Raw genomic sequence first — 56,553 nt, forward strand, 5'->3', positions numbered from 1 at the left:
CAGGCTCGCCGCCGACGCATCGGTCATCATGACCGTGTCGTCGCCGAGGCCGGTCACGACATCGCCCGCAATGGCGGTACCGTCAACCGTGAGGTCGTCGGCGCCGTCGCCCGTGTCGACGCTGCCCGCGCTACCGCCGGTGAGCGAGACCATGTCGGCATCGGTGCCGGTGGTGATCGCACCCGCCACGTCCGTGCCGTCCAGCGTGACGCTGTCCATGCCGCCGTCGGCATCGATGCTGCCGGCACTGCCGCCGGTCATCGCAAGGCTGTCGTCGCCCGCACCGGTGGTGATCGCACCCGCAATGTCGGTGGTCGCCAGCGTGATGCTGTCGGCACCCTCGCCGGTCGCCAGGCTCGCCGCCGACGCATCGGTCATCATGACCGTGTCGTCGCCGAGGCCGGTCACGACATCGCCCGCAATGGCGGTACCGTCAACCGTGAGGTCGTCGGCGCCGTCGCCCGTGTCGACGCTGCCCGCGCTACCGCCGGTGAGCGAGACCATGTCGGCATCGGTGCCGGTGGTGATCGCGCCCGTGACATCGGCATCGACCAATGTAACGCTGTCCATGCCGCCGTCGGTGTCGATGCTGCCGGCGCTGCCGCCGGTCATGGCGAGGCTGTCGTCGCCTGCACCCGTGGTGATCGCACCCGCAATGTCGGTGGTCGCCAGCGTGATGCTGTCAGCGCCCTCGCCGGTCGCCAGGCTCGCCGCCGACGCATCGGTCATTGCAACCGTGTCGTCGCCTGTACCGGTGGTGATCGCGCCAATGACTGTAGCGCCATCAAGCGTAACATCGTCATCACCTGCGCCAGCATCGACTGTGCCGATGACACCGCCGCTCATCGCGATGGTGTCGTTCCCGTCGCCACCGTCAAGCCCATCGATCAGGCCACCGGTCACGATCAACGTATCGTCGCCAACATTGCCGTAAACCATGCCGACATCGCCATTGGCGATAGTGATTGTATCATCGCCCAGTTGGCCGTCGACAAGGCCCACCATACCGGTCGTGTCAATGAAGATGTTATCGCCCGTGTCGAGGGCAGCACTGTCGTCTTGGCCGTCTCCGCCACCGTAAATGCCGCCCACCACGTCGGCATCACCGAGTACCGTGATCGTGTCCGATCCACCGGCGCCCTCAATGAAGTTCGCCGACGCATCGCCTTCAATCGTGAAGCTGTCATCGGTCTGACAGCCGAGGGCATCGATGATCACCCCGGTCGAGACCGTCACGTCGCCATCGCAGAAGCCGACATCGCTCGCCCCGGCCACGTTGGCGAGATACCAGTCACCGCCCGCAGTTCCGAAATAGAGGTCGTAGGCGTAGCCGTTGTCGTAAAGGATCGTGGAAAGTTCGAACGCGCCGGCGTCGGACGCTCCTGCATCAAGCACCGAGACGAGAAGAATGCCTTCGCCCTCGTCCCACATGCCATTGTCGTCGAGATCGGTGCCCGCGCCAGAGCCAGGGGCCACGCTCTCGATGTAAATGGTCGTTGCGCCACCCGCACCCACGCTCGTCCCGTCGACCACCAGCGTATCCGTTATGTCGCCAGTGCCGTCGTTGAGCACCGTATCGAGATAGAGCGAGCCGCCGTCCGAGACGAACACACCATCGCCATCGACGCCTGCGGTATCCGACCCGGTGATGACGATCACGTCGCCAGCGACCGCTTCGGTCCCGCCGGTCATCGAATCCTGCATCACGATCGACCCGGAGTTCACGAATGTCTCGAGACTGGTGAGATGCGCCTGCTCGACACCGTCTTCGGTGATCGACTGGTGCACCGTCCCGCCCGTATTTTCAGCCGCCACAACGACATATTCGCCCGTCGTGTCCCAGGTCACCGGGTCCGTGTCGTCCGAGGTCTCGGCGGTGAAGCCGGTCTCGTCGGCCACGGTCACCAGGTTCACCACCCCATCGGGGCCGTTGTTGAAGGTGTCGTCGCCCGCGCCGAAGTCGCTGGTCGCAACACCTTCCTCATCACGGACATCGTCCATGTCGGTGTCGGCAAAGTTGCGAAGGTTGACCGAATTGCCCGACCAATTGTTGAGCGTATCGTCGCCGTCACCAAAGGTGACTTCGCCAAGAATCGTACCGTGATTGTCGACCGTGACGTCGCCTGCGCCACTAAAGGCGAGGGCATTGTCGGCGTCAGACGAAATCGTCGCGCCAGTCGCGATGTCGACGGCGACCGATCCTTCCGACTCGACCACGATACCAGTGCCATCGGCATCGACGTCGCCATTGACATCGAGCGTCACGCTATTGGTGCTGCGCTGGCCGACGAAAATGCCCGAGTCCGCCTCGCCCGAGACCGCCCCGAGGGTCGTGATCTCGATCGTTCCCGCGGTCGCGTCGTTGTTCGCGCGAATACCGGCAGTGGGGCTGATCGAATTGCCATTGGCGACCACATCGCCCGTGGTGATGGCGATATTGCCGCCGTCCTCGGCAGGGAAAGGCTTATAGGTGTTGGGGCTATAGAGCGCGCGCACCTCGATGCCCGTCTGTTCGCCCGTGACCGTCCCGGCGCTGGTGTCGACTTGAATTTCGCCACCAAGCGACCGAACCGCAACACCGGTCAGGCCCGATACATCGGCTGTGTCGACATACGCACCACCGACATTGTTGGTATAGATGCCCGCGCCATTCGCACCCGAGACGGTGCCGTTCGTGGTGTCGACCCTGATAAATCCGTAGTCTGCTGTCGCATAGACGCCGCGCTCGGAACCGCTCACGTCGCCTTCGACCCAGATGTCGACGTCGCTATAATTGGCCACGTCGACATGAATACCGTCACCGCCGGTGGCGTCGATTCCTTCGGTGAGGATGCCGACAAAGCTCGACCCCCCATCGGTCGTCACGGCGATGCCATGACCTCCCGTCGCGGTGACGGTTCCATCCTGATGGTCGACAGTCAAAAAGGTGCGGCTATCGGTGCCGGTAACCGAGATGTCGATCCCACTGGCGCCGGTCACATCTGAGGCACGAACAACGATCAACCCGCGCACGGACGTCGCATCGACGTCGATCCCCACACCCGCGCCGCCATCGACCGATGCATAAAAGGTATCGATCGACACCACGTCCATATCGATCGGACCGTAGATCGGGCCGGTCGGGTAGAGGTCGGTATTGCTGATGTCGGCTGAAATGCCTCCGGCGCCGCCCGTCACGCTGCCGCTCGCAGTAATGTCGATGACACCGCCATCGGAAACGGCGCTGATACCTAGCGCACCGCCATCCACGACCCCGTCAAAGTCGATGGTGATATCGCCGCCCGTGGTAGTAACATCGATCCCGTCACCAGTCGCGCCGGTGACGCTGTCAAGGTCGTAGATGCTGATGTCGCCCGCGATGTTCATGTAGATGCCATCGTCGGCGCCGTAGATGCTGCCCGAGCTGCCACGAACGGTCGCGCTGTGCGAGGCGCCTACCCCGGACACCGTGACACCGTCATCGCCATAGCCCTTCACGTCGGCATAGCTGCCAAGGTGGATATCAACCGAGCGACCGTCGACGACGGCCACATCGACACCGTCGTCCCCCGCCAGCACTTCGCCTTCGAGGGTGATCTCGACCGTATCGCCCGCCGCGTTCACGTCCACGTGGACGCCGTCAGATCCCGCCACGAGATCGCCTACAGTCAGATCAACCCCGCCGCTGCCATTGGCTTGCACGGCGTTGTAACCCGCCGTTACCGTGCCGGCGCTGGTATCGATGATCATCTCACCCGCAGACACGGCAAGGACGCCCCAGTCGACCGTGCCGGTCACATCAGCAGTCGTGATGTTCACCCCGGTAACGCCGAACGCCACAACACCGGACATGGCGCCTGTGACCGTGCCAGTGGACGTATCGACGGTCGCGGTCTGTTGGGTGTTGGCATAAACGCCGCGCCAATCTGCCTCGATTGCCCCTGTCGCGGTGACGTCTACGTCACCCGCTCCGTTGGCCACGGAGACCCCATCTCTGCCAGCGTCGATCCCGGCCGCAGTGACATTCACAGCACCCCTGTCGTTGGTCACGGAAATCCCGTGCTCCCCCGCTGTGATCGTGCCGGACTGTGTATTGACGGTCGCGCCGTCGACGCTGGTGACCTGAATGCCGTTGCCTCCGGCATTAATCGATCCACTATAAACGGTTGCCAGCCCACTGCCGGCCTCGGCCCTGATGCCAGTCGTCCCCGCGGTAACGGTCCCTCCGGTCGAATCGACGGAAACAGAGCGCGAAGATTTGGCGTCGATCCCGTCGAACACCGACCCGGTCACGTCTCCCGTCGTGATGGTCACCCCAGCATCACCTGAGGCTGCGATCCCGTTTTGGCCTCCCGACACGCTGCCGAGAGTCGTATCGATAGTTACAGCGGCACCGGTGTCCGCGAAGATCCCGTTTTCGCCTGCCTCGATGGTTCGCGCGGTGATATCGACATCGCCCGAAGTATTAACGACGTAAATACCGTCGGTGTCGGCATAAATCAGCCCTGAGTTCACACTGACGGTGTCCGCATTGTTCGTGACGGTGATCCCGCGTCCGCCGGCTGTGATCGTTCCAAAATAGGTGGTGATTGTCGCACCGACGACACCGGTCACGTCAATCGCGTCGCCTGTCGCGGTGACGGTGCCCGTTGCTACGGTGGCCAAGCCGCCCTGCGCGTCCACGACGATCCCTCGATCACCGCTCACCGTCCCGGTGGTCGTGTCGATCGTGACATAGCTTCGGGAAACGGCATCGATACCGACAGAGCTACCGCCGGAAACATCGGATGCATCGATTCTGACGCCATTATAACCGAACGCCGCGATACCGCCGAAATCGCCCGACACCGTGCCGCCCAGGGTATCGACGGTGACGGTGCCATTAGCTGCATAGACGAGCAAACCGGTGGCGCCCGCGTCGATGACGCTGTTCCGCGAATTGACAAGAACCGACCCGTCTCTGTTGCGGACATCGATACCGTTGCCGCTGGTCGCCGTAATGTCGCCAGCGTTGATGGAGACGTTGCCATTATTATTATTGCGAGCGTAAACGCCGTCGTCGCCCGCCGAAATTGCTCCGGCAGTGGTATCGATCGTAAGCCCATTCGTGGACGTGGCATCGATCGCGTCGCCACCGACGGTCATTGCGCCGGCCAGAATTTGGGTCGACCCGCCAGTGGTAACGCTGCGAATCCCGTAGCCGTTGGAGCTGATGGTGCCTGCGCGCGTGTCGATGTCGATGTCGCTGCTCGTCTGCGCCGTAACGCCGCCGGTCGACGTGCCGGTGACATCGGCGGTCGTGATCGAGACGTCGCTGGTGGCATATGCGGCGATGGCCAGCCCGTCGGAAATCACATGCGCGCTCGAGGTGTCGATCGTCGTGGAGCCATCATATGTCTGGGCAAAGATCGCCGTTCCCGACCCGCGCACTTCGTCGCCGGACGTGGTGAGTCTGATGGTTCCCAACGAGGTTTCGACTTGGATCGCCGAATTGGTTGTTCCCGTCACATTACCGATATCGGTCAGGATCACATCGCCCAGCTTGTCGACGACAATGCCGTGGTCCGCGCCTGTTACCGTGGCTCCGCCACCGTAGATCAGGGTCGCGCTCTGTGCGGATCCCGTGATGTTGATACCGTCGCCCGAGCGGCCCTCGACACTGGCATAGGCACCCAGGTCGATCGTCGTGTTGCCCGCGCCATTGTTGGTGATCAAGATGCCGGTCGTCCCGCTGACCGCGCCGGTCGCGTTTACCGTGATTTCGAATGCGTAAGGCCCGGCTAAAGCGGCGATCGCTTCGCCCGAGGTGCCCGTTACACTATCAACCGTGATAAGGGTCGTCGCAGCGAGGGGATCACTATAAAGCCCCTGGATCGAAGTCACGACGCCCTTCGTCCCCGAAACCGATCCCATACTGCTGTCGACGACAACGCTGCCCTCGTCCGCCACGGCGTTAATTCCGTAGCTCGACGTGCTGGTCACGTCACCGATTGCGCTGGTGCCGCCGATGTTGACATCGCCAGTCGCGCTGGAGGCGTCGATGCCAGCGCCCGTGCCCGCATTGACCCCTCCGACGAGGCCCACGCCCTGGATCGAGACGTCGCCATAGGCCGTCGCCTCGATCCCGCTGTCCGCGCCCGTAACCGTGTCGACATTGGTAATCGTTACCGAGCCGGCCGTGCTTTCGACATCGATGCCGTCGTCGGTTGTCCCGGTGACGCTGTCGAGGTCGGCGACCGTGATGTCACCAGCCTGGTTGATGTAGATGCCATCAGTCGCACCCGTGACATCGCCCGAGCTACCGCGCACTTCGGTCGCGCCGCCGCCCGAGCCGGTGACGACGATGCCGTAGCCCGCGCCGCCCGTGACCTGTGCGTCGCTGCCGAGGCGGATCCAGGTGTTTCCGCTGCCGTTGTGGACCACCTCGAGGCCGTTGCCGCCCCCGCCAGTGACCGTACCGTTCATGTCGACATAGGTTTCGCCCACGCCATCGCGCGTGACGACGATCGCGCTGTCCCCCGAACTCCTCACATCATTGACATCGACATCGATAAGACCACCGCCCGATTGAGTAATCGACAACCCACCTCCGCTGGCCGCCGACCCGGTCCCGGACGAAATACTGCCAGTAGACGAGAAAAGAAGATCGCCGCCTTGATTGTCTACCGTGACAGCCTGGTAAGAAGTTTCTGTAGATCCAGGATTTGTTGTAATGACCGTGTCGCAATAGAAAGAAGCGCCGGTCAAAGAGCATAAATACCAGTTGTAGTTTGGGTTAGGGACCGTTGTTCCCGCGACATAGTAGTAGCTATCGGTATGAACACTCCCACTGAGGCTGATGTCGACGCCGCCAATCGAGGTTTGCAAAACCTCGAGCGCACCTTTCATCGAACTAACCGAACTCGTTTCACCTTGAGTGATCGTGATGGCTGCGTCGTCACGCACCACCATGCCTTCGGTAGATGAAATAATCTCGAACCCATCCTCGAGCTCAATCGTGGTATCGTGCCCATCGGCCGACGAATCCCAATTGATCGGGCTGCCTGTCGCAGCGCCAGTGTCGGAGCAGACAAGCTTGCCCGTGGAAGTGGAGGAGCAGGTGTCCACCGAAATGGGCACCCTTTGCGCGTAGGCTGCCGTCGCACCAGAGGCGAGGAGCAGGGGCAGCATCCCGACCTTGGCGACAGTGGCAAAAGCACTGGTGATGGCAGCGGCGATGCCGCCGTTCGATTGGACCGACACGCCCTGGTGCGGCGCGTAGCTGGCGTCGCGCCCGGCGATCTTGGTGACGCGCCCGCCGCGCAACATGCCGAAACGCAGCCAGAAGGATTCCTGGTCGTGATCATATTTATTGTTCGTCATACCCACTCCCAGCCGGATGGCTGGCCCCTGTTGAAGCGGGATTGACGCCCCGCGGTTACGCAACATTCAGCGCGCCATGCGCGCCGACACCTATTTCTTCTTGGTCTTCGGCTTTGCAGCCTTCGCCGTCGAATGACTATTTTCATCGAACGTGATCAGCGCCGCCGCGTCGGGCGAATTGGGCGACACGGTCATCGGACAGGCATGCCCCTCGATCACCTCGACGTCGTAAAGCTCGCCGATCGCGCCATCGATCCGGAACCAGTCGACGCATGATCCCTTTTTGAGATCAATCGCCTGGATCCCACACCACGGCTCGCTGTCGGTAGCCTTGAGCCGATCCGCCAGCTCGAGGCCGTCGAACCGCTTGTAGCGCGGCTTGCTGAGGCCGACGAAAGCAACATCGCCGTGGAAGGCGAGCCCGCGCAGGAAGCCGGGACAGAAAGCCTTGGGCACGAACTTGCCCTTCGCGCCCTTCTTCTTGGGTAACTCGACCACGCCCAGCTCACCCGTGCCCGAGTTGAGCACCCACAACTGTCCGTTATGGATTCGCGGGCTGTGCGGCATGGAAAGGTTCTCGCACACCACTTCGCCCGTTTTGACATCGATCACTACGCCACCGTCACCACGGCGGTCGCGCCAGCCATCGATCGTATCGGAGCGCGAGACGGCGGTCACATAGCGCGGTTCGCCGTCTTCCATTGCCATCCCGTTCAGGTGACAGCGATCCTCGTCTACGATCGCGCTGATGAAGTCGGGCTTCCAGACGACTTCGAAACTATGCGTATCGCTCAGCTTGGCGAGGCAATTGTATCGTGTGTTGACGAACACGATCTCGCCATCCTTCGTCACACCCACGTCATGCGCATCGAGGCGCCCGGTGACGTTGATCGTGCGCGGCACGAAGCAGGCATCGAAGGTGTGATTGATTCGCTGGTCGCCCGAGATCACGTTGGCGAAGCGATAGACCTGTGCCATGCCGGTCATCACCAGACCCCCGTCGTCAGTGCGCGCGAGCCCCATCGGCTTTGCCATCTGCGACTGGTGCAGCTGCGCGCCATTCTTGGGATTGCGGCCGAGCATATAAAGCAGGCCCGACTGGTAAGAAGTGAAGGCCAGCGAGATGTTCGCCTTGGCAAGGCGGGCAATCAGTCCGCCCGACAATGAATACTCGACCTGCGGCTTGGCCGCCTGCGCCTCGGTCGCGGCGACAGTCTGTCCCGGCAAACTTGCCGTAATCCCTTGTGTCATAAGATCGTATCTACGCTCACTTCTCATACGCGAACTGCAACGCTCGTTGGCCTACCCAGATTAATCCTAGCTATGCTCGAGAAGCAATTACTTAAAAGTTAAATTTCGTTCCCTTCACTGCGCCAGCCCCAGAGGTGATCCAAATGATTGCCGGATCTGGGGGGTGGTCGTCCAAATGGGCGCCTTTTCACGACGATCTCGCGACGGTGACGCAGGCTTGCTCGATCGATCGGCCGGGCTGGGGAATGGCAGGCGTCGGGCGCGGGCTGACTTCTCCCGACAAGGTCGAGGACTATCGCGAAACACTCGCATTGGCTGGTTTGCAGGGTCCGTTCGTTCTCGTCGGCCACAGCCTAGGCGGAGAGGAAGCGGTATTTTGGGCTGATCGCTATCCCGATGAAGTCGCGGGCCTAGTCTTGGTCGATCCCGGAATGCCCGATTTTGCCATACGTATGTCCACACGTGCTCCGTTGGCGTTTGCGGAAATGCGCGAGGCGCTCATGGGCGCGGCCAACTACTTTCTCGACTGCGCGGACAGGATTGAGGCGATGCAGGCGGGCGGCGAAACAGAAGGCCTCAAACGTTGCAGCCCGCGTGCCGAGAACCCGGAAGTAGCGGAAGTTCTAGCCACCGTTGCGATGGATCCCGAACGGTTTCGCTTCAATGCGAATGAAATCATGTTCATGGTCGATGAATCCGTCAAACCAGAAAGTTATTCGGGAGATTTAGGTGAATTGCCGATGCTCCTCCTGCAGGAAACATTGCGCAAGTCGCCGCCCGGAATGTCGGAGGAAGCGAGGGCGCAAAGTCCGCTCGTTGATGCGCTTTTGGAGGAGCATCACGACAGGCTGATCGGCTATTCAAGTCGCGCTGAGTTGCGCCCCGTCGAAAATGCTAGCCATGACATCCTCGCCGATCGACCCGATGCCATCGTGGGGGCGCTCAGCGAAATAGTTTCGATTGCGCGCGCCGACCCCTCTGAGTGAGGCCGTCTTACTGGCGAGGGGCAGCCAGTCACTTAATAAGATAACTGAATAGGCTGCATACTCGCCATCATTTGAGCGACAATTCGAAATGGGTGCGGAGTTTTGATATTATGCCACTAAATGTCCGCTACCCACCTTCAAAGTGGACGCCAACCGGCTCGAGGCTGGCGCCCAGCTTCGGTCAAATTCCGGTTTTCTCTGCTAAGGTCAGGGCGTCCTCGATATCTACGCCGAGATATCGAACAGTGTTCTCAATCTTGGAATGCCCCAACAGAATTTGGATGGCACGTAGATTGCCGGTCGCCTTGTAGATGATCGAAGCCTTCGTTCGTCGCAGGGAGTGTGTCCCATATTCCTCTCTTCGAAGCCCGATCGCCGTGACCCATTCGTCGAGGAGCCGAGCATATTGCCGAGTGCTCAGATGCTTTGAGTGATCAACCCGGCTCGGGAATACAAAGTCGTCGACCGAGCCGCCTCTGAGCTCGAGCCAGGCAAAGAGGCTGGTTCGCGCGTCAACCGCGATCTCAAATTGAACTGGGCGACCGGTCTTACGCTGAGTGACCGTGGCTCTCCGTCTAATTTCGGTGCCGGACACAAGGTCGCCGATCTTGAGCTCAACGAGATCGCAGCCTCTGAGCTTGCTGTCGATTGCCAGATCGAACAGGGCGCGATCTCGAATACGTTGCTCTCGATCCAAGAAGAAGCGCACGGCCCAGATCTGGTTCTTGTTGAGAGGCCGCTTAGGACCAACTTGCGCTCCAGCGTTCCATGGCACTCGGTTCTGCGTCGCGGGATCAAACTCTGAAAATGTCATCGCTTTTCTCCTTGGCCAGAATGGCCACGGAGAATGTCCGCTAATAGCTTAGCTTGAATCCAATCAGACTTCCGAGATGGGGCGCTTAGCGGACAATCACGAACAAGCCTGAGCCGCGTGAAGCAGGCTTGATCGCGGTCGCGAGGCATGAAAGATTGGTCGCTCTCATGGTTAAGAGTAGCGGCGCAAATGTAGCCAATTGTAGCCACTTACTGTAGCCAATGGAGAAATCGCACGGAGGTCTGCCTAGCGATTTCAGTTACTTAGATGGTTAGCTTGGCTCCGTCGGTTTCCTGCCACCCCAGCCATTTCCTCACATGATCCGCCTCACGGGCCGCCCATGCGCGGCCGGTCAGCGCACGTCGAGTACGCGGCGCAGGAATTCGATCAGGAAGGCGGTGCTCATGCTGAACAGGATGAGGCCGTTGGTGGCGAGGAAACCCGTGAGCAGGCGATGCTCCGCGGGCAGGATGATGTCGCCATAGCCAAGCGTCGTGATCGTCACCGTCGTGAAGTAGAGCGCAGGCTCCCAGCCGGTGAACAGGTCGAGGCGGAGGAACAGCCCCGCCCACAGGGCGACCGTGACGCCGAGCGCGAGCAGCAGCCAGAAGACCACCCCGACGATCGACAGGAACAGCGGGCCCATCGCGCTGCCCGCGAGAAAGCGCGGGGCGTGGCGGTTGAGCCAGCGCGCGGCGATGATGATGAAGGCCGTGACCACCGTGCAGGACAGGCCCGCCATGCCGAAGCCGATCAGGATATTGTCGAGCATCGACCTTCTCCTTCGCCGCGGCCGCGATCATTCGCGAGGTCACGGTCGACGCCATTTCAAGCCAGTGATCACGCGCTGTCAATCGCCGCTCCGGGCGTGGCATCCTTGGGACTGGCGCGGACACCAGCTGCGAACGACCCTCTTCATGCCCATGAACGACGGGGCCTAGTGGCAATTTCCGTCTTGAGGCACAGGCGCGGCGCTGCTCTTATCGAGGCAAGCCATTTCCTCCCCGATCACCGCCCGGTACGCCCCGAGGGCAGGCCGATTTCGCGAGCGAGCCCTTGTCATGACCCAAGCCATCACTACCCTTCCTCCCCAGCAGAAGGACGCCGCAACGCAGACCGCGGCCGCCAATCCGCAGGTGGAATATTCGCTGTCGGGCGGCATGATCGCCCGCCTCGCCAAGGCCAGCATCAGCCTTGCCTTCACTTCCTACCAGTCGGGCCTGCTCTACATGCTCGGCCGCAACCCGAAGAATGGCGCGCAACTGCACCAGTCGCAGATGGCCAAGCCGATGGGCCTCGCGCGCACGCCCGACGGCGGCCTCGTCATGACCGGCATGGCGCAGGTCTATCGCTTCGCCAACGTCATCTCGGGCGACCAGCGCATCAATCATGTGTTCGACGCCTGCTTCGTGCCGCGCACCATCCATGTCACGGGGCGCCTCGATGCGCATGATGTCGGCGTGACGAAGGATGGCGAGATCGTCTTCGTCAACACGCGCTACAACTGCCTCGCCAAGCTGTCGGACACCCACAGCTTCGAGGTGGTCTGGAAGCCCGATTTCATCTCGGCGATCGTCGACGAGGATCGCTGCCACCTCAACGGCATGGCGATGGAGGACGGCGAGCCGCGCTACGTCACCGCCGTGTCGCGTTCGGACACCATCGACGGCTGGCGCGATCGCCGCGGCGATGGCGGGGTCGTCATCGACGTGAAGACGGGCGAGGTGGTCTGCGAGGGCCTGTCCATGCCGCACAGCCCGCGCCTCCATAACGGGCAGCTGTGGGTCTTGAACTCGGGCACCGGCGAGCTCGGCGTCGTCGAGCTGCCCAACAAGAAGGGCGAGATGGGCAAGTTCGTGCCCAAGGCCTTCTGCCCGGGCTTCCTGCGCGGTCTCGCTTTCCATGGCGATGTCGCCTTCGTCGGCCTGTCGAAGCCGCGCTACAAGCGCTTCGACGGGCTCGATCTGGCAGACCGCCTTGAGAAAGCGGACAGCGAGCCGTGGTGCGGCATCCAGGCGATCGACCTCAAGAAGGGGAGTTGTGTCGACTGGTTCCGCATCGATGGCGCGATCGGCGAACTTTATGACGTCGAGGTTATCGAGGGTCATGCCTGCCCGATGACCGTCTCGCCCAATTCGCCCGATGCGGCGGCGCTGATCACGATCGGCGAGGGCGCGCAACCGGCGGACAAGAAGAGCAGCGAGCAGGGGGGGGCGCCAGGTAAGGCGGCTCGTCCGGGTAGATAGTAAAGCGGGGGCAACCCCGCTCCAAAGAGGCCAGCCGTCCGGCTGGGAGTGGGAACCTGAGACAGATGCAAGCAGGGGGGAGGGGCGTTGCTCCGCCCCTTTTTCTTTGGCGCGGCATCGGGCATCAGCCGGGGATGAACCTGCTGCCTTCCCGCGTCGTCATGGTGCGACCGCACCATTTCGCCATCAATCCCGAGACCGCGCCCGACAATGCCTACCAGTCGGCGGGCGGGGCGGCCGATGCTGCCTCGGCGATGGCGGAGGTGGAGGCGCTGGCGGGCGCGCTGCGCTCGCGCGGGGTGGAGGTCATGCTCTTCGAGGACGAGGCAACGGACCGCCCCGACGCGGTCTTTCCCAACAACTGGTTTTCGGCGCATGCCGACGGGACGCTGATCCTGTATCCGATGCGGGCCGAGAACCGGCGGGGCGAGCGGCGCGAGGACATCGTCGAGGCGCTGCGGCAAAAACATGTCGTGTCGCGGGTGGTCGACCTCAGCCATTACGAGGCGGAGGGGCGCTTTTGCGAAGGGACGGGGTCGATCGTCTTCGATCATGCGGCGCGCATCGCCTTTGCCTGCCGCTCACCGCGTACCGATGGGGCGATCGTCGAGGAAGTGGCGGCGTTGCTCGGCTATCGCGCGCATCTGTTCGACGCGGCAGCGGCGGACGGCACGCCTGTCTATCATACCAATGTGATGATGGCGCTGGTACCGGGGTTGGCGCTCGTCGGGGCGGAGCTCGTGCGCGATCCGGACCAGCGCGAGGCGCTGCTGGCGGCGCTGGGAAGCCGGGAAGTCGTGGCGCTCGACGAGGCACAGATTGGCGACTTCTGCGGCAATGCCTTCACGCTGGCGGGCGAGGAGGGGCCGTTTCTTGCGCTATCGGCACGGGCAGCGTCGGCGCTCACCGAGGAGCAGCGTGCGCGGATCCGGCGGCATGTGCCCCTCGTGCCGGTGGCGGTGCCGACGATCGAACAGGCCGGCGGGTCGGTCCGCTGCATGCTCGCGGCGGTCCATCTGCCCCTCGCGCGGGGCGTTTGAAGCAACCGAGGGGGCGGCTCATGCGCTGGTAGGAGGAACCGTAACAGTAGACAGGGGACCAGCAATGACGATCGCCAAGCGCGCCGCCGCCGCCAAGTTCGACCCGCCCGAAGAAGAAAAGCCGACCGCGAAAACGACGGAGAGGGCACCCGCAGCGCAGGTCGTGCGCGAGAAAATGCCGCGGATGACCGACTGATCACGCCCGAAACTTTAAGATCGTGATGCCGGCCCCGAAGGTCTTGCCAAGAGGGAAGCGGTGAGACCGATCGAAACGGAGCCGGCACCGCTTCTTATCTAAACCGCGCCGCGCCAGTCTCCAGATGGACCTTAAGGGGTAGGGGCTAGATGCCCGCTTCGACCGCGATCCGGACCATCTCCGCGCTGGTGCGCAGCCCGAGCTTTTCCATCACGAGGCCACGGTGCATCTTGATGGTTTTTTCCGACAAGCCGAGCTCGTAGGCGATCTGCTTGTTGCGCAGGCCCGAGGCAACGAGTTTCATCACCTCTGCCTGGCGCGGGCTCAGCGTCTTGACCATCTCGACCGCGCGCGCGGCACGGGCGGGGGAGGGGCCGAGTTCTTCTTCGCCAAGCTCGACCTGGCTGCCGAGGAACCACTGCAGTTCGCCATCGTCGCTGAAGATGGGCGCGATGAGCACGGCGTTACGGAACGGCGTGCCGTCCTTCTTGTAGTTGAGGATCTCGACCAGCACGGGCTTGCGGTGATCGATCGCCGAGCGGATCTTGTCGGTCAGGAAGGGCTCGGTCTTGGGGCCGGCGAGGAAACGGCAGTTGCGCCCGAGGATCTCGTCGAGCGCATAGCCCGTCATCCCGAGGAACTTGTCGTTGATCACGACCAGCGGATTGTCCGGCAGGCGGGGATTGGAAATCACCGCGGGGATCGGGCTGTATTCAGCAAGACAGCGGATGTCGTCGGGCACCTCGATACTCTCGAGCGCCACGGACGGCGGCGGCACGTCGGGGACGTGGCCGTTGATTTCACTTCCCTCGTTCACAATCCGTATAATGGGACTTCCGGCGCCAAAATGGAAGTCTTGTTGCGCAGCCGCATCGACCGAGGCTCGACAGGCACGCGCGGCTGGGGCAGGGTCGCTGTGGTCAACGGCCGTCAGGGGGACGTTTATGGGGCCACTCAAGGGGATGCGGATCATCGAGTTGGCGGGTATGGGGCCCGGCCCCTTCGCCGCCATGATGCTCGCCGACCATGGCGCCGAAATCATCCGCATCGAGCGTGACGGGCGCCTCGCACTGCCCAATGATCCGATCGAGCGGGGGCGCACCACGCTCAAGCTCGACCTGCGCGACGAAGCGGAGCGCGAGCTCCTGCTGCGGCTCGTCGAGACGGCAGATGCGCTGGTCGATCCCTACCGCCCGGGGCGCATCGAGGCGCTTGGGCTCGGCCCCGCCGAGTTGCACGCCCGCAATCCAAGGCTCGTGATCGGGCGGATCACCGGCTGGGGGCAGCGCGGACCGCTCAGCCAGCGCGCGGGGCATGACATCGACTATCTCGCCCTGTCGGGCCTCCTGTCGGCGACCGGCAGCGAGGAGCGGCCGATCCCGCCCCTCAACCTCGTCGCCGACTATGGCGGCGGGGCGATGATGCTGGTCTTCGGCATGCTCGCGGCGCTGCTCGAGGTGAAGGGCGGGGCGGAAAAGGGCCGCGTCGTCGATGCGGCGATGAGCGAGGGGGCGGCGCTCCTTGGCACCATCGCCTTCGCCATGCGCAACATCGGCATGTGGACCGGCGGGCGCGAGGGCAACCTCCTCGACGGCGGCATGGCGCTCTACGGCACCTATCGCTGCTCGGACGGGCTGTGGCTGGCGGTCGGCGCGCTCGAGCCGCAGTTCGCGGGACAGTTTCTCAAGGCGCTGGGGCTGGGTGATGATCCGCTGTTCGCCCAGCCGCTCGACCGCGCGCGCTGGGAAGAGCAGCGCGAGACGATCGCCGAGAAGATCGCTGCCGAACCGCGCAGCCACTGGCTCGAGGTGTTCGAGGGCAGGGATGCCTGTGTCGCGCCCGTCCTCAAGCTCAAGGAGGCGCCACGCGATCCGCATCATGTGGCGCGCGGCAGCTTCGTGCGCACGCCCGACGGCGCGGTGCCGGCACCCGCGCCGCGCTATGGCGACGAGGCGCTGCCGCCGGCGCGGACCGAACGCGATGCCGCGCGAAAGCTGCTCGAGGATTTCGGGTGCGACGAAGCGCTGATCGAGAAGGCGACGCGCGCCTAGGGCGCGATGCCGAGGCGCTGCCAGTCGTTCGCCCACCAGTCGATCCACTCGGCCAGTTCGCCGGGCGGCAACGGGCGGGCGATGCGATAGCCCTGGACGATGTCGCAATCCATTGCCGCGAGAAGCTTCAGCTGTGCGTCGGTCTCGACCCCTTCGGCGGTGGTCGACAGGCCGATCTCATGGGCCAGCCCGATGATCGCGCGGACGATGGCCGCGCTGTCGCGATGGTCGGGGCTGTCGGCGACGAAGAAGCGGTCGATCTTCACCTCGGTAAAGGGCAGCTGGCGAAGCTGCATGAGCGCCGAATAGCCGGTCCCGAAGTCGTCGATGGCCAGTCCGATGCCCTTGATGCGGAAGCGGGTCAGCGTGTCCATCAGGTTGGCGAGCGGCTGGGTCGCGCCCTCGGTCAGTTCGAGGACGAGATGGTCGCTCGGCACGCCATGCTCGGCGCATTTGGCGGTGACGAGGTCGGGGAAATCGAGCGCCTCGAGGCTCATCGCCGAGATGTTGAAGGCAAGGCCGGTGTCGATGCCGGCATCGCACCAGCGGCGCCACTGCGCGAAGGCGGTGTCGAGCCCCCAGCGGGTGAGCGGGTCGATGAGGCCGTGGCGCTCGGCAAGCGGCACGAAGCGCGATGGCGGGACGGCGCCGAACTTCTCGTCATGCCAGCGCACCAGTGCTTCGACGCGAACCAGCTTGCCGGTCTTGAGGCTGACCTTGGGCTGGTAGACCAGCTTCAGGCGATTGTTGATGAGCGCGCGCTCGAAGCCGTCGAGCAGCCCCAGTTCGAGGACGTCGGTCACGCGACGAGGCGTTGGCGCACTTCGCCGAACAGGCTCTCGAGCGTGTCGAGGCGGGCAGGTTTGCCGATCGGACCGACCATCGTCAGGCCGAGCTCGCGGCCGAGGCGGAAGGCGGTCTCGATGACGCGCTCCTCGAAGCCCGAGACGATCAGCACCGGCTGGTTGGCGTCATGGTCGGCGAGGAAGCGCAGCAGTTCGATCCCGTCCATGCCGGGCATGCCGAGGTCCACGGCGATCATGTCGGGCGCATCGTTGAGGAAGATCTCGCGGAAGTCGTGGTGGTCGGTCGCCACTACCGGATCGAACGCACTCAACCGCGCCGCTTCCGCAAGGAAAGCCGCGAGTTTCGGTTCGTCATCGATCAACAGCAGCCGTGGTCGGCGCGCCATAAGGTCTCCGTCTCGGCGGACAAGGTGAATTTGGGTGAATCCGCCAGTAACCAAACTGTAGCCCAAGGCGACGGCACAGGAAACGTCTTTTTAACCCAATCACCCGTAAAACCATCGGGTTAGGACTTCAGCCCCAAGGGAGACGTTTATGTTGGGCTCGTTCATCCGTCGGCGCCAGAACCGGCCGTTCGGCCAGGATCACCTGGCGTTTGAATCGACGATTTTCTCGCTTTCCACCGAGGTTCCGCGCCCGGTCGAGCGCCGCGTCGACGAGCGGGTGATGCCGATGTTGCGTGTCGCCAAGCTGATCGACGATAGCGGCAAGGAACAGCTCATCCGCGTCCGCAACCTGTCGGCGGGCGGGCTCATGGCCGAGACCACGCACAATCACGAGATCAACGATGTCGTGATGCTCGAGCTCAATTCGCAGCAGATCCCCGCCAAGGTGGTGTGGATCCGCGAAGGGACGGCGGGCTTCAAGTTCGAGGCCAATATCGACCTTGGCGAGATGCTTGCCGGCCGCAAGCCGCGCCACGGTTTCCGCCCGCGTCCCCCGCGTCTCCAGGTGAACTGCAAGGCCAATGTCCGCGTCGGCAAGCTCTATTACACCGTCGACGTCCACGACATCTCGCTCGGGGGCATGAAGGTCGAGCCGATCGAGGAATATTGCCTCGGCCAGAAAGTGGTCGTCGTGGTCGAGAGCCTGCGTCCCATCAAGGGCGAGATCCGCTGGTATTCGGATCGCCGCGCGGGGATCGTCTTCGACCGCCCGCTCGAGTTCGAGGAATTGGCCGAATGGATGGCCAAGCGGCTCGAACTGGCCAGCCTCAAGGCGAGCTTCGACAAATAAGGGCTTAAGGCCCCCTTTTCGAACTGCGCGCACTTCCTATCTCGCTCCCTGAGACAGGAATGACGAGGCTTTATGGCTGAACAACAGGCAATCTTCGCAGGTGGCTGCTTCTGGTGCACCGAGGCGGTCTATCTCGACGTCATCGGCGTGAGCGCGGTGGAAAGCGGCTATATCGGCGGCGAGGTGGTGGGCCCGACCTACAAGGAGGTGTGCGGCGGCAACACCGGCCATGCCGAAGCGGTGCGCCTGACCTTCGATCCGGGGGTCATCAGCTATGACGACCTTCTCGACATCTTTTTTGCCACCCATGATCCGACCCAGCTCAACCGGCAGGGCAACGATATCGGCACGCAATATCGCAGCGCGATCTTCCCCCTGGACGACGCGCAATCCGAGGCCGCCAAGGCCGCGATCGCACGCGCCAACGAGAAAGAGGGCGGCAAGGTCGTCACCACCATCGAGGGGCCCGCGACCTGGTATCCGGCCGAGGACTATCACCAGGACTATTTTGCGCGGGAGGGTGGCTCCAACCCCTATTGCATGGCGGTGATCGACCCCAAGCTGCGCAAGTTCCGCAAGAGCTTCCAGGACAAGTTGAAAGACGGCGTCGAGGCCTAGCGCGGCGCGGCGGCCCGCTTGAGGCGATCACGAATCGCGGCGGGAAGGCCCTCGCCCGGGATGGGCGCGACGGCGATTCCTGCCGCTTCGGATGCATCGGCCTCGTGCAGGAGCGAGAAGAGGCGCGCGGCGGCGGTGACGGGATCATCGCCGAGATGGAGGTCGCCTTCGATCTCGCCATAGCCGATGAGCAATTCGTTTTTGCCGGCCTCGGTCGCGTCGAGGCGGAGCCGTTTTTGCGGGGCGTAGTGGCTGAGAAGCTGGCCCGGCGCTTCGATCTTGTCTCCCTTGGCCTCGGCGGCTTCGGGGACGTGGATCGGACCGCGGCGCAGGAGTCGCAGGCCGTCGCCGGTGGCGGCGATGATGGTGCTCTCGATGCCCTGTTCGCACGGACCGCCGTCAAGGATCAGGCGGATGCGGCCGGCAAGGCTGGCAGCGACATGCGCGGCCTGCGTCGGGCTGATGCGCCCCGAGGCGTTGGCGCTGGGGGCGGCGAGCGGCTTGCCATAGCGGTGGAGAAGCGCGCGCATCACCGGATGGGCGGGGACGCGAATGGCGATCGTGGGCAGGCCCGCGGTCACGACATCGGCAATGCCCGCCTCCTCGCGGCGTGGCAGGACGAGGGTGAGGGGGCCCGGCCAGTACATTTCCGCCAGCTCACGCGCCTCGTCGTTGAAGACAGCGAGCTTCTCTGCGGCCTCGAGGTCGAAGACGTGGGTGATGAGCGGGTTGAAGTCGGGGCGGCCCTTGGCCTTGTAGATGCGCGCGACGGCGAGCGCGTCGGTCGCATCGGCGGCAAGGCCATAGACGGTCTCCGTCGGCACGGCGACAGGCGCGCCCTGCGCCAGGATGGTGCAGGCACGGTCGATCCCCGCGGCATTGGCGGGAATGATTTCTGTCGGTAGTGACGGCGCAACCATTGCCGCGCTATGCAGCGCCAGAGTTTCAGTGACAAGGAATAGAAATGCCCTTTTCGATCCCCGTTTCGGACCAGGCGCGCGTGCTGCGCGACGTCGTCGACCTCCCCGGCCTCGCCAAGCACGAGCGGTTCGAGGCGGCGGACAGCGAGCTGGTCGAGGCGGTGCTCGAGGGCGCGGCGCAGTTCGCCATGGGCGAGTTCCTGCCGCTGCACCGGACCGGTGACGAGGAAGGCGCGAAGCTCGTCGATGGCAAGGTCGTCCTGCCCGATGGCTTCAAGCCCGCCTATGACGCGTTCGTCGAAGGCGGCTGGATGACGCTGTCGGCGCCCGAGGATTGGGGCGGGCAGGCGCTGCCGCTGTCGCTCTCGGCCGCGCTGATGGAGAATTTGAACGCCACCAATATCGCCTTCGCGCTGTGCCCGATGCTGTCGATGGGCGCGATCGAAGCGCTCGAGGCCTATGGCTCGGACGAATTGAAGGAGCGCTATCTCGAGAAGATCGTGTCGGGGGAATGGTCGGCGACCATGAACCTCACCGAGCCGCAGGCGGGCTCCGACGTCGGCGCGCTGACGTCCAAGGCAGTCCCGGTGGGCGATGGCAGCTACAAGATTTCGGGCCAGAAGATCTACATCACCTATGGCGATCACGAGCTGGCCGACAATATCATCCACCTCGTGCTGGCGCGCACCCCCGATGCGCCCGCCGGCACGCGCGGCATCTCGCTCTTCCTCGTGCCCAAGTTCCTGCCCGACGGCAGCATGAACGACGTCAAATGCACCAAGCTCGAGGAAAAGCTCGGCATCCACGCCTCGCCCACCTGCGTCATGCAATATGGCGATGAAGGCGGCGCGACGGGCTGGCTGATCGGCGAGGAGTTCGGCGGCATGCGCGCCATGTTCGTCATGATGAACAATGCGCGCATCAACGTCGGCCTGCAGGGCGTCGGCATCGCCGAGGCGGCCACGCAGAAAGCGGTCGACTATGCGATGGAGCGCAAGCAGGGCGCGCGCGCCGGTGCCAACAGCCCGATCGCCGAGCATCCCGACGTGCGCCGCATGCTGATGCGGATGCGCTCGCTGACCATGGCGAGCCGCGCGCTCACTTATTATGCCTTCGGCTGCCTCGACTGGGGCGCGGCGGGCGAGGAAGCGATGAAGCTTCGCGGCGACGTGCTCACCCCGATGGCCAAGGCATGGGCGACCGATGTCGGCTGCGAAGTGGCGAGCCTCGGCGTGCAGGTCCATGGCGGCATGGGTTATGTCGAGGAAACGGGCGCGGCCCAGTATCTGCGCGATGCGCGGATCGCGCCGATCTACGAGGGCACCAATGGCATCCAGGCCGCCGATCTCGTCGGGCGTAAGCTGGGGCTCGACGGCGGGCTCGCCTTCGACGGGCTGATTGCCGACATCCGCGCCGAGGCGATGGACGAGCGGCTACAGGCGCTGGCCGATGCGGTCGATCAGGCGGCGGTGATGCTGCGCTCGGCACAGGCCGACAACAAGATGGCGGGCAGCTACCCCTTCCTCACCATGTGCTCGGTGCTGGTCGGCGGCTGGCTCCTCGAGAAGATGGCGCAGCAGGTCGACAGCGACGCGCGCACCAAGGCGGCGAGCGCCTTCTTCAACGCGACCATCGTGCCCGAGGCCTTCGGGCTCGGTGCATCGGCGGGTGTGGGGGCGGAGCTGCTTTACGCCGTCGACGCCGAAGCGCTCGGCTAGGCCCTAGGCGTCAGGCCTTGGCGAGGAGGTCGTCCGCGTCGAGGCCGAGGCGCTCGATGCGGGCGGCAATCTCGGGCCATTCGTCCTTGAGGAAGCGCGCACGCTCGTTCGCCATGAGCTTGTCGCGCGCGCCCTTGGCGACGAACATGCCGACACCGCGCTTCACCGTGACGAGACCATCGTCCTGGAAGCCCTGATAGGCCTTGGCGACGGTCAGCGGGTTGGCCCCCATCTCGGCGGCGAGTGCGCGCACCGAGGGAAGCGCGTCGCCGTCGCGATATCGGCCCGCGAGGATGGCATTGCCGATCTCTTCGCGGATGCGGACGTAAACGGGCTTTGCGGGGGTCTTGGCTAGCGTCATGCTGGTTTAATACAGCGCAGCGCAGAAAGTTGCAACCGCCCTCGCCGTGGCGGGGCGTCAGAACTGGGTGACGATCTCGCCGAGGTCGGGCCGATCGCGCTCCTCCAGCGGCTGGGCAGGGGTGCCGATATAGAAGAAGCCCGCGATGTCCTCGCTCGGCCCGCACAGCGCGGAGACGACCTCGGGCATGCTTGCCTGCGCGCCGGTGATCCAGCCGCCGACAAAGCCGTGGGCATGGGCGGCGTGGAGAAGGTTCATGCCGACCGCGCCGACGGTGAGCCGCTGTTCCCATTCGGGGATCTTGTGCGGGCGCACGGGGCTGGCGATCAGCGCCACGAGCGTCGGTGCCCAATAGGCCTTGTCGCGGAACTTGGCGATCTTGGCGGCATGGCAGTCCACATCGGCGCGGCAGCCCGCCTCCATGAGGTCGGCGAAGCGGGCGCGGTCCTCGATCAGGACGAAGCGCCACGGGACGAGCTTGGCATGGTCGGGCGTGCGGCTCGCCCAGGTCAGGATGCGTGCCAGTTGCGCGCTGTCGGGGCCAGGGGTGACAAGATCGCGGGGGCGGGCCGAGCGGCGGCTCTTGAGATAGGCCGGAAGGCTCGATCGATCATTCAGTTCCATGCCATCCGTGTCCTTTGCGCCACAGCTTTCGTCAACCGCCCTCTTCACAGGCGACAATTCTCAGTTAGTGTGCGCCCTCTTTACAGTTTTGCGGCGCCCGGGGGAGGGCGTCCGTCCTCCATCAGGGAGAAACATTCGTGGAAATGCTTGGATTGGCGTTCGACAGCGCCTTCGAGATGTGGGCCTTCTGGGCCGCCGTACTCGCCTTGGGGGCCTTCCTCCTCGGCGGTCTCTTCATCGTCACCCGTCCGCAGCCGGAAGTCATCGGGCACCCCAAGGGGCTGTTCCTGCTCTTCCTCGCGGAAATGTGGGAACGCTTCTCCTATTACGGGATGCGCGCCCTCCTGATCTTCTATCTGGTGCAGCACTGGCTGTTCACCGATAGCGAAGCTTCGGTCATCTACGGCGCCTATACCGCGCTCGTTTATATCGCGCCGGTCGTCGGCGGCTATCTGGCCGACCGTTACCTCGGCCAGCGCAAGGCGGTGCTGTTCGGTGCCATCCTCCTGACCTTCGGCCACTTCTTCATGGCCTTCGAAGGCACGGGCGGACAGGACGATCCGACCATCAACATTTTCTGGCTCGCTCTTGCGCTTATCATCGTCGGCTCGGGCTTCCTCAAGGCGAACATCTCGGTGCTCGTCGGCCAGCTCTATCCGCGCACGGACGAACGTCGCGACGGTGCCTACACGATCTTCTACATGGGGATTAACGTGGGTGCGGCGACGGCGTCGATCATCTGCGGCTTCCTCGGCCAGACCTATGGTTGGGAATATGGCTTCGGTCTTGCCGGTATCGGCATGCTCGTCGGCACGATCTTCTTCGTCCTCGGCAAGCCGCTGCTGCTCGGCCAGGGCGAACCGAAGAATCCCGAAGCGCTCAAGGGCGGCAAGGAACTGGGTATCTACGGCGCCGGTCTCGCGATGGTCGCACTGTGCTGGCTCGCGATCCAGTACCAGGATCTCGTCGGCTGGGTGCTCGCCATCTTCGGCCTCGGCCTCGTCAGCTACGTGCTCTACATCGCGGTGGCGCGCCTCGAGCGTGACGAGCGTGACCGCATCTTCGCGGCGATGTTCCTCATCTTCGTGTCGATCGTCTTCTGGGCGCTGTTCGAACAGGCGGGCAGCTCGCTCAACCTGTTCACCGACCGTCATGTCGATACGCAGGGCGTGAACGCCTCGATGTTCCAGTCGATCAACGCGATCTACATCGTGATGCTCGCCCCGATCTTCGCCATGATCTGGCAGGGTCTGGCGCGTCGCGGCAAGGAACCCTCGACCCCGCTGAAGTTCGGCATGGCCGTCGTCCAGGTCGGTCTCGGCTTCCTCGTCCTCGTCTGGGGCGCGAGCTCGGTCGGGATCGATGTGCCGACGCCGGTCATCTTCATCTTCCTCATCTACCTCCTGCACACCACCGGTGAGCTCTGCCTGTCGCCTGTCGGCCTGTCGGCGATGAACCGCCTGAGCCCTGCGCACATGGCGAGCCTCGTCATGGGCACCTGGTTCTTCGCTTCGGCGACCGGCAACTTCGCTGCCGGCCTCATCGCCGCGGCGACCGGTGCCGAAGGCCTCGACGAGGCTGCGGGCAAGCAGAACGTGCTCGACGTCTACCAGACGGTCGGCCTCTATGCGGTCGGCATCGGTGTGGTGGTCATGGTCATCAGCCCCTTCGTGAAGAAGCTGATGCACCTCGACACGCTCAAGGATGACGATGCCGCGCTCGAGGGCGAGGCAGCGGCCGGTGTCGAACCGCAGGAAGCGGGGACGCACCCGACGACCAAGCCGCAGCACGGCTGATCGTCGATCATCTTCGATGACAGGGAAGGGCGGGCCTTAGGTCCGCCCTTTCTTTTTCATGACGCGTCCGTATCAAGGAGGGGAAGCCACTTAAGGGGACCCCTTCCATGCGATCCATCTTCCTGTGCGGGACCATGTTGGCGCTGGGCGCCTGCGCGACCGCGGGCGCCAGCGATACGGCTGAAGCGCCGACCCTGTTCGACAAGAACCCCTATGCCTCGACCTACGAGGCCTATCCGGGCGCGCCCACCATCATCACCAACGTGACCGTGCTCGACGGGGTCGGCGGGCGCATCGACAATGGCGCGGTCTGGTTCGCCGACGGCATCATCCGCGGCGTCGGCACCGAGGCCGAGATGCGCGCCGCGAGCGGTGACGCGCTGGTCGTCGACGGCACCGGCATGACCGTGACCCCCGGCATCATCGACGTGCACAGCCACCTCGGCAATTATCCCAGCCCCGGCGTGTCGAGCCATTCGGACGGCAACGAGGCGGTCTCGCCCAACACCGCCTATGTCTGGACCGAGCATAGCGTCTGGCCGCAGGACCCGGGCTTCAGCCGCGCGCTCGCCAATGGCGGCGTCACCAGCTTGCAGGTGTTGCCGGGCAGCGCCAATTTGTTCGGCGGGCGTTCGGTCACCCTCAAGAATGTGCCGGGTCGCAACGTCATGGAAATGAAGTTCCCGGGCGCGCCCTACGGCCTCAAGATGGCCTGCGGCGAGAACCCCAAGCGCGTCTATGGCGACAAGGGCGGGCCGGGCACGCGCATGGGCAATATCGCCAACACGCGCGCGGGCTGGATCGAGGCGCAGGCCTATGACAAGGCGTGGGACGACTATGAGGCGGGCGAGGGCGACCGGCCCGACCGCGACCTCGCGCTCGACACGCTGCGCGGCGTATTGGACGGCGACATCCGCATCCACAACCACTGCTACCGCGCCGACGAGATGTCGATCATGCTGACCATGGCCGAGGAGTTCGGCTACGAGGTCGCCAGTTTCCAGCATGCGGTCGAGAGCTACAAGATCGCCGACCTGCTGCGCCGCTCGGGCACCTGCTCGGCGATGTGGGCGGACTGGTACGGCTTCAAGATGGAAGCCTATGACGCGATCCCGCAGAATGTCGCCTATGTCCACAATGCGGGCGCCTGTGCGATCGTCCATTCGGACGATGCCGACGGCATCCAGCGCCTGAACCAGGAAGCCGCCAAGGCGTTGGCCGCGGGCAAGCGCATGGGGATCGAGATTTCGGAGGCCGAGGCGTGGCAGTGGCTCAGCGCCAATCCGGCCAAGAGCCTCGGCATCTTCGAGCAGACCGGCAGCCTCGAGCCCGGCAAGATGGCCGATGTCGTGCTGTGGAACGGCAATCCCTTCAGCGTCTACACCCGCCCCGCCAAGGTGTGGGTCGACGGTGCATTGCTCTACGACGCCAACGACCCGTCGCGCCGTCCGGTGAGCGATTTCGAACTGGGCCAGCCCGGCATGGGAGATGTGAAATGAACCGCCGCCTCCTGACCGCGCTCGCCGCCAGCCTTCTCGCCTCGACCGCCGCCAATGCGCAGCCCGTCGCCATCACCGGCGGCACGGTCGCGCTGGGTGACGGCTCGGCGCCGATCGAGAATGGCGTCGTCATCGTCGACAATGGCCGCATCATTGCCGCCGGGTCTGCCGGCAGCGTCGGCGTGCCTGCCGGTGCGACCATGCTCGATGCCTCGGGTAAGTGGGTGTCGCCGGGCCTTGTCGCCCCGTTCAGCCGCATCGGGCTGGCCGAAGTCGACCTGTCGGCGGACGGTTCGGACGACAGCGGGATCGGCGACAGCGTGCACTCGGCCGCGATCGACGTGACGTGGAGCGTCAATCCCGCCGCCAGCCCGATCGCGGTGGCGCGCGCCGACGGGGTGACGCGGGCCGTCGTCGCGCCGAGCCCGGGCAGCCACATCTTCTCGGGGCAGGGTGCGGTCATCGACACCGCCACCGACTATGATCCGGTCACCAAGGCGCGCGCCTTCCAGCTCGTCTATCTCGGCGAGAGCGGCGCCTATCTGGCGGGCGGCTCGCGCTCGGGCAGCGTGGTCGAGCTTCGCGACGGGCTGCGCCGCGCGATGGGCGAGGGCGCCTATCGCGACCTGCCCGACGACAGCCTGCTGACGGGAGCCGACATCGAGGCGCTCAAACCCGTGGTCGAGGGGCGCATGCCGATGATGGTGGTCGCCAACCGCGCCGTCGACATCGTCAACCTCCTCCGCCTCAAGTCCGAGTTCCGCAATCTCGACCTCATCCTGCTCGGTGCCGCCGAGGGGCATCTCGTCGCCGACCGCATCGCGGCGGCCGGCGTGCCGGTGATCGTCGAGCCGACGCAGAACCGTCCCGGCAGCTTCGAGAGCCTTGCCTCGACGCAGAGCAATGCGGGGCGGATGGTCGCGGCAGGTGTCGATGTCTCGGCCGCGCAGATCAACGACTTCGTCAATCGCGCCGCGCAGAACGGTCGCCAGATGGCGGGCAATCTCGTCGCGCTCACGAAGCTGCCCGGCCACCAGGGCGTGAGCTGGGGGCAGGCCTTCGCGATGGTCACCTCCAAGCCCGCCGCGATGATCGGCATGGACGGCGAGATCGGCGTGCTCGCCCCGGGCGCGCGCGCCGATGTCGTGCTCTGGTCGGGCGACCCGCTCGAGCTGACCAGCCATGCCGAACGCGTGTGGATCGACGGGGTCGAGCAGAGCCTCGAGAACCGCCAGACCGCGCTGGCGCGGCGTTATCGCAGCCTCCAGCGTGAGAGCCTGCCCAAGGCCTATCGCCGGTGACCGGAGAGGTGGCGCTCGCGCTATGGGCGGCGGCCTTTCCCGCCACGCATTTGCTCCTGAGCCACCCCTTTCGCGCGCCGCTGGTGCGGCGGCTCGGGCGCGGCGGCTTCATGGCGCTCTATTCGGCCATCGCGCTGCTTTGCCTGTGGGGCATGAGCGAGGCGTACAAGTCCTTGTCAGGGGCGCCGCACCTGTTCGACCCCTTGCCCTTCTGGTGGCCGGTGTCGCTGGTGACCTGGTTCGCGATGGTGCTGTTCGCCGGCTCGCTGCGCGGCAATCCGGCGTTGCCCCAGCCCGGCGCCGAGAAACTTGCCGCGCGGCCGGTCAGCGGCGTCTATGCGATCACGCGCCATCCGATGATGTGGGGGTTCGCGCTGTGGGGCGTCAGCCACATGCTGATCAATCCGACGCTGCCGAGCTGGATGGTGTCGACCTCGATCATCTTCACCGCGCTTCTCGGCGCGGCGGGGCAGGATGTGAAGAAGCGCAAGCTCATGGGCGAGGCTTGGGCGGACTGGCAGGCGCGGACGAGTTACCTGCCGTTCGGCAAGGGCTTTGCGTTACCGGACGCTTTCGCGCTCATTGGCGGGTCGATCATCTTCCTGCTCGTCACCTGGGCTCATGGTTGGCTGGGTGCCTATCCGACGGGGCTGTGGCGCCTCCTTTGACGACGCGCGCCCAGTAGTCGTCGACCATCGCCTTCAGCTCGGGCCAGAACCAGTAGAGCGCGATGATATTGGGCACTGCCATCAGGAAGAAGGCGCTGTCGACGAAATCGATCACCGCATCGACCGACAGGATCGCCGCCACCGGCATCGAGCCGAGGTAGAAGAGACGGAAGATCCAAACCTTGTGCGGCCCCTCGCCGAACAGGAAGCCCCATGCCTGGAGGCCGTAGAAGCCCCAGGCGCAGAGCGTGGAATAGGCAAAGAGGAAGACCGCGAGGGTGAGCAGCCACGGCATCGCCGGCCCGATCTGGGCGAAGGCGGCGGCGGTGATGGCGATGCCCTCGGCGCCGGGGTCGTTCCACGTGCCGGCGACCACCAGCGCGAGCGCGCCGAGCGAACAGATGACGACCGTGTCGATGAAGGGTTCGAGCAGCGCGACCATGCCCTCGGCGACGGGCTCGTCGGTACGGCTCTGGCTGTGCGCGATGACCGCCGAGCCGATGCCCGCCTCGGTCGAGAAGACCGCGCGGCGCATGCCGATGATGAAGGCGCCAAGCGCGCCGCCCGCCGCCGCCTCGCCGGTGAAGGCGTCGGAGACGATGAGGCCGAGTGCGCCCGGGATCTCGCGCCAGCCGACGATCAGGATCGCCAGCACGCCGCACAAATAGACCACCCCCATGGCGGGGACGATGGCGGCGGTGACGCGCCCGAGCCGGCGCGCGCCGCCGAAGATCACCACGCCGACCAGAACCGCCATGCCGAGCCCGTAGAGGGTGGCATTGGTCTGCGTGTCGGCCACGCCGAACGCCTCGGCGGTGAGCTGGTAGCTCTGGTTGATCTGCAGCATCGGCAGCCCGCCGAAGATGGCGAAGAAGGCCCAGAGGCCGCCTAGCGCAAGCCCGAGCTTGGGCAGGCCGCGCGCGGCGAGCCCGTTCTTGAGCGTGTACATCGGCCCGCCATTGACCTCGCCGTCGCGGCCGATCTCGCGATATCGGAGGCCCAGCGTGACTTCGGCGAACTTGAGGCTCATCGCGAACCAGCCGATGACGAACATCCAGAAGGCCGCGCCGGGGCCGCCGGTGGCGATGGCGATGGCGACGCCCGCGATATTGCCGAGCCCGACCGTGCCCGACAGCGCGGTGGCGAGCGCCTGGAAGGGGGTGAGCGCGCCGTCATGCTTTTCGTCGGTGAACCTGCCGCGCAGGACCGAGATGGCGTGTCCGAAGCCGCGGATGTTGATGAAACCGAACAGGACGGTCGTCAGCACCATCGGGATGGCGAGCCACATGACGATGATGCCGACCGGCTGGCCGAGGATGGTGACCTCGTAGAAGACGAGGCTCGAGATCGCGTCGATGGCGCGGGCGAGGGCTTCCATGGACGCTCCTTTTCGCAGTGCTCGGGCCCGAGCCTAGGGGACGGGCATCAAAAGGCAATCACCTCTCGCAACTTGGAGGCCGAGTGGCTATGGCGCTCGCCCATGAACAGACAGTATTTCGGCACCGACGGGATTCGCGGGCGTACCAACGCGGAACCCATGACGGCTCGCATGGCGCTCAAGGTTGGGCAGGCCGCGGGCGCCCACTTCCAGCGCGGCGACCACCGCCACCGCGTCGTGATCGGCAAGGACACTCGCCTGTCGGGCTATATGGTGGAAAGCGCGCTCGTCGCGGGCTTCACCTCGGTCGGCATGGACGTCGTCCTGCTCGGCCCGCTGCCGACGCCGGCGGTCGCCATGCTGACCCATTCGATGCGCGCCGACATGGGCGTCATGATCTCGGCCAGCCACAATCCCTTCGAGGACAATGGCATCAAGCTGTTCGGCCCCGACGGCTACAAGCTGTCGGACGAGGACGAGCTGGCGATTGAGGCGCTGATCACCGACGAACCCGGGCTGGTCGATGCCGGCCATATCGGCCGCGCCAAGCGGATCGACGATGCGCTCGGCCGCTATGTCCATTTCGCCAAGTCGACTTTCCCCAAGCGCCGCAGCCTCGACGGGCTCAAGGTCGTGCTCGATTGCGCCAACGGGGCCGCCTACAAGGCCGCGCCGCTGGCGCTGTGGGAGCTCGGCGCCGAGATCGTGCCGTTGGGCGTCAAGCCCGACGGCACCAACATCAACAAGGATTGCGGCTCGACCGCGCCCTCGCTGATGCAGGAAACCGTGGTCGCATCGGGCGCCGATATCGGGCTCGCGCTCGACGGCGATGCCGACCGACTGATCGTCTGTGACGAGAAGGGCAAGATCATCGACGGCGACCAGCTGATGGCCTGCATCGCGCTGCACAAGAAGGAGCGCGGCGAACTGAAGGGCAATGCGCTGGTCGCGACCGTCATGTCCAACCTCGGGCTCGAGCGGCACATGAGCGCCAACGGACTCGAACTGCTGCGCACCAAGGTCGGCGACCGCTATGTCCTCGAGACGATGCGGGAGCGCGGCTGCAATGTCGGCGGCGAGCAGTCGGGGCATATCATCCTGACCGATCACGCCACCACCGGCGACGGCCTCGTCGCGGGGCTGCAGGTGCTCGCCGCGATGGTCGCGGCCGACAAGCCTGCCTCCGAGATGCTTAACCAGTTCGACACCATTCCGCAGTACCTGAAAAATGTGCGCTACGCGGGCGGCAACCCGCTCGCCGATGCGCGCGTGAAGCAGGCGATCGAAGAGGCCGAGGCCGCGCTTGCCTCGGACGGCCGGATGGTGATCCGCAAGTCGGGCACCGAACCGCTCGTCCGGGTCATGGCCGAGGGGGAAGATGCCGCGAAGGTCGAACAGTGGGTCGACCATGTTTGCGCGGCGGTGAAAGAGGTTACATGAACCAGAGGGCGACACCGGTTATCCTGACGATTGCGGGATCGGATAGCGGCGGCGGGGCAGGGATCCAGGCCGACGTGCGCACCATCACGATGCTCGGCGCGCATCCGGCGACCGCGATCACCGCGATCACCGCGCAGAACACGATGGGCGTCCACGCCATCCACCCGGTGCCCGCCGAAACCGTGCTCGACCAGATCGACGCGGTGCTCGCCGATTTCCCCGTCAGCGCGATCAAGGTCGGCATGACCGGCAGCGCCTTCACCACCCGCGCCATCGCCCAGCGGCTGCGCGAGCTCGACGGCAAGATCCCGATCATCGTCGATCCGGTGATCGTCGCCACCGCAGGCGACCGCCTCGCCGATGAGGCGACGGTCGAGGCATTGGGCGAACTGTTCGAGATCGCCACCCTGTCGACGCCGAACATGCCCGAAGTGGTGACGCTGACGGGCGAGGAAGACCCCATCGCCGGTGCGCTCCAGCTGGTCGGCAGGCACGGCTCGCCCGTGCTGCTGACGGGCGGGCACGAAGAGGGCGAGGCGCTCGCCGACGCGCTCATCGAGGATGACAATATCACCAGCTGGCAGGGCACGCGCATCGAGACCCGCCACGACCATGGCACCGGCTGCACGCTGTCGGCCGCCATCGCCGCCTTTGTCGGCGGGGGTGTCGGCCTCAACGAGGCGATCGACCGCGCGCGCATGTTCGTGCGCATGGGCCTGCACGAGGCGCCGGGCCTCGGCGAGGGGCATGGCCCGCTCGGCATTTCGCGCATTCGCATGGATGTGGGCGCCACCGGCCGCGACGTCGCGCCGCGCCTCAACCAGCTCACCGTCACCGGCACCGACTATGACAAGATGGTCGACTTCTACCGGCGCATCGGCCTTCGCCAGATCGTCGACAGCCCCGACAACCAGTACGCCCGCTTCGAAACGGGCGGGGGCGCGACCTTCTCGGTGCAGTGCGATCCCGACGCGCCGGTCGCGGAGAATTTCGCGGTCTATTTCGAATGCGACGACCTCGACACCCGTGTCGAGCGGCTCGCGCGCGAAGGGCTGCCCTTCGAGCATGGCCCGCGCGCCCAGCCTTGGATGTGGCGCGAGGCGCGGCTGCGCGATCCCGCCGGCAACACGGTGTTCCTCTACAAGGCGGGCGAGAACCGCCGCTATCCGCCGTGGCGGATGGGCGAGGACCAGGAGGAAATGCCCTCGTGATCGCCACCTTTTTCGAGTGGAAGATCAAGGCAGGGATGGAAGAGCAGTTTCGCGATGGCTGGGCGGCGATCACGAAGATGCTGCATCCTGCCGGTAGTTACGGCTCGTCGCTCTTCACCAACGACAAGGGGCACTATTGCGCCTTTGCGTTGTGGCCGGACCGCGAGACCCGCGACAAGGCCTTCGCGCCCTATCTCGAAGCGCCGACCGAGCATCATGCGAAGATGCGCGCTGCGGTCGAGGACACCTTTCATCGCATGGACCTTGATTGCGTCGAGGAAATGTGGCGCCTTCCGGAGCATGTGGCGCGGGGCTGATCAGTGATTGTCGGGGTGGATGAAGCCGGTCGGGGGCCGCTTGCGGGACCCGTGGTGGCGGCTGCCGTGCACCTGTGCGGCACGCCTATTCGCGGTCTTGATGACAGCAAGAAGCTCAAGGCCGAAAAGCGCGCCGTGTTGGCCGAGCGCATCCGTACCCGCTGCAAGGTGGGTGTCGGCATCGCCTCGGTCGAGGAAATCGACGAATATAATATCCTCAACGCCACCATGCTGGCGATGGCCCGCGCGGTGGAGGAGTGTTGCGCCGCACTCGGCTGCGATCCGGCCGAGATCCTCATCGACGGCAATCTCACCCCCGAAGGGCGGCGTGCCGAGTGGCGCTGGGCCGGCGCGCGCGCGATCATCGGCGGCGATGCCCGCGAGAAATGCATCGCCGCGGCCTCGATCATCGCCAAGGAAACGCGCGATGCGATGATGGCCGATTACGAGATCGTGCATCCAGGCTACGGCTTCGGCCGGCACAAGGGATATGGCACCGCGGCGCATCTGGCGGCGCTCCGGAAAAAGGGCCCGAGCCCGCTGCATCGCCGCAGTTTCGCGCCGGTCGCACAGCTCTGCCTCATTTAATCGGCGGTTGAGTCTTTAGAGTCACACCACAAGGGGTTGAGTCCCCGCGATTCCGCCGGACTCAATATCTTGTGGTTAAGGCGCTCATGAGTCCGTTTGACCGCCCCATGCGTTAAAAGCCTGATTCTCCGCCGAATCTTGACCGCGAATCATGGTTGATTCAGGGGTCGAGGTCCGTTGTGAAAAGGACCGGGCATGAACGAACTGACCCCCATCGAGGCCTTCTGCGATCCCGAACTGGCGCAGGTGAAGCGCAAGCGGGCGCCGAAGAAGGTGCTGCCGCTCGACCAGATCGTCGAGGGCGACTGCATCGCCGCGATGGCGCGCATGCCCGACAAGTCGGTCGACCTCATCTTCGCCGACCCGCCCTATAACCTGCAGCTTGGCGGCAACCTCATCCGTCCCGAAGGCGGCAAGGTCGATGCCTGCGATGATGAATGGGACCGGTTCGAAAGTTTCCAGGCCTATGACGATTTCACCCGCGACTGGCTCGCGGAGGCGCGCCGCATCCTCAAGGACGACGGCTCGATCTGGGTGATCGGCAGCTATCACAACATCTTCCGCTGCGGCGCGATCCTGCAGGACATGGGCTACTGGATCCTCAACGACATCATCTGGCGCAAGACCAACCCCATGCCCAATTTCCGCGGCACGCGCTTCACCAATGCCCATGAAACGCTGTTGTGGTGCGCCAAGTCCGAAAAGTCGAAATACAAGTTCAACTATCGCGCGATGAAGGCCCTCAACGAGGACCTGCAGATGCGCTCCGACTGGTCGATCCCGATCTGCTCGGGGGGCGAGCGGCTAAAGGACGATGCGGGCGACAAGGTCCATCCGACGCAGAAACCCGAGGCGCTGCTCTATCGCGTGCTCCTCGCCTGCACCAAGCCGGGCGATGTCGTGCTCGATCCCTTCTTCGGCACCGGCACGACCGGCGCGGTGGCCAAACGCCTCAACCGCCGCTGGATCGGGCTCGAGCGCGAGCGCGACTATATCGAGGCCGCGACGAAGCGGATCGAGGGCGAAATGCCCTTGGATGAGAGCCAGATGACGATGATCGCCGAGAAGCGCTCGGCCCCGCGCGTAGCCTTCGGCCAGCTGGTCGAAAATGGCATGATCGAGCCGGGCACCATCCTGCAGGACGCCAAGGGGCGCTGGCAGGCCAAGGTCGGCCTCGACGGCAGCCTGACCTGCGGCGAGATCTCCGGCTCCATCCACCAGGTCGGCAAGACGGTGCAGGGCGCGCCCTCGTGCAACGGCTGGACCTTCTGGAAGATCGAGGTGGACGGCGAATGGCGGGACATCGATCTCTTGCGCCAGCGCCATATCGCCACCCTCGGCTAGGCCATGACGCGCACCATCCTCCGTCCCACCGGTTTCGTCGATGCGCCCTTCGGCCATGACGGCAAGGTCGCGCGGCTCGCGGGCGGCATGCTGTGGTTCGCCAGCGTCGAACTGCTGGAGCTCGACGATGCCAATCGCCTGACGGGTAGTGAACTGGTGCCGGTCGAGGGGGTGGAAGATCGTTTCGACGAGGACATGGCGGCGCAATGGGCGGCGATCACGCGGCCCCGTGCGGCGCTGCAGCTCGGGCAGCGGACGATCCCGCTCGACCAGCCGCGCGTGATGGGCATCCTCAACGTCACGCCCGACAGTTTTTCGGACGGCGGCGAGCATGACACGGTCGATGCCGCCTGCTTTGCCGGTGCCGACATGGCGACCGCGGGGGCGGCGATCCTCGACGTGGGCGGCGAGAGCACGCGTCCGGGCGCGCGTACCGTTTGGGAAGGCGATGAGGTCGAACGCGTCGCGCCCGTCATCGAGCGGCTCGTGAAGGGCGGCAATGCGGTGTCGGTCGACACGCGCAAGGCGGGGGTGATGGAACGCGCGCTCCAGCTCGGCGCGCATATGATCAACGATGTCTCGGCGCTGGGCTGGGACGAGCGTTCGGCCGAAGTGGCGGCGGCGTCGGATGTGCCCGTCGTGCTGATGCACGCGCAGGGCGACCCGCAGGTGATGCAGGACAATCCGTCCTACGACGATCCGCTGGTCGACATCTGGCTCTGGCTTGAGGATCGCATCCAATGGGCGGAGCAGCGCGGGATCGAACGCTCGCGCATCATCCTCGATCCGGGCATCGGCTTTGGCAAGACGGTGCAGCACAATCTTGCGCTGATGAATGGCCTCGCGGCTTTCCACGGCCTCGGTTGCCCGCTGCTGCTGGGCGCGAGCCGCAAGCGCATGATCGGTGCATTGTCGGGCGAGGCACCGGCGGACCAGCGGCTTGGGGGGAGCCTCACGCTCGCGCTCAAGGCCGCCGATCAAGGTGCGCAGATCATCCGCGTCCATGACGTACCCGAGACGGTGCAGGCGCTGAAGGTCTGGCGCGGCCTCAAGGACGAGGCGCTGACCCCGAAGCTGCCGCTCTAGAGGACCGCGCCGCCGTCGCTGGTGAGCACGCTGCCGGTGATGGTGGCGGCATCGTCCGACAGGAGGAAGGCGACCTGCTTTGCGATCTCCTCGGGGCGGGCATAACGGCCGAGCGGGACCATCGCGCCCATGGCGGCGATCTGTTCGTCGCGGTCCTTTTCCCGATCGAGCATCGGGTTCCAGATCGGTGTATCGACCCCGCCCGGCGCGATGGCGTTGACGCGAATGCGGCGCTTTGCCGCCTCGACCGCGGCGATCTTCGTGAGATGGACGAGCGCGGCCTTCGAGGTGCCATAGGCGGCGGTGTGGGCATAGGCCTTGAGCGCGCTGGCCGAGCTCATGGTGACGATGCTGCCGCCCTCGTTCATCGCCGCCAGCGCGGCCTTCAGCGTCAGGAAGGCGCCATCGAGATTGACCGCCATCGTGCGGCGCCATTCCTCGAAGGAGAGATGGGCGATGGGAGCGGCGGTGCCGACACCGGCGTTCACGATCGCGCCATCGAGCGCGCCGAGGTCGGCGGCCTCCCAGAAGGCGGGATCGGCGACATCGCCCTGCAGTATGACGTGATCGCCCAAGGGCGGCACGATCGGCTCGAGGTCGGTGAGGACAAGCCGCGCGCCCTTGGCGGCAAGATGCGCGGCGCAGGCCTTGCCGATCCCGGAGGCGGCGCCGGTGATGAGGATGCGGGTCATGGCCTCAAGGGCTAGGGCGCTCAGGCGGCGGTGTCGATCCCGAGGTCGCCAAGTTTTCGATAGAGCGTCGAGCGACCGATGCCGAGACGGCGCGCCACCTCGGTCATGCGCCCGCGATAATGGCCGATGGCGAGGCGGATGAGATCGGCCTCGATGTCGGACAAGGTGCGAATATGGCCGTCGTCATCGAAGATGGTGACGGGACCGGCGCCCGCGAGTGCCTGGTCGCTGCTCGCCTTCGACAACTCGGTGCGCGCGTCCGACTTGCGACCGGTGAAGCGCGACTGGATGGCGATATGCGGGAAATCGTCGGCGGTCAGGCTGTTGCCCTCGCAGGCGACCGCGGCGCGGAACAGGACGCTGCCGAGCTGGCGCAAATTGCCGGGCCAGCCGTAGCGCATCAGCACCGCGAGCGCGTCATTGCCGATCGACAACGGGCGCATGCCCGGCTGCTCGGCGATGCGGGCGAGGAAATGACGGGCGAGGGCGGGGATGTCGCTCGACCGTTCGCGCAGCGGCGGCAGGATGACGACCGTATTTTCCACGCGGTCCTTGAGGCGCGTGTCGAAGTCGGCGGGCAGAGGACGGTTCGAGGTGGCGATCAGGCGCACGTCGACGCTGGACGAGCCGTTGCAGCCGACGGGGCGCACCTCGCCGGTGGCCAGCGTGCGGTCGAGCGCATTCTGCGTCTCGGCGGGCAGGCGGGCGATATTCTTGACGAGGAGCGTGCCTTCATTGGCCTCGCACAGGCGCCCGGTCTTTTCGGAAAAGGCACCGGGGAAGGCTCCCGCGACATGGCCGAACAACTCGCTGTCGATCGACTTTTCGCTGACCAGCTTGGCGTCGAGCGGGACGAGCGGGCCGCGGGCGCGCAGGCTCGCCTGGTGGATGGCGCGGGCAAAGCTCTCCTTGCCGGTGCCGGGTTCGCCGACGATGAGGACGGGGAGGCGGTTGCGCGCGGCCTTGGCGGCAACCGCGAGCGCCGACCGGAACTGCGGCGCGGCGCCGACCAGTTGCTCGAGGCTCAGCTCGACGTCGAGTTTTTCGGACAAAGGCGCGAGTTCGCCGCCGGGGCGCCGGCGGTCGGCATGGGTGTTGAGCGCTTCGAGCAGGCGCTCGGGCGCGACGGGCTTGGACAGATAGTCGGAGGCACCCGCGCGCATGGCGTCGACCGCCAGTTCGACCGAGCCTTCGTCGGCCAGTACGATGACGGGCAGGTCAGGCCGCTCCTCGCGCAGCGCCTCGAGGAGGCGCGGGCCGGTGGCGCTGTCCCAGCTCGACAGGATCGCGGCACGCACCTCGCGGCCGTGCGGGCCCTGCAGGAGCCCAGTCGCGGTCTCGAGGTCGGCGGCACCGACCACCATCCAGTCCGCACGCTGGGCAACCGTCGAGACGAGCCGACGTTCATCGGCATTCGAATCGACCAGAAGCAGCGATCGCACCGTCGGTTCGCGCATGGACATTCCTCCCGTTGGACCCCCAGTCCTAGCGGGAGACGATGAAATAGGGGTTAAGAGCTTGGCAAGGGGCTTGTCGGCGGCCGCGCGGCGCGCTTAGAAGGCGGGGAAGAATTTATTCCGCACCTGTTGCGACAAAGGGACATCATGGCCGACAAGAAATATCCGACCGCGACTGAAATGGACTATCCGGCGCACCGCGCGACCTGGAGCCACTTCCTCAACCTGCTCAAGTGGTCGATCATCCTCGTGGTGCCCATTGTCATCCTCGTGATGATCATCATCGCCAATTGATGAAAATCGCCGTCCTCAAGGAGGGCGCGGACGAGCCCCGCGTCGCCGCCATTCCCGAAACGGTCAAGAAGCTGGCCGCCAAGGGGTATGAGGTGGTGATCGAGCAGGGCGCCGGGCAAAGAGCCGGCGTGTCCGATGCCGCCTATGAGGAGGCAGGCGCGACCATCGTGTCGCGTCCCGACGCCGTGAGCAGCGGCGACATCATCCTGACCGTCATGGGGCCCGACCCCGCCGAGCTGAAAGGTGCCAAGAAGGGTGCCTTCCTGGTCGGCGCGATGGCGCCCGACAGTCGCGGCGCCGAGATCGGCGGCTATGCGGGCCTCGGGCTCGAGGCGCTGGCGATGGAATGGATGCCGCGCATCACGCGCGCGCAGTCGATGGACATCCTGTCCTCGCAGTCGAACCTTGCGGGCTACAAGGCGGTGGTCGACGCCGCCTCGCTCTACGAGCGCGCCTTCCCGATGATGATGACCGCGGCAGGCACGGTGAGCCCCGCGAAGGTCTTCGTCATGGGGGTCGGCGTGGCCGGGCTGCAGGCGATCGCGACCGCCAAGCGCATGGGTGCGCAAGTCAGCGCGACCGACGTGCGTTCGGCGACGAAGGAACAGATCCAGTCACTCGGTGCCAAGCCGATCTTCGTCGAGGATGTCGAGGGGATCGAGGGCGAGGGCGCGGGCGGCTATGCCGGCGAGACCACCGAGGAATATAGACAAGCGCAGGCCGCGTTGGTGTCCGACCATATCGGCAAACAGGACGTGGTCATCACCACCGCGCTCATCCCGGGGCGCCCCGCGCCGCGGCTGATCAGCGATGAACAGCTCGCCGCGATGAAGCCGGGCAGCATCATCGTCGACCTTGCCGCCGAGGCGGGGGGCAATGTGGAGGGCTGCGTCGCGGGCCAGGTCACCGAGCGCCATGGCGTGAAGATCGTCGGCGCGGTGCAGCTTTCACGCAGCCTCGCGGGCGATGCGGCGGCGCTCTTTTCGCGCAACCTTGCCAATTTCATCCTCGCCTTCACGCCCGAGGGCGGCGAGCCGGACGCCGAGTCGGCGGGTGATTCGGGGCACCTCGTGCTGCCCGAGGAAGACGAGATCGTCGCCGGTATCCGGCTGACCCGGGGCGGCGAGATCGTCCACGAGCGCCTGCGCGCCATGGGCTGAGGCGCCCGCGCTGGCGCTGCCGTCATCGCCCTAGGCGAAATCGCTGACGGCGCAGTAACCATCTCATAGACAAAGAAAAACCCGGCCGAAGCCGGGTTAGTCTTTTTAGCGTTTCGGCTGGTTTTAGCCGGCGCCGCCGGTGCCGCCATTGCCGCCACCGATCAGTTCACGCCAGATATCCCAGATGACCCAACGACGGGTCTGAGTGTTGTTCTTGGCCATTCTTCATCCCCTTCGAATTAGGCGCAGGAGCCCGCGCACAGACCTTTCTGTTAACCCTAATGGAAAAGGTTATCAAGGTTTTTACCATATTTTTGGGGGCAATAGGGCGGCGCGCAAAGTAATTCGCGCGGCAGGAGGGTTAATTCCTGCAACGTAATGAGTGGCTTGGGGGTGATGGCCGGCCGATGCCGAACAGCAGAAAAAACCGCGCCGCGAGGCCAGCGCGATCGTCAACCTGTCAGAAAAATGGGCCGAGGACGCTCGTCGTCAGGCGACGCGGCGCTTCTTTTCGCGGTCGAGGCGGCGGCGCATCTCGCCGAGCGTCATCGGCCGGCCGATGGCGAAGCCCTGCGCGAGGTCGCAGTCGAGCATGGCAAGCTGTTCAAGCACCTGCCGGTCCTCGACACCCTCGGCGACCACCTTGCGGTCAAGCGAATGGGCGAGCGCGATGGTCGACTGCACCATGATCAGGTCGGAGCGGTTGTCGCGCATCGAGCGCACGAAGCTCTGGTCGATCTTGATCTCGGCGGCCGGCACCTTCTTGAGATAGTCGAGCGTCGACAGGCCGGTGCCATAGTCGTCGATCGAGATCTTCACACCGATGGCGCGCAGTTGTTCGAGCAGCTCGATATCGGCGCCCGAGCCCGCGAGCGCGGCTGTTTCGGTCAGCTCCAGCGTCAGCGCCTCGGCGGGCAGGTCGTGGCGGTCGAGCATCGACAGCACCGCGCCGACGAGGCGGTGGTTGGTGAGCATGCGCGCCGACAGGTTCACCGCGATCGAGAAGTCGGGGTCGAGCTTGCGCAGCTCGAGCACGGCCTTGCCCGCCTCGTCGAGGACGAAATGGGTGAGCTTGGAGATGCGGTCGTTATTCTCCGCCGCGGCGATGAATTCGACGGGACTGATGGGGCCCTTCTCGGGGTGGGTCCAGCGCGCCAGCGCCTCGGCGCTGACGATCCGCTTGGTCTTGAGGTCCTGTTTGGGCTGGAGCGCGATCCACACCTCGCCCTTGTCGATGGCCTCGTCGAGCTGGCTGAGGAGCGAGAGCTTCCATGGCACATCCTCGAGGCGGGCGGGATCGTGATACTTCCACTTGATCGCCTCGTTCTCGGCCTCGTCGGCGGCGACCAGCGCGCTGCCGAGGCGGCTCGCGGTGGTGCGGCCCGAGCCCATCTCGACGCCGAAGCTGATGGCAATGTCATAGGGCTGGTGGTCGATCCGCACGGGCGTGCGGAAGAGGGCGTGCAAGGCTTCGAGATGATGCGAGATGGCGATGTCGCCATCGACGAACCAGGCAAAGATGCCCTCGTCGCCCTGATACAGCTTGAAGCCGTCCTGCCGGCCGAGCGCGAGACGCGCGACGATCTGTTCGACGAGGCGCTTCTCGCCCTCGGCATTCAGCGTCGAGGCGATCTCGGCATAATTGTGCACCTTGGCGGCGATCAGCGGCTTGGACTTGCCCGCCTTGTCGGCGCGCAGCGCGGCGAGGTTGGGCAGGTCGGTGAGATTGTTCACGAAACCACGGTTCTTATAGAAGCGGTAGAGCAGGATGCTGCCCGCGATTACCAGCATGAGGAGGCCGGGCATGATGTCGAAGAAGACGCGGCGTGTCTCGAGCAGGAAGGCGACGCCGGGCAGGGCGATGACACCGCTGCCAAGAGCGATGAAACGATAGCGCGTGCGCGGGTGGAAGCAGGCGATGCCAAGCAGGATGGCTGCGATCACGAGCCCAGGTAGCCAGCCGAAGTCGCTCGGCACGCCCTTGAGGAGCGTTTCCGCCGCGATGACCTGGACGAAGACACCGCCGCGCCGCCCGACGCCGGGGATAAAGACCTGGTCGCCGAGGTGGAGCGGCGTGATGCCGACGATCAGTTTCTTGCCGCGCACCGCCTCGTCGGCAACGCGGCCCTCGATGAGGTCGATCGCACTGATGACGGGGATGCTCCCGAATTCGACCGAATAGTCGATCGGGAACAGCTTATCGACTGGCCCGTCGACGCCGGCGAGGCTGGCAGCGAAGGTGGGAACCTTGCGACCGTCGATCTCGCTGGCCAGCGCGAGATCCCAGACGGCGGTCTGGAAGTTGAAGCGCGCGTTGATCGAACCGATCCGCGCGGCGCTGCGGAACTGGTCGTGGGGCAGGTGAAGAAGGTCGCGTTCGTCCTGCCGTTTGAAGATGCTGTTGGCCGCGAGGATCACATTGTCCGAGCCCGACAGGGCTTCGCGGAACGCCGCATCCTCTTCGGCGCTCGTGCGGCCCGCGAAGATGATGTCGAAGTAGATTTCCTTGGCACCGAGGGCATTGGCCTCGTTGACAAGACGCCCGTAATTGCCCCGCGGCCACGGCATGGCACCGATTTCCTCGATGCTCTTCCGATCGATGGCGACGACGACGATATCGCCGCTCGCCTCGGTCGGGTGGGCGTGGTTGCGCACCGTCCGCGCGAAATCCTCGAGCGGCTGGCCGAGGCCGATGAGACCGCAGACGAGACCGAAGAACAGGGTCCAGCCGAACAGCTTGGGCGCCTTGCCCCGGCCCTGTCTTGCGCTGTCGATGGCGCGTTTCATCATTCGGCTCCCCTTGAGGTTGCGCCTGTATAACGCGCGAAAGGTTATCAAATCGGAAACCTTGCTCCGGTTAACCATCCGAAGTGGAGTAAACGTCCAGCGCAGGCGGGGATCGGGACGGGGCCATTACGACCCTCGACAGGCGCGCCACGCCTTGCCATGGTCGGGTCACCAATAGGGGGAGGGCCATGGACTTCATTTCCATCCTGTCGATTTTCGTGCTCGCCTGTTTCGTCGGCTATTATGTCGTCTGGTCGGTGACACCGGCCCTCCACACGCCGCTGATGGCGGTGACCAACGCAATTTCATCGGTGATCATCGTCGGCGCGCTCATCGCCGCCGCCGCCGCGGGCAGCCCGCTCGCCAAATGGCTCGGGCTGGCCGCGGTCGTGCTCGCCAGCGTCAACATCTTTGGCGGCTTTGCCGTCACCCAGCGCATGCTGGCGATGTACAAGAAGAAGGATCGCAAGTGATGATCGCGATGCTCCTTGCCGCCGGTGCGGCGGCCGCGCCCGCCTGGGTCATGCTCGCCTATCTGGTCGCTGGCGTCTGCTTCATCCTTGCCCTGCGCGGCCTGTCCTCCCCCGAGAGCAGCCGCCGCGGCAACATGTACGGCATGGCCGGCATGGCCATCGCGATGATCACCACGCTGGTCACCCACGAGATCGCCAGCCTGATCGAAATCCTCATCGCCATCGCCATCGGCGGTGCCATCGGCCTTACCGTCGCGCGGCGCATCGCCATGACCGCGATGCCGCAGCTGGTCGCGGCCTTCCACAGCCTCGTCGGCCTCGCCGCCGTGCTGGTGGCGGCCGCTGCCTTCGTCAACCCGGGCGCCTTCGGCCTGCTCGACGCGGGAGGGCAGATCCTCACCGTCAGCCGCATCGAGATGGCCTTGGGCGCGGCGATCGGCGCGATCACTTTCTCGGGGTCGGTCATCGCCTTTGCCAAATTGAACGGCTCGATGTCCGGCGCGCCCATCCTCCTGCCCGCGCGGCACGTCATCAACCTCGGCACGATCGCCGCGATCATCGTCATGACCGTGCTGTTCGCGTTGTCGGGCGCCGGCGGGGCAGGGGAGAGCCCGCTTTTCTGGATCATCCTCGTCGCCGCCTTCGCGGTCGGCTTCCTCCTGATCATCCCGATCGGCGGCGCGGACATGCCGGTGGTCGTCTCGATGCTCAACAGCTATTCGGGCTGGGCTGCCGCGGCGATGGGCTTCACGCTCGGCAATAGCGCGATGATCATCACCGGCGCGCTCGTCGGCTCCTCGGGCGCGATCCTCAGCTACATCATGTGCAAGGCGATGAACCGCAGCTTCATCAGCGTGATCGCGGGCGGGTTCGGCCAGGACAGCTCGGGCGGCGGCGACAAGGGCCCCGCCATCGACCGTCCCTACAAGTCGGGCAGCGCCGAGGATGCCGCCTTCCTCCTGAGCCAAGCCGACAAGGTCATCATCGTGCCGGGCTATGGCATGGCGGTGGCGCAGGCCCAGCACGTCCTTCGCGAGATGAGCGACATGCTCAAGGAGAAGGGCGTCGAGGTGAAATATGCCATCCACCCCGTCGCCGGCCGCATGCCGGGGCATATGAACGTGCTGCTGGCCGAAGCCAACGTGCCCTATGACGAGGTGTTCGAGCTGGAGGACATCAACTCCGAGTTCGCGCAGGCCGATGTCGCCTTCGTGATCGGCGCGAACGATGTCACCAACCCCGCGGCCAAGACCGACAAGTCCTCGCCGATCTACGGCATGCCCGTGCTTGACGTGGAGAAGGCACGCACCACGCTCTTCATCAAGCGCTCGATGGGCGGGGCGGGCTATGCGGGGGTGGAGAACGAGCTCTTCTTCCGCGACAACACCATGATGCTCCTGTCGGACGCCAAGAAGATGGTCGAGGAAATCGTCAAGAACCTCGACTAGGCCGGCTCGGCTCGTCGCCGTGGAGGCTCGGCCTGTCGACATGGTAAAAAATGTCTTGCCGGAATCGGACGGGGCCGTGAATAAAGGTTGCCTGATCAAACGCTTACTGGGTTAAAGCCCCCAGCCGGTGCCCCGGCTGTCGGGGTCGTGGGAGGGCGCCATCTTGCGCAAGCTGGGCATCATTGGCGGGACGAGCTGGAACTCGACCGCGCTCTATTATCGCTACATCAACGAGGGGGTCGCGCGGGCGCTCGGCGGGCTGCATTCGGCGCCGCTCATGATCGAGAGCATCGACCTTGCCCCCTATGCCGCGCTCCAGCGGGCCGGGCGCACCGACGAGGCCGAGGCGCTGATCGTGGCGGCGGGCGAACGGCTCGCGGCGGGCGGCGCGGAGGCGATCCTCATCGCCTCCAACACCACCAATCGCTATGGCCCCGCGGTGATCGAGGCGACCGGATTGCCGTTGCTCCACATCGCCGACCCCACCATCGCGCGGCTCAAAGCGGATGGCCGCCGCCGCATCGCGCTGTTCGGCACGCGCCACGTGATGACCGAGTCGTTCGCGCGCGAGCGATACGAGGCGGCAGGGCTCGAGGTCATGGCGCTGCGCCCCGACTGGATCGACCAGATCGACCGCATCATCTTCGACGAGCTGGTGCAGGGGCGCGTCTCGCGCAGCAGCCAGCGCGAACTCAAGACCATGATCACCGAGCTCGATAAGCAGCGCGCCGAGGCCATCGTGCTGGGCTGCACGGAACTCTGCCTCGCGGTCGATGCGCGCGCCAATGTCATGCCCGTCTATGACACGACGCAGCTGCACGCACAGGCAGCGGTGCAATGGCTCCTCGAAGGCGTCGAGATGCCCAGCAAGGCGGCCTAGGCAAGCGCGAAAAAATTGGGCATGACGGCTCTTGTGAACGTTCACATGAGTAGGAAGCCCCATGATCCGCGCCAAGACCTGCCTCGCCATCGCCGCCGCCAGCATCGCGCTCGCCGCCTGCGATCCCGCCAACAAAGCGCCTGCCGCGCCGAGCGACGACTATCCCGCGCTCCTGTTCGAGGACGATTTCGACGCGCCCTCGCTCGACCGTACCAAGTGGAATGTCGAGGGGCCCGACTTCTGGGTCAATGACGAGCTCCAGGTCTATGTCGACGAGCCCGGCGTGATCAGCTTCAAGGACGGGGTCGAGGGCGCCGAGGACGGTGTGCTGGTCCTCAAGCCCGAATATCGCGAGGGTGCCGAGAATAGCGAGCGCCGCAAGGCCGACTTCGTCTCGGGCCGCATCAATTCCAAGGGCCATTTCGACTTCGCCTATGGCCGCGCCGAGGCGCGCATCAAGATGACCGACCATGTCGGCGTCTGGCCTGCCTGGTGGCTGCTCGGCAACGGCCAATGGCCCGATACGGGCGAAATCGACATTCTCGAATATGTCGGCGACAAGAGCTGGATCGGCGTGGCGGTCCATGGGCCCGGCTATTCGGGCGAGGATGCGCCGGTGAAGCGCTACTATTTCGAGGATGGCGAGGATGTCACCGACTGGCAGGTCTATGCCGTCGAGTGGGAGCCGACCGAGATCCGCTTCTATGTCGATGACGCGCATTACTGGACCATCACCAAGCCCGAGATCGAGGAAATGGGGCGCTGGTCCTACGACAATCCCAAATATCTCATCCTCAACTTCGCGGTGGGCGGTGTCTATCCGTGGAAGGTCAACGAGATCACCGAACCCTATTACGGCCTGCCGCAGGAAACCGTCGAGGCGATCCAGCGCGGTGAGCCCTACATGTATGTCGACTGGGTCCGCGTCTGGGGCGACGACGGCTAGGCCGGCGATTGGCCAATCCTGCGCCCGGGCGGTAGGATAAGCCTCCCGAACCCGCGCGGAGGCTGCCGATGTTGATGATGCTGCTCGTCGTCCTCGTGGTGTCGGGCGCGCTCATCATCGGCGCCGCCTGGGGCGTCTATGGCAAGCTCGGCACGCGGACCGAGAGCTTCCTTGTCGCGCTGGCGGGCGGGGCGCTGCTCGTCTCGGTCGTCAACGAAATGATCGAGCCGGCGCTCGAAACGCAGACGCCTTGGATCGCCGCGGCCTCCGTGCTGGCGGGCGCCGGGGTGTTCGTGTTTTTCGACGCCCTGCTCGACAAGGACAAGGACAGTGACGACGGGGCAGGGCTGCTCCTGTCGATCACGCTCGACGGCGTGCCGGAAAACCTTGCGCTGGGCGTGGCGATGATCGGTGCGGGTCCCGAGGAAGTCGCCGCGCTGGCCGGTTCGATCCTCCTCTCCAACCTACCCGAGGCCGCGGGCGGTGCGAAGGAGATGGTGGCGGGCGGGCGCAAGCCGCGCAGTGTCTTCCTCTTGTGGAGCGGCACCGCGCTCCTCCTTTTCGTGGCGGCAGCGGCGGGCAACATCCTCCTCGAAGGCGTCGCGCCGGCCTGGCTGACGGCAATCCGCTGCTTTGCCGCCGGCGCAGTAATCGCCAGCCTCGCCATCGAGGTCTTCCCGCGCGCCTATCGCGAGAAATGGCACATGGTCGGCATCGCCGCCGCCCTCGGCGTGATCTTCGCCTTCATGCTCGAGGGGCTGGGCGCCTAGGCCTGCCCGAGGATCTCGCGCAGGACGGCCTTGGCCGCGGCGAGCCGGTCGCTGCCCACGCGCTGCGACGCTTCCTCCTCGAGCCCGCGACTGATGCGCGCCAGTTCGGCCTCGGCGGCGCGGCCCCTGTCGGTGTAGCGGATCAGCCGCGCGCGGGCGTCGGCGGGATCGGCTGTGCTTTCGAGATAGCCCGCCTTCTCGAGGTCGGCGACGAGATAGGCGATACTCTGTTTGGTGAGGCCCGAGCGCGCGGCAAGATCGACCACCCGCGCGCCTTCCTCGCCGAGCAGCCGGAAGATCGGCGAGTGGGCAGGGCGGATGTCGGGGTGACCCGCCTCGGCGATCGCGCGATAGGTCGCGTCCTGCCATTGCTGGTTCAACCGGCTCAGCAGTCGCCCGAGGCGCTCGTCCTGTCCCTGTTTCCCGCTGCTCATCCTGCCCTCTTGCCAAAAGACAGACAGTCTGTCTATATGCCCCTCACACAACAGGGGTCGCTGTCATGGATCATGTTTCGCACAATCTCGACGTGGTCGAGCAGCATATCGCGAACGAGGCGCGTGACCCCGATGCGATCCTCGATCTCTACACCGACGATGTCGAACAGCTCTTTCCCGTGCGGGGGCTGCGCTATGTCGGCAAGCAGCTCATTGCCGACAAATATCGTGCGACCTTCGCCTCGATGGACGAGGTCGAGCTCGAGCCGATCGAGCGGTTCGCCAGCCACAACCGCGTGTTCGACGAGATGATCGTGCGCTTCCGGCTCGTCGGCCATGGCATGGAGAATGTCCCCGCCGAGATCGGCGACCGGGTGAAGCTTCGCCTGCTCCATGTCTTCCACATGCGCGAGGGCAAGATCTCGAAAGAGATCGTCCACGAACATTATCAGGTGATGTCCTAGGGGGGTCGCATCACTATCCGAAAACTCCTATCTCTAGCGCGTGAGCAAGGCCGACCGTCCCGATAGTCCCGACAGCAAGACGCGCTTCGACGAGAAGGCGGCGGTGAAGACCGTCAAGGGCGCGGGCCAGCCCGACATCGAGGCGGGGGTGGCCGCGATCCGCAACGTGGTGAAGACGCTGCCGGTCCGCCCCGGCGTCTATCGCATGCTCGATGCGCGCGGCGACGTGCTCTATGTGGGCAAGGCGCGGGCATTGAAGAACCGCGTTACCAATTACACGCAGGTTGCGCGGCTCACCAAGCGCCTCCAGCGCATGGTGGCGCAGACGCGCTCGATGACCATCGTCACGACGCGGACCGAGGCCGAGGCGCTGCTGCTCGAGGCGCAGCTGATCAAGCGTTTCCGCCCGCCCTACAATGTGCTGCTGCGCGACGACAAAAGCTTCCCCTTCATCCTCTTGCGCGAGGATCACGACTTCCCGCAGGTGCGGCTGCATCGCGGGGCGCGGCGGACCAAGGGGCAATATTACGGGCCCTTCGCCAGCGCCGGCTCGGTGCGCAATACGCTCAATGCCTTGCAGAAGCTGTTCCTCCTGAGGAGCTGTTCGGACGGTTTCATGCGCGGGCGCGACCGGCCCTGCCTCCTCTACCAGATCAAGCGCTGTTCGGCGCCTTGCGTGGGGCGCATCACCGAGGAGGATTATGCCGAGCTGGTCGAGGATGCGAAGCTGTTCCTTGGCGGCAAGTCGACGGGCGTGCAGAAGAAGCTCGGGGCAGCGATGGCCGAAGCGGCCGAGAAACAGGATTATGAACTCGCCGCCATCTATCGCGACCGCCTTCGCGCGCTCACCTATATCCAGGGTTCGCAGACCGTTCATGCCGAGGGACTGGGCGATGCCGACGTGTTCGCGCTGGCGAGCAAGGCGTCGAGCATCTGCGTGCAGGCCTTCTTCATCCGCGGCGGGCAGAATTGGGGGCACCGCAGTTTCTTCCCGACCCATGTCGAGGGCTTGAGCGAGGAAGAGGTGTTGAGCGATTTCCTGATGCAATTCTACGAGGAAGTGCCGCCGCCCAAGACCATCCTGATCGACCGCGATCTCGAGGAGGCCGCGCTGATGAGCGAGGCGCTGGGCGAGCGGGCAGAGCGCAAGGTGACGCTGTCCAAACCGCAGCGGGGGCCGAGGCGCAAGCTGATGGAACAGGCGCAGCGCAATGCCGCCGAGGCGCTCGACCGGCGCATGGCCGAGACGACGACGCAGGCAAAGCTGCTGCGCGAGCTGGCCGAGACCTTCGAGCTGCCCGAGCCGCCCGAGCGCATCGAGGTGTATGACAACAGCCATATCATGGGGACCAATGCGGTCGGCGCGATGATCGTCGCGGGCCCCGAAGGCTTCAGGAAGAACAATTATCGCAAGTTCAACATCAAGTCCGACATCACCCCCGGGGACGATTTCGGCATGATGAAGGAAGTGCTGACCCGCCGCTTCGCCCGCCTGGCGAAGGAAGATCCCGACCGCGAGAAGGGCGACTGGCCAGACCTCCTCCTGATCGACGGCGGCAAGGGGCAATTGTCGGCGGTGATGGAGATCATGGAGGAAGCCGGCGTCGAAGACGTGCCCGTGGTCGGTGTCGCCAAGGGCCCCGACCGTAATGCGGGGCGCGAGGTTTTCCATTTGCCGGGCGGGCGCGAGATCACCTTCGCACCCAACGCGCCCTTGCTCTTCTACCTCCAGCGGCTGCGCGACGAGGCGCACCGTTTCGCCATCGGCTCGCACCGCCAGAAGCGCGCCAAGAGTTTTACCGGCTCGACGCTCGACGAGGTGCCGGGGATCGGCCCGACGCGAAAGCGCCAGCTCCTCATGCATTTCGGCACTGCCAAGGCAGTCAAGTCGGCGGCGCTCGAGGACCTCGAACGCGCGCCCGGTATTTCCTCGGGCATGGCGCGCCAGATCTACGACTATTTCCATCCGCGTGGCTGAGCGGGGCGCATGAGGAAGCGGCTCGACGCCATCCTGCTCTCGGTGCGCAGCCATGGCGAGCGCGGCGCGATCGTGCGAATGCTGTCGGCGGAGGAAGGGCTGCTCGCCGCTTATGTGCGCGGCGCGCATGGCCGGCGCATGGGGCCGCTTCTGCTGGCAGGGAACGAGGTCGCCGCCGAGTTGAGCGCGCGGAGCGAGAGTGAACTGCCGCAGGCCAGCCTCGAACTCACCCGGTCACGCGGCGGGCTGCTCGGCGAGCCGCTGCCCGCCGCCGCCATCGAATGGCTGAGTGCGCTGACCGCCACGGCCTTGCCCGAGCGCCAGCCCTATCCCGCCCTCCATGCGGCACTGGGCGGGGTGCTCGGCGCGATCGAGAGCGCGGGCAGCGCGCGCGACTGGGCGAGCGCGCTGGTGCGCTACGAACTGCTGCTGCTTGCCGAGCTTGGCTACGGGCTCGACCTGTCGGCCTGCGCGGTGACCGGCGAAAACGACCATCTCGTCGCGGTGAGCCCGCGCTCGGGCCGTGCCGTGAGCGCGGCGGCAGCCGAGCCCTATGCGGGCAAGCTGCTGCCGCTCCCCGCCTTCCTCGTCGAGGGCGGGCGCGGGGAGTGGGAGGCGGTATTCGACGGGCTGGCGCTATCTGGCCATTTCCTCGAGCGCGATCTCCTTACGGACCGCGCCTTCGAGGTGCTGGAGGCAAGGGGGCGGCTCGTTTCGCGCTTGCGCCGGGCGGCCGGCCTCGCCTAGCCTCACCCCATGACCGATCTGCCGACCAGCGGGATGCTCGAAGCCCTCTTTCCCTACGCGGCGACGACGGGGGCGATCACCGTGCGCGTGTCGGTCAACTATATGCCCGAACAGTCATCGCCATCGGACAAGCGCTGGTTCTGGGCCTATCATGTCCGGATCGAGAACCATGGCGACAAGCCGGTGCAGCTGATCAGCCGCCACTGGATCATCGAGGATGGCGATCGCATCACCGCCGAGGTGAAGGGCGACGGGGTGGTCGGCGAGATGCCGGTCATCGCGCCGGGCCAAAGCCATGACTATGTCTCGGGCTGCCCGCTCGATACCGCGACCGGCTCGATGCAGGGCAGCTACCAGATGATCGACGCCGACGGGCAGGGCTTCGAGGTGGCGATACCGCTCTTCGAACTCGAAGCCCCGCGCGCCTGACGCGGCTGGCCGCCTAGCGACCGATGGGCGTGTAGGAGAAGCCGGCGCGTTCGGCTTCGGCGCGGCCGTAGATGTTGCGCAGGTCGACGAGCACGTTGCCGTTCATCGCTTCCAGCGCGGCATCGAGGTCGAGCGCTCGGAATTCATCCCACTCGGTGACGATCACGAGCGCGTCGGCACCCTTGATGGCGTCATTTTCATCGGCGGCCCAGTGCAGGCCCTCGGGCATGTGCGGACGCGCCATGTCCATGCCGACCGGATCGAAGACGCGCACGTCGGCGCCCTTTTCCTTGAGCATGTTGACGAGCGGGATCGACGGCGCATCGCGCATGTCGTCGGTGTTGGGCTTGAAGGTGAGGCCGAGGACCGCGACGGTCTTGCCGTCGACCGAGCCACCGAGCGCCTTCTCGACGCGACCGGCCATGCCGTTCTTGCGGTCGTCGTTGACCTTCACGACGGCATTGACGATCTGGTTGTCGACACCCGCATCCTCGGCGATCTTGAGGAGGGCGAGCGTGTCCTTGGGGAAGCAGCTGCCGCCATAGCCGGGGCCGGCGTGAAGGAACTTCGGGCCGATGCGATTGTCGAGGCCGATGCCGCGGGCGACGTCCTGGACGTCGGCGCCGACGGCCTCGCACAGGTCGGCCATCTCGTTGATGAAGCTGATCTTGGTCGCAAGGAAGGCGTTGGCGGCATATTTGGTCAGCTCGGCCGTGCGGCGCGAGGTGAAGAGCATCGGGGCCTTGTTGAGGAACAGCGGGCGGTAGATCTCGCGCAGCACGTCACGGGCGCTGTCGTCATTGGCGCCGATGAGGATGCGGTCGGGATGCTTGAAGTCGGCAATCGCCGCGCCTTCGCGCAGGAATTCGGGGTTGGAGGCCACGGTGCAGCCCTCGGGCGCGCCATTGTCCTTGAGGATCTTCTCGATCTCGTCACCGGTGCCGACGGGCACGGTCGACTTGGTGACCACGACCACCGGATGGTCGAGCGTCTCGGCCAGTTCCTTCACCGCGGCATAGACATAGGTGAGGTCGGCATGGCCATCGCCGCGACGCGAGGGCGTGCCCACCGCGATGAAGACGGCGTCGGCGTCGGGAAGCGCGGGGGCCAGTTCGGTGGTGAAGTGGAGGCGACCCTTCTTCACGTTCGATTCGACGAGGCTGTCGAGACCCGGTTCCCAGATCGGCATCTCGTTGCGCTCGAGCATCTCGATCTTCTTGGGGTCCTTGTCGACACAGGTCACCTGGTGACCGAAATCGGCAAAACATGCTCCCGAGACGAGACCGACATAGCCGGTTCCGATGACGACGATCTTCACAGTGGTACTCCTTGAGGGTGGGGGGGGCTTCAACCCGTCGGCGCCCGCATAGGCGTTGGGCCGCCCGGGGGCAAGACACCCTCAGGGTTTCCATATGGTTAAGCGTTGCGTCGGCGAAAGGGTCGCTCCATGTTCGGCGCATGGCGAAACTGTCCCGTCTGCTGCGTAACGACAAAGTGCGTCCCGCCCCGCTCAAGGAGGGGCGGCGCATCTATGCGATCGGCGATGTGCATGGCTGCGCCAAGCCGCTCGACAAGCTGCTTGGACGGATTGCCGATGACTTGCGCGGCCACAAGGGCAAGTCCACGCTCGTCTTCCTCGGCGACTATATCGACCGCGGTCCCGACAGTGCGGGGGTCATCGAGCGGCTGGTGGGGGGCGATTTGCCCGGCACCAACGCGCATTTCCTCCTCGGCAACCATGAAGCGGCGATGCTCGAGGCTGCGGAAGGCAAGGCACTGGGCTGGCTCGCTTATGGCGGCATCCAGACGATGGAGAGCTACGGGGTCACCAAGCGCGACCTGTTCAACGTGCCCTCTATCAAGAAGCTGATCGCCGAACATGTGCCCGATGCGCATCTCGACTTTTTCCGCTCGCTAAAGACGCACAAGCAGATCGGCGATTATCTGTTCGTCCATGCCGGCATCCGTCCCGGCGTGCCCATCGAGAAGCAGAAGAAGCGCGACCTCGTCTGGATCCGCGAGGAATTCCTGTCATCGAAGGCCGATCATGGCGTGCGCGTCGTCCACGGCCATACGGTCACCGAGAAGCCGCAGAAGAAGAAGAACCGCATCGCCATCGACACGGGCTGCTATGCCAGCGGGCGCCTCACCGCGGTGCGGCTCGAGGGGCATGAGGTGGACTTCCTCTCGACCTAGTCGAACCGGTCCGCCAGCACCGCGAGCCGGTCGCGGTCGGTGAGGTCGAGGTGGAGCGGAGTGACCGCGACATAACCGTCGGCGACGACCTCGAGGTCGGTGCGGTGGCCCGGCGTCTCGATCGTCTCGCCCGTGCCGAACCAATAATAGCGAAAGCCGCGCGGGTCGGTGCGCTCGACGATCTTGAGCCGCGAATAGTCGCGAAAGCCCTGGCTGCAGACCTTGACGCCGCGCACGTCGGCGGCGGGGACCGGCGGGAAATTGACGTTGACGAGGGTGCGCGGCGGGATCGGCGCGCTGGCGAGTTGGCGCAGCACCGCTTCGCCATGCTGTTCGGTCGCTTCCCAGCGCACCCCGTCGCTGGTGCCGGGCGCCATCGAGCACTGGCTGAGCGCGATCGCGGGCACGCCCGCCAGCGCGCCTTCCATCGCCGCCGAGACAGTGCCCGAATAGGTCACGTCCTCCCCGAGATTGGCGCCGCGGTTGACGCCCGACAGGATGAGGTCGGGGCGGCAGTCCTTCATGAGCTGGCCGAGCGCCAGCATGACCGCATCGGTCGGCGTGCCGGTGACCGAATAGCGCTTCTCGCCATGCTTGCGGATCCTGAGCGGCTGGTGGAGCGTCAGGCTGTGCCCGGCACCCGATTGCTCTTCGGCGGGGGCGACGATCCACAGTTCGCTGGCCAGCGGGGCGGCGATTCGTTCGAGGATATCGAGTCCCGGGGCGTGGATACCGTCGTCATTGGTGAGAAGGATGCGCATGCCCCCTTGTCCGGCCTCGCGGTCTGGCTGGCAAGCGGCAAGTCTCGGAATAGTGGCGTCTTTTCGATGTGACCCTCGTGCAACAGGGTGGCAACAAGAGTCGCGTATCGAACTGCCGCGCGATGTCAGCGCTTGTTAATTAAGGCCTGTTTATGTACACGGCCCTCGGGGCTGAGGCATTCCCCCTAACTATTGGGAATGTCGACAGAAATTTGCCCTCGCCGGCCGTGATAGTTGGCCTGTCGCGGCAGCGATGGCTTGTGTGACTATCGGGGAGGGATATTTTGGCTACAGCGCTTCACGACCTTAACGGCGAACCCAAGTTCGACACGATCGTTCTCGAGGAGGACTATCGGCCCAGCAACGACGAAGAGTTCATGTGCGCCAAGCACAAGGCCTACTTCCTCGGCAAGCTGAAGGCCTGGAAGGAATCGATCGTCGAGGAAAGCCGCGCGACCATGGCGCAGCTCCAGATCGACAGCCTGCGCGAACCCGACCTTGCCGACCGCGCCTCGAGCGAAACCGACTGGAGCCTCGAGCTTCGCACGCGCGACCGCCAGCGCAAGCTCATCGCCAAGATCGATGCCGCCATCCGTCGCCTTCATGCTGACGATTATGGCTATTGCGAAGTGACCGGCGAGCCCATCTCGCTGCCGCGCCTCGAAGCCCGTCCGATTGCGACGATGACCTTGGAAGCGCAGGAAAAGCACGAGCGCACCGAGCGCGTGAGCCGCGACGAGCGTACCGACTGACGCTTCATCACCTATGCCAAAGAGAAAGGGCCGAGCTCCCCAGGGAGCGCCGGCCCTTTCTTCGTGGCGAGGGGCCTAGTGGCCCTGGATCTCGTCCTTCAGTCGAAGTTTCTCTCTCTTGAGACGTTGGATAAGGGCCGTGTCGGGCTGCGGTCGATGCTCCTCCGTTTCGATCTGGGCGGCGAGCTTGTGATGTTTGTTGGTGAGCGCCTCGACATGGGCCTGTTCCATCGAACGTCCTTTCCTTGAGTCGTTGAGGAAAGAACATGAAACCATATTGTCGCGGCTTTGTCGCCTCCCTGTCCGATCCGTTCGTCGTCGGGTCCGTAACGGACTGGCGATAATGACGGGCGGGAGGTGACAGCCACCCTGTGGCAGGGTTAGGGTCGCGGGTGATGAACGATGACGATCCCGCCCAATTGCTCGCCGCGCTTCGCCACGAGCATCGACGCCTCGACGAGGAGATCGAACGGCTTGAGTCGGAAGGCGAGGCCGACAGCCTCGAACTGGCGCGGCTCAAGAAATCCAAGCTGCGGCTGAAGGACGAGATCGCGCTCGTGAGCGACGAGAATACCCCCGACATCATCGCCTGATGGCGCGGCTGCCTGTCTCATATCGGGGCGCGGGGGGAGCCGACGGGGGTGCGAACCGTTTGAGAAACGGTGATTTGCTGGCATGATGGACGGGATGAGCGAGAGCAGCGAACAGACGATCGGAGACGAGGCCAGCCTGCGGATCACGCCGCGGCTGGTCGATGCGCTCTATAACGAGGCGATGCTGCTGGCCGACGAGGCGCGCGCCTATTTCGATGCCGAGGGACGCCGCGACCGCGCCGAACTGCCTGCGGGCGAGCGCGTCGGCTTTGCCTGCGAGTCGCTCAAGGTCACCACCCGCATCATGCATATCGTCGCCTGGCTCCTCACGCAGAAAGCGGTCGAGAGCGGCGAGATCGCGCGCGGCGCGAGCGCGGTACAGGACCGCCGGCTCGGCCATGCCAACCCGCCTGACGAGGAACTGCTTCCCGGCCTTCCCGAACCGGCGCAGCGGCTTATCAGCGACAGCGCCGACCTGTATGCGCGCGTGAAGCGGCTCGACGAGAACGAGCATGAGCCGACGCCGATGCAAAGCCCCGCGCGGGCGCTGATGGGGCGGCTCGAGCGCGACCTGCTCGGCGGCTAGGCCGCGCTCTCGAACCTTCTAGGCGCAGAGCCTCGCCTTGGCGGCGGCATATTCCTCGGCGAGCTGCGCGACGCGTTCGCCGGCCCCCACGATTTCCTTGACCGCGCCGATGCCCTGGCCCGAACCCCAGATGTCCTTCCACGCCTTGGCGCCGCCGAAGTTCATGCTCGAGGGATCGGCCTCGGGCAGCGTGTCGGGGTCCATGCCCGCATTGCGGATCGAGCCCTTGAGATAGTTGCCGTAGACGCCGGTGAAGAGCGAGGACCCGATGATGTCGTCGGCGCCCGACTTGACGATCTCTTCCTTATATTCGGGCATGGCGCGGGCTTCATGGGTGGCGATGAAGGGAGAGCCGATATAGGCGCCGTCGGCCCCCATCGCCTGTGCCGCCATGACCGCGCCGCCATGCGCGATGGCGCCCGACAGGAAGAGCGGGCCGTCGAAATATTCGCGGATTTCCTGGATTAGCGCGAAGGGCGAGAGCTTGCCGGCATGACCGCCCGCGCCCGCCGCCACGGCGATAAGGCCGTCGGCACCCTTGTCGAGCGCCTTGTGGGCGAAGCGGTTGTTGATGATGTCGTGAAGCGTGATGCCGCCCCACCCATGCACCGCGGTGTTGAGCTCCTCGCGTGCGCCCAGCGAGGTGATGACGATCGGCACCTTGTACTTCTCGCAGGTCACGAGGTCCTCTTCCCAACGCGTGTTGGTCGGGTGGACGATCTGGTTGACCGCGAAGGGCGCCGCCGGATTGTCGGGGTTTTCGCGGTTGTGCTTGTCGAGTGCCTCGGTGATCTCGGCGAGCCATTCGTCGAGCTGGCTTTGCGGGCGCGCGTTCAAGGCAGGAAAGCTGCCGACGATGCCGGCCTTGCACTGGGCGATGACCAGCGCGGGGTGCGAGATGATGAAGAGCGGCGCCCCGATGACAGGGATACGCAGGGTGTCGAACAGGGGCGGCAGGCTCATCAAGGGCTCCTAGGCGATGTCGTGATATTCGGCGTACCACCGGACGAAATTCCGGGCGCCGGTGTCAAGGCTGGTCGTGGGAGAAAAACCGGTCGCGGCCTTCAGGGGATCGATGTCGGCGAAGGTCGCGGGCACGTCGCCCGGCTGCATCTCGGCCATCTCGATCTCGGCCTTGCGCCCCGTCGCGTCCTCGAGGATGTCGACCAGCGTGCCGATCTCCTCGGGGTTGTTGTTGCCGATATTGTAGACGGCGTGCGGGGCCCTCGAGCCGCCCTGCTTCATGGTGCCGTCATCGGCGGGCGGGTGGTCGAGGCACCCGATGATGCCGCTGACGATATCGTCGATGTAGGTGAAGTCGCGGCGCATCTTGCCATGGTTGAACAGGCGGATCGGCTTGCCGCGATAGAGCGCCTCGGTGAACAGCCACATCGCCATGTCGGGGCGACCCCATGGGCCGTAGACGGTGAAGAAGCGAAGACCCGTCATCGGCACGCGATAGAGATGCGCATAGCTCTCGCTCATCAGCTCGTTGGCGCGCTTGGTCGCGGCATAGAGCGAGACGGGATGGTCGACACGGTCATCGACCGAGAAGGGCATCTTCTCGTTGCCACCATAGACCGAGGAGGAGCTGGCATAGACGAAATGCTTGGGCTCGTGCGCGCGGGCCAGTTCGAGCATGTTGAGATGGCCGACGAGATTGGCATCGGCATAATCGTGCGGCTTGAGGATCGAATTGCGCACGCCTGCCTGCGCACCGAGATGGACGATGCGGTCGAAACGGTAGCGCTGCTTGAGGCTGTCGACCGCGTCGCGGTTCGCGAAGTCCATCTTCTCGAAGGTGAAGTTCGGATGATCGCCGATCCACGCGAGCCGCGCTTCCTTGAGGGCAGGGTCGTAATAGGCGTTG

At 65.2% G+C, this 56,553-nt stretch carries 53 protein-coding genes (1 of these 53 only partly in view); 33 read left to right on the forward strand and 20 right to left on the reverse strand.

Annotated features, from left to right (window positions below; translation table 11 throughout):
• Together NUW81_RS00005 and NUW81_RS00010 are read right to left on the reverse strand one after the other, a co-directional pair.
• On the reverse strand, nt 1-7,341 hold a 7,341-nt coding region (locus tag NUW81_RS00005; protein WP_260508508.1), incomplete at its 3' end, for a hypothetical protein.
• 90 nt (nt 7,342-7,431) lie between these two features.
• Complete coding sequence (locus NUW81_RS00010; protein ID WP_260508509.1) at nt 7,432-8,619, reverse strand: TIGR03032 family protein; 1,188 nt, start codon at nt 8,617-8,619, stop codon at nt 7,432-7,434.
• A gap of 116 nt (nt 8,620-8,735) precedes the next feature.
• On the opposite strand from NUW81_RS00010, the gene NUW81_RS00015 reads away from it, so the two are divergent.
• Complete coding sequence (locus tag NUW81_RS00015) at nt 8,736-9,578, forward strand: alpha/beta fold hydrolase (protein ID WP_245113824.1); 843 nt, start codon at nt 8,736-8,738, stop codon at nt 9,576-9,578.
• Nucleotides 9,579-9,759: 181 nt separating this feature from the next.
• On the opposite strand, the gene NUW81_RS00020 is transcribed toward NUW81_RS00015, so the two are convergent.
• Together NUW81_RS00020 and NUW81_RS00025 are read right to left on the reverse strand one after the other, a co-directional pair.
• Nucleotides 9,760-10,392 (reverse strand): tyrosine-type recombinase/integrase, encoded by a 633-nt coding sequence (locus NUW81_RS00020; RefSeq protein ID WP_245113826.1) that lies wholly within the window; start codon nt 10,390-10,392, stop codon nt 9,760-9,762.
• Nucleotides 10,393-10,744: 352 nt separating this feature from the next.
• Complete coding sequence (locus tag NUW81_RS00025) at nt 10,745-11,164, reverse strand: potassium channel family protein (protein ID WP_245113828.1); 420 nt, start codon at nt 11,162-11,164, stop codon at nt 10,745-10,747.
• A 289-nt stretch (nt 11,165-11,453) separates the two neighbouring features.
• Here NUW81_RS00025 and NUW81_RS00030 point away from each other — a divergent pair, with 289 nt between their 5' ends.
• The 3 genes from NUW81_RS00030 to NUW81_RS00040 all read left to right on the forward strand — a co-directional run bounded on the left by NUW81_RS00030 (nt 11,454) and on the right by NUW81_RS00040 (nt 13,874).
• On the forward strand, nt 11,454-12,638 hold the full coding sequence (locus tag NUW81_RS00030; RefSeq protein ID WP_245113831.1) for a TIGR03032 family protein: 1,185 nt from the start codon (nt 11,454-11,456) through the stop codon (nt 12,636-12,638).
• Nucleotides 12,639-12,772: 134 nt separating this feature from the next.
• Nucleotides 12,773-13,678 (forward strand): citrulline utilization hydrolase CtlX, encoded by a 906-nt coding sequence (gene ctlX / locus NUW81_RS00035; protein WP_245113835.1) that lies wholly within the window; start codon nt 12,773-12,775, stop codon nt 13,676-13,678.
• Nucleotides 13,679-13,742: 64 nt separating this feature from the next.
• Nucleotides 13,743-13,874, forward strand: a complete 132-nt coding sequence (locus NUW81_RS00040; protein WP_260508510.1) for a hypothetical protein — start codon at nt 13,743-13,745, stop codon at nt 13,872-13,874.
• 145 nt (nt 13,875-14,019) lie between these two features.
• Here the strand turns inward: NUW81_RS00040 and NUW81_RS00045 are convergent, their stop codons facing one another.
• On the reverse strand, nt 14,020-14,691 hold the full coding sequence (locus NUW81_RS00045) for a LuxR C-terminal-related transcriptional regulator (RefSeq protein ID WP_312025037.1): 672 nt from the start codon (nt 14,689-14,691) through the stop codon (nt 14,020-14,022).
• Between the two features lie 127 nt (nt 14,692-14,818).
• Between NUW81_RS00045 and NUW81_RS00050 the strand changes: the two genes are divergently transcribed.
• Nucleotides 14,819-15,925: a CaiB/BaiF CoA transferase family protein gene (locus tag NUW81_RS00050; RefSeq protein ID WP_245113837.1), complete on the forward strand. Its 1,107-nt coding sequence runs from the start codon at nt 14,819-14,821 to the stop codon at nt 15,923-15,925.
• Here the strand turns inward: NUW81_RS00050 and NUW81_RS00055 are convergent.
• A complete protein-coding gene (locus tag NUW81_RS00055; protein ID WP_245113839.1) occupies nt 15,922-16,728 on the reverse strand; it encodes an EAL domain-containing protein in 807 nt (268 codons plus the stop codon). The genes NUW81_RS00050 and NUW81_RS00055 overlap by 4 nt on opposite strands.
• A complete protein-coding gene (locus NUW81_RS00060) occupies nt 16,725-17,117 on the reverse strand; it encodes a response regulator (RefSeq protein WP_245113841.1) in 393 nt (130 codons plus the stop codon). Before NUW81_RS00060 ends, NUW81_RS00055 begins: the two co-directional genes overlap by 4 nt.
• A gap of 148 nt (nt 17,118-17,265) precedes the next feature.
• Between NUW81_RS00060 and NUW81_RS00065 the strand changes: the two genes are divergently transcribed.
• Both NUW81_RS00065 and msrA read left to right on the forward strand, forming a co-directional pair.
• The gene (locus NUW81_RS00065; RefSeq protein WP_245113843.1) at nt 17,266-17,967 is read left to right on the forward strand and encodes a PilZ domain-containing protein; all 702 of its coding nucleotides are present in this window, start codon (nt 17,266-17,268) and stop codon (nt 17,965-17,967) included.
• 72 nt (nt 17,968-18,039) lie between these two features.
• On the forward strand, nt 18,040-18,585 hold the full coding sequence (msrA, locus tag NUW81_RS00070) for a peptide-methionine (S)-S-oxide reductase MsrA (protein WP_245113844.1): 546 nt from the start codon (nt 18,040-18,042) through the stop codon (nt 18,583-18,585).
• On the opposite strand, the gene NUW81_RS00075 is transcribed toward msrA, so the two are convergent.
• Entirely contained in the window at nt 18,582-19,505 is a 924-nt protein-coding gene (locus NUW81_RS00075) for an L-threonylcarbamoyladenylate synthase (protein ID WP_245113845.1), read from the reverse strand. The two genes, msrA and NUW81_RS00075, sit on opposite strands and share 4 nt — an antisense overlap.
• Nucleotides 19,506-19,549: 44 nt before the next feature.
• Here NUW81_RS00075 and NUW81_RS00080 point away from each other — a divergent pair, with 44 nt between their 5' ends.
• Complete coding sequence (locus NUW81_RS00080; protein WP_245113846.1) at nt 19,550-21,223, forward strand: acyl-CoA dehydrogenase family protein; 1,674 nt, start codon at nt 19,550-19,552, stop codon at nt 21,221-21,223.
• Between the two features lie 10 nt (nt 21,224-21,233).
• On the opposite strand, the gene NUW81_RS00085 is transcribed toward NUW81_RS00080, so the two are convergent.
• Together NUW81_RS00085 and NUW81_RS00090 are read right to left on the reverse strand one after the other, a co-directional pair.
• Nucleotides 21,234-21,584: a GntR family transcriptional regulator gene (locus tag NUW81_RS00085; RefSeq protein ID WP_245113847.1), complete on the reverse strand. Its 351-nt coding sequence runs from the start codon at nt 21,582-21,584 to the stop codon at nt 21,234-21,236.
• A gap of 57 nt (nt 21,585-21,641) precedes the next feature.
• Complete coding sequence (locus NUW81_RS00090) at nt 21,642-22,208, reverse strand: nitroreductase family protein (RefSeq protein ID WP_245113848.1); 567 nt, start codon at nt 22,206-22,208, stop codon at nt 21,642-21,644.
• A gap of 143 nt (nt 22,209-22,351) precedes the next feature.
• Here NUW81_RS00090 and NUW81_RS00095 point away from each other — a divergent pair, with 143 nt between their 5' ends.
• The 4 genes from NUW81_RS00095 (at nt 22,352) to NUW81_RS00110 (ending at nt 27,472) form a co-directional block, all read left to right on the forward strand.
• Complete coding sequence (locus NUW81_RS00095) at nt 22,352-24,004, forward strand: peptide MFS transporter (protein ID WP_245113943.1); 1,653 nt, start codon at nt 22,352-22,354, stop codon at nt 24,002-24,004.
• Nucleotides 24,005-24,111: 107 nt separating this feature from the next.
• Nucleotides 24,112-25,503: an amidohydrolase gene (locus NUW81_RS00100; RefSeq protein ID WP_245113849.1), complete on the forward strand. Its 1,392-nt coding sequence runs from the start codon at nt 24,112-24,114 to the stop codon at nt 25,501-25,503.
• On the forward strand, nt 25,500-26,804 hold the full coding sequence (locus NUW81_RS00105) for an amidohydrolase family protein (protein WP_245113851.1): 1,305 nt from the start codon (nt 25,500-25,502) through the stop codon (nt 26,802-26,804). The genes NUW81_RS00100 and NUW81_RS00105 overlap by 4 nt, the downstream gene beginning before the upstream one ends.
• Nucleotides 26,801-27,472 (forward strand): NnrU family protein, encoded by a 672-nt coding sequence (locus NUW81_RS00110; RefSeq protein WP_245113853.1) that lies wholly within the window; start codon nt 26,801-26,803, stop codon nt 27,470-27,472. The genes NUW81_RS00105 and NUW81_RS00110 overlap by 4 nt, the downstream gene beginning before the upstream one ends.
• Here the strand turns inward: NUW81_RS00110 and NUW81_RS00115 are convergent.
• Nucleotides 27,414-28,850: an alanine/glycine:cation symporter family protein gene (locus NUW81_RS00115; protein ID WP_245113855.1), complete on the reverse strand. Its 1,437-nt coding sequence runs from the start codon at nt 28,848-28,850 to the stop codon at nt 27,414-27,416. The two genes, NUW81_RS00110 and NUW81_RS00115, sit on opposite strands and share 59 nt — an antisense overlap.
• Before the next feature lie 102 nt (nt 28,851-28,952).
• On the opposite strand from NUW81_RS00115, the gene glmM reads away from it, so the two are divergent.
• The 6 genes from glmM (at nt 28,953) to folP (ending at nt 34,836) form a co-directional block, all read left to right on the forward strand.
• Nucleotides 28,953-30,290, forward strand: coding sequence for a phosphoglucosamine mutase (gene glmM, locus NUW81_RS00120; RefSeq protein ID WP_245113856.1), 1,338 nt, complete (start codon nt 28,953-28,955; stop codon nt 30,288-30,290).
• Entirely contained in the window at nt 30,287-31,501 is a 1,215-nt protein-coding gene (thiD, locus tag NUW81_RS00125) for a bifunctional hydroxymethylpyrimidine kinase/phosphomethylpyrimidine kinase (protein ID WP_245113857.1), read from the forward strand. Before glmM ends, thiD begins: the two co-directional genes overlap by 4 nt.
• The gene (locus NUW81_RS00130) at nt 31,498-31,818 is read left to right on the forward strand and encodes a hypothetical protein (RefSeq protein WP_245113858.1); all 321 of its coding nucleotides are present in this window, start codon (nt 31,498-31,500) and stop codon (nt 31,816-31,818) included. Before thiD ends, NUW81_RS00130 begins: the two co-directional genes overlap by 4 nt.
• Nucleotides 31,819-31,821: 3 nt before the next feature.
• On the forward strand, nt 31,822-32,406 hold the full coding sequence (rnhB, locus tag NUW81_RS00135) for a ribonuclease HII (RefSeq protein ID WP_260508511.1): 585 nt from the start codon (nt 31,822-31,824) through the stop codon (nt 32,404-32,406).
• Between the two features lie 195 nt (nt 32,407-32,601).
• Nucleotides 32,602-33,750, forward strand: a complete 1,149-nt coding sequence (locus tag NUW81_RS00140) for a site-specific DNA-methyltransferase (RefSeq protein WP_280639005.1) — start codon at nt 32,602-32,604, stop codon at nt 33,748-33,750.
• A gap of 3 nt (nt 33,751-33,753) precedes the next feature.
• Complete coding sequence (gene folP / locus NUW81_RS00145; protein ID WP_245113860.1) at nt 33,754-34,836, forward strand: dihydropteroate synthase; 1,083 nt, start codon at nt 33,754-33,756, stop codon at nt 34,834-34,836.
• Here the strand turns inward: folP and NUW81_RS00150 are convergent.
• Entirely contained in the window at nt 34,833-35,528 is a 696-nt protein-coding gene (locus tag NUW81_RS00150) for an SDR family NAD(P)-dependent oxidoreductase (RefSeq protein WP_245113863.1), read from the reverse strand. The genes folP and NUW81_RS00150 overlap by 4 nt on opposite strands.
• Nucleotides 35,529-35,548: 20 nt before the next feature.
• Nucleotides 35,549-36,985 carry a sigma-54-dependent transcriptional regulator gene (locus NUW81_RS00155; RefSeq protein WP_245113866.1) on the reverse strand — a complete coding sequence of 479 codons (1,437 nt, stop codon included), beginning with the start codon at nt 36,983-36,985 and terminating at the stop codon, nt 35,549-35,551.
• A 147-nt stretch (nt 36,986-37,132) separates the two neighbouring features.
• On the opposite strand from NUW81_RS00155, the gene NUW81_RS00160 reads away from it, so the two are divergent.
• Complete coding sequence (locus NUW81_RS00160) at nt 37,133-37,279, forward strand: aa3-type cytochrome c oxidase subunit IV (protein WP_245113869.1); 147 nt, start codon at nt 37,133-37,135, stop codon at nt 37,277-37,279.
• The gene (locus tag NUW81_RS00165; protein ID WP_245113871.1) at nt 37,279-38,439 is read left to right on the forward strand and encodes an NAD(P) transhydrogenase subunit alpha; all 1,161 of its coding nucleotides are present in this window, start codon (nt 37,279-37,281) and stop codon (nt 38,437-38,439) included. Before NUW81_RS00160 ends, NUW81_RS00165 begins: the two co-directional genes overlap by 1 nt.
• Before the next feature lie 489 nt (nt 38,440-38,928).
• On the opposite strand, the gene NUW81_RS00170 is transcribed toward NUW81_RS00165, so the two are convergent.
• Complete coding sequence (locus tag NUW81_RS00170) at nt 38,929-41,229, reverse strand: EAL domain-containing protein (RefSeq protein WP_245113874.1); 2,301 nt, start codon at nt 41,227-41,229, stop codon at nt 38,929-38,931.
• Nucleotides 41,230-41,414: 185 nt separating this feature from the next.
• Here NUW81_RS00170 and NUW81_RS00175 point away from each other — a divergent pair, with 185 nt between their 5' ends.
• The 5 genes from NUW81_RS00175 (at nt 41,415) to NUW81_RS00195 (ending at nt 45,743) form a co-directional block, all read left to right on the forward strand.
• Nucleotides 41,415-41,699: a proton-translocating transhydrogenase family protein gene (locus tag NUW81_RS00175; protein WP_245113877.1), complete on the forward strand. Its 285-nt coding sequence runs from the start codon at nt 41,415-41,417 to the stop codon at nt 41,697-41,699.
• The gene (locus NUW81_RS00180) at nt 41,699-43,147 is read left to right on the forward strand and encodes an NAD(P)(+) transhydrogenase (Re/Si-specific) subunit beta (protein WP_245113879.1); all 1,449 of its coding nucleotides are present in this window, start codon (nt 41,699-41,701) and stop codon (nt 43,145-43,147) included. The genes NUW81_RS00175 and NUW81_RS00180 overlap by 1 nt, the downstream gene beginning before the upstream one ends.
• 163 nt (nt 43,148-43,310) lie before the next feature.
• Nucleotides 43,311-44,027, forward strand: a complete 717-nt coding sequence (locus tag NUW81_RS00185) for an aspartate/glutamate racemase family protein (protein WP_245113881.1) — start codon at nt 43,311-43,313, stop codon at nt 44,025-44,027.
• Between the two features lie 61 nt (nt 44,028-44,088).
• Nucleotides 44,089-44,973 (forward strand): glycoside hydrolase family 16 protein, encoded by an 885-nt coding sequence (locus tag NUW81_RS00190; protein ID WP_245113883.1) that lies wholly within the window; start codon nt 44,089-44,091, stop codon nt 44,971-44,973.
• Between the two features lie 68 nt (nt 44,974-45,041).
• Nucleotides 45,042-45,743, forward strand: coding sequence for a ZIP family metal transporter (locus NUW81_RS00195; protein ID WP_245113885.1), 702 nt, complete (start codon nt 45,042-45,044; stop codon nt 45,741-45,743).
• Here NUW81_RS00195 and NUW81_RS00200 read toward each other — a convergent pair.
• On the reverse strand, nt 45,740-46,177 hold the full coding sequence (locus NUW81_RS00200; protein ID WP_245113887.1) for a MarR family winged helix-turn-helix transcriptional regulator: 438 nt from the start codon (nt 46,175-46,177) through the stop codon (nt 45,740-45,742). The two genes, NUW81_RS00195 and NUW81_RS00200, sit on opposite strands and share 4 nt — an antisense overlap.
• 65 nt (nt 46,178-46,242) lie before the next feature.
• Between NUW81_RS00200 and NUW81_RS00205 the strand changes: the two genes are divergently transcribed.
• Genes NUW81_RS00205 through apaG form a run of 4 tightly spaced genes read left to right on the forward strand, consistent with a single transcriptional unit; the run spans nt 46,243 to nt 49,795 of the window.
• Nucleotides 46,243-46,641 carry a nuclear transport factor 2 family protein gene (locus NUW81_RS00205; protein WP_245113890.1) on the forward strand — a complete coding sequence of 133 codons (399 nt, stop codon included), beginning with the start codon at nt 46,243-46,245 and terminating at the stop codon, nt 46,639-46,641.
• Nucleotides 46,642-46,681: 40 nt separating this feature from the next.
• Nucleotides 46,682-48,619, forward strand: a complete 1,938-nt coding sequence (uvrC, locus tag NUW81_RS00210; RefSeq protein ID WP_245113891.1) for an excinuclease ABC subunit UvrC — start codon at nt 46,682-46,684, stop codon at nt 48,617-48,619.
• 9 nt (nt 48,620-48,628) lie between these two features.
• Complete coding sequence (recO, locus tag NUW81_RS00215) at nt 48,629-49,366, forward strand: DNA repair protein RecO (protein ID WP_245113894.1); 738 nt, start codon at nt 48,629-48,631, stop codon at nt 49,364-49,366.
• Nucleotides 49,367-49,375: 9 nt separating this feature from the next.
• The gene (gene apaG / locus NUW81_RS00220) at nt 49,376-49,795 is read left to right on the forward strand and encodes a Co2+/Mg2+ efflux facilitator ApaG/CorD (RefSeq protein ID WP_245113897.1); all 420 of its coding nucleotides are present in this window, start codon (nt 49,376-49,378) and stop codon (nt 49,793-49,795) included.
• Nucleotides 49,796-49,808: 13 nt separating this feature from the next.
• On the opposite strand, the gene NUW81_RS00225 is transcribed toward apaG, so the two are convergent.
• A complete protein-coding gene (locus NUW81_RS00225) occupies nt 49,809-51,113 on the reverse strand; it encodes a UDP-glucose dehydrogenase family protein (protein WP_245113899.1) in 1,305 nt (434 codons plus the stop codon).
• A 140-nt stretch (nt 51,114-51,253) separates the two neighbouring features.
• Between NUW81_RS00225 and NUW81_RS00230 the strand changes: the two genes are divergently transcribed.
• Nucleotides 51,254-51,991 carry a metallophosphoesterase family protein gene (locus tag NUW81_RS00230; RefSeq protein WP_245113901.1) on the forward strand — a complete coding sequence of 246 codons (738 nt, stop codon included), beginning with the start codon at nt 51,254-51,256 and terminating at the stop codon, nt 51,989-51,991.
• Here NUW81_RS00230 and surE read toward each other — a convergent pair.
• Entirely contained in the window at nt 51,988-52,752 is a 765-nt protein-coding gene (surE, locus tag NUW81_RS00235) for a 5'/3'-nucleotidase SurE (RefSeq protein WP_245113903.1), read from the reverse strand. The two genes, NUW81_RS00230 and surE, sit on opposite strands and share 4 nt — an antisense overlap.
• Before the next feature lie 284 nt (nt 52,753-53,036).
• Here surE and dksA point away from each other — a divergent pair, with 284 nt between their 5' ends.
• On the forward strand, nt 53,037-53,504 hold the full coding sequence (gene dksA / locus NUW81_RS00240) for an RNA polymerase-binding protein DksA (RefSeq protein WP_376741951.1): 468 nt from the start codon (nt 53,037-53,039) through the stop codon (nt 53,502-53,504).
• 75 nt (nt 53,505-53,579) lie between these two features.
• Here dksA and NUW81_RS00245 read toward each other — a convergent pair whose 3' ends face one another.
• Nucleotides 53,580-53,735, reverse strand: a complete 156-nt coding sequence (locus tag NUW81_RS00245) for a YdcH family protein (protein ID WP_245113906.1) — start codon at nt 53,733-53,735, stop codon at nt 53,580-53,582.
• Nucleotides 53,736-53,899: 164 nt separating this feature from the next.
• Between NUW81_RS00245 and NUW81_RS00250 the strand changes: the two genes are divergently transcribed.
• Entirely contained in the window at nt 53,900-54,097 is a 198-nt protein-coding gene (locus tag NUW81_RS00250; RefSeq protein WP_245113908.1) for a YdcH family protein, read from the forward strand.
• Between the two features lie 94 nt (nt 54,098-54,191).
• On the forward strand, nt 54,192-54,683 hold the full coding sequence (locus NUW81_RS00255) for a DUF1465 family protein (RefSeq protein WP_245113910.1): 492 nt from the start codon (nt 54,192-54,194) through the stop codon (nt 54,681-54,683).
• Between the two features lie 18 nt (nt 54,684-54,701).
• On the opposite strand, the gene NUW81_RS00260 is transcribed toward NUW81_RS00255, so the two are convergent.
• Together NUW81_RS00260 and NUW81_RS00265 are read right to left on the reverse strand one after the other, a co-directional pair.
• Nucleotides 54,702-55,646, reverse strand: coding sequence for an NAD(P)H-dependent flavin oxidoreductase (locus NUW81_RS00260; protein WP_245113912.1), 945 nt, complete (start codon nt 55,644-55,646; stop codon nt 54,702-54,704).
• Nucleotides 55,647-55,655: 9 nt separating this feature from the next.
• Nucleotides 55,656-56,553 carry the 3' portion of an NAD-dependent epimerase/dehydratase family protein gene (locus tag NUW81_RS00265; protein WP_245113913.1) on the reverse strand. The gene runs 98 nt beyond the window's last position, so the window shows 898 of its 996 coding nt (coding positions 99-996); the start codon falls outside the window, past its right edge; the stop codon is at nt 55,656-55,658.

This window comes from Sphingomicrobium aestuariivivum, from assembly GCF_024721585.1.
GTDB lineage: Bacteria > Pseudomonadota > Alphaproteobacteria > Sphingomonadales > Sphingomonadaceae > Sphingomicrobium > Sphingomicrobium aestuariivivum.

Excerpts from the sequence above, each read along its gene's own strand:
- msrA (WP_245113844.1), top strand. The coding sequence starts at position 18,040 with ATGGCTGAACAACAGGCAATCTTCGCAGGTGGCTGCTTCTGGTGCACC.
- NUW81_RS00170 (WP_245113874.1), bottom strand. The coding sequence starts at position 41,229 with ATGATGAAACGCGCCATCGACAGCGCAAGACAGGGCCGGGGCAAGGCG.
- NUW81_RS00095 (WP_245113943.1), top strand. The coding sequence starts at position 22,352 with ATGCTTGGATTGGCGTTCGACAGCGCCTTCGAGATGTGGGCCTTCTGG.
- NUW81_RS00195 (WP_245113885.1), top strand. The coding sequence starts at position 45,042 with ATGTTGATGATGCTGCTCGTCGTCCTCGTGGTGTCGGGCGCGCTCATC.
- NUW81_RS00040 (WP_260508510.1), top strand. The coding sequence starts at position 13,743 with ATGACGATCGCCAAGCGCGCCGCCGCCGCCAAGTTCGACCCGCCCGAA.
- NUW81_RS00085 (WP_245113847.1), bottom strand. The coding sequence starts at position 21,584 with ATGACGCTAGCCAAGACCCCCGCAAAGCCCGTTTACGTCCGCATCCGC.
- NUW81_RS00010 (WP_260508509.1), bottom strand. The coding sequence starts at position 8,619 with ATGAGAAGTGAGCGTAGATACGATCTTATGACACAAGGGATTACGGCA.
- NUW81_RS00025 (WP_245113828.1), bottom strand. The coding sequence starts at position 11,164 with ATGCTCGACAATATCCTGATCGGCTTCGGCATGGCGGGCCTGTCCTGC.
- NUW81_RS00030 (WP_245113831.1), top strand. The coding sequence starts at position 11,454 with ATGACCCAAGCCATCACTACCCTTCCTCCCCAGCAGAAGGACGCCGCA.
- NUW81_RS00015 (WP_245113824.1), top strand. The coding sequence starts at position 8,736 with ATGATTGCCGGATCTGGGGGGTGGTCGTCCAAATGGGCGCCTTTTCAC.
- folP (WP_245113860.1), top strand. The coding sequence starts at position 33,754 with ATGACGCGCACCATCCTCCGTCCCACCGGTTTCGTCGATGCGCCCTTC.
- NUW81_RS00100 (WP_245113849.1), top strand. The coding sequence starts at position 24,112 with ATGCGATCCATCTTCCTGTGCGGGACCATGTTGGCGCTGGGCGCCTGC.
- NUW81_RS00175 (WP_245113877.1), top strand. The coding sequence starts at position 41,415 with ATGGACTTCATTTCCATCCTGTCGATTTTCGTGCTCGCCTGTTTCGTC.
- NUW81_RS00105 (WP_245113851.1), top strand. The coding sequence starts at position 25,500 with ATGAACCGCCGCCTCCTGACCGCGCTCGCCGCCAGCCTTCTCGCCTCG.
- NUW81_RS00115 (WP_245113855.1), bottom strand. The coding sequence starts at position 28,850 with ATGGAAGCCCTCGCCCGCGCCATCGACGCGATCTCGAGCCTCGTCTTC.
- NUW81_RS00205 (WP_245113890.1), top strand. The coding sequence starts at position 46,243 with ATGGATCATGTTTCGCACAATCTCGACGTGGTCGAGCAGCATATCGCG.
- NUW81_RS00255 (WP_245113910.1), top strand. The coding sequence starts at position 54,192 with ATGAGCGAGAGCAGCGAACAGACGATCGGAGACGAGGCCAGCCTGCGG.
- NUW81_RS00245 (WP_245113906.1), bottom strand. The coding sequence starts at position 53,735 with ATGGAACAGGCCCATGTCGAGGCGCTCACCAACAAACATCACAAGCTC.
- NUW81_RS00020 (WP_245113826.1), bottom strand. The coding sequence starts at position 10,392 with ATGACATTTTCAGAGTTTGATCCCGCGACGCAGAACCGAGTGCCATGG.
- NUW81_RS00165 (WP_245113871.1), top strand. The coding sequence starts at position 37,279 with ATGAAAATCGCCGTCCTCAAGGAGGGCGCGGACGAGCCCCGCGTCGCC.
- ctlX (WP_245113835.1), top strand. The coding sequence starts at position 12,773 with ATGAACCTGCTGCCTTCCCGCGTCGTCATGGTGCGACCGCACCATTTC.
- NUW81_RS00160 (WP_245113869.1), top strand. The coding sequence starts at position 37,133 with ATGGCCGACAAGAAATATCCGACCGCGACTGAAATGGACTATCCGGCG.
- NUW81_RS00065 (WP_245113843.1), top strand. The coding sequence starts at position 17,266 with ATGTTGGGCTCGTTCATCCGTCGGCGCCAGAACCGGCCGTTCGGCCAG.
- glmM (WP_245113856.1), top strand. The coding sequence starts at position 28,953 with ATGAACAGACAGTATTTCGGCACCGACGGGATTCGCGGGCGTACCAAC.
- NUW81_RS00090 (WP_245113848.1), bottom strand. The coding sequence starts at position 22,208 with ATGGAACTGAATGATCGATCGAGCCTTCCGGCCTATCTCAAGAGCCGC.
- NUW81_RS00150 (WP_245113863.1), bottom strand. The coding sequence starts at position 35,528 with ATGACCCGCATCCTCATCACCGGCGCCGCCTCCGGGATCGGCAAGGCC.
- NUW81_RS00050 (WP_245113837.1), top strand. The coding sequence starts at position 14,819 with ATGGGGCCACTCAAGGGGATGCGGATCATCGAGTTGGCGGGTATGGGG.
- NUW81_RS00180 (WP_245113879.1), top strand. The coding sequence starts at position 41,699 with ATGATCGCGATGCTCCTTGCCGCCGGTGCGGCGGCCGCGCCCGCCTGG.
- NUW81_RS00260 (WP_245113912.1), bottom strand. The coding sequence starts at position 55,646 with ATGAGCCTGCCGCCCCTGTTCGACACCCTGCGTATCCCTGTCATCGGG.
- apaG (WP_245113897.1), top strand. The coding sequence starts at position 49,376 with ATGACCGATCTGCCGACCAGCGGGATGCTCGAAGCCCTCTTTCCCTAC.
- NUW81_RS00075 (WP_245113845.1), bottom strand. The coding sequence starts at position 19,505 with ATGGTTGCGCCGTCACTACCGACAGAAATCATTCCCGCCAATGCCGCG.
- NUW81_RS00060 (WP_245113841.1), bottom strand. The coding sequence starts at position 17,117 with ATGGCGCGCCGACCACGGCTGCTGTTGATCGATGACGAACCGAAACTC.
- surE (WP_245113903.1), bottom strand. The coding sequence starts at position 52,752 with ATGCGCATCCTTCTCACCAATGACGACGGTATCCACGCCCCGGGACTC.
- NUW81_RS00200 (WP_245113887.1), bottom strand. The coding sequence starts at position 46,177 with ATGAGCAGCGGGAAACAGGGACAGGACGAGCGCCTCGGGCGACTGCTG.
- NUW81_RS00080 (WP_245113846.1), top strand. The coding sequence starts at position 19,550 with ATGCCCTTTTCGATCCCCGTTTCGGACCAGGCGCGCGTGCTGCGCGAC.
- NUW81_RS00155 (WP_245113866.1), bottom strand. The coding sequence starts at position 36,985 with ATGCGCGAACCGACGGTGCGATCGCTGCTTCTGGTCGATTCGAATGCC.
- NUW81_RS00230 (WP_245113901.1), top strand. The coding sequence starts at position 51,254 with ATGGCGAAACTGTCCCGTCTGCTGCGTAACGACAAAGTGCGTCCCGCC.
- NUW81_RS00190 (WP_245113883.1), top strand. The coding sequence starts at position 44,089 with ATGATCCGCGCCAAGACCTGCCTCGCCATCGCCGCCGCCAGCATCGCG.
- recO (WP_245113894.1), top strand. The coding sequence starts at position 48,629 with ATGAGGAAGCGGCTCGACGCCATCCTGCTCTCGGTGCGCAGCCATGGC.
- thiD (WP_245113857.1), top strand. The coding sequence starts at position 30,287 with ATGAACCAGAGGGCGACACCGGTTATCCTGACGATTGCGGGATCGGAT.
- NUW81_RS00140 (WP_280639005.1), top strand. The coding sequence starts at position 32,602 with ATGAACGAACTGACCCCCATCGAGGCCTTCTGCGATCCCGAACTGGCG.
- NUW81_RS00250 (WP_245113908.1), top strand. The coding sequence starts at position 53,900 with ATGAACGATGACGATCCCGCCCAATTGCTCGCCGCGCTTCGCCACGAG.